This window comes from Mesorhizobium sp. ORS 3428 (assembly GCF_001854785.1).
GTDB lineage: Bacteria > Pseudomonadota > Alphaproteobacteria > Rhizobiales > Rhizobiaceae > Mesorhizobium.
In genome coordinates this window covers 1-57,671 of the sequence record NZ_MDFL01000114.1, presented here as the reverse complement: position 1 = coordinate 57,671, position 57,671 = coordinate 1, and the positions used below count along the sequence as shown (strand labels likewise).

Sequence of the window (57,671 nt, the reverse complement as noted above, 5' to 3'; positions counted from 1 at the left end):
GCTGAAATATGACGGCTGTTGCCGTGAAGATGGCGTCGGCAACAACGACAGTGCCTGCGACATGAGCGACGATCTCGGGCTTGCCTGTCCGCTGGGCCATGAGCATGAAGAACGCTATACCGGCACCGGTGCCGAACAGCACTGCGGCGCCGATCACGTGGAGCCAGCGCAATATGTCGGCCCAGACGCTCATCGATCGTCCAGGATCGCAAGCGCTACCAGAGCGAGACAAAGCGTGGGTACGGCCTTGACTATCGCCCCGAGGGGATCAAGCCACAGACCGGGAGCAAGCACGGTCGCAGCCGCAAGGTAGAATAAGGTGATGGCAATCATCGCCATCAGCGCAGTCCGTGCGAGGGCTCGCAGCAGAACTGCGGCTCCGACAACGATGTCCGCCGCGCTTCCGGCAAGAACCATCGCCTGCGCGGAACTTTGCGACAGGCCATGGGATACGAGAATGGCCGCGGCCGCGTCGTGCCGGGCGAACCCGACAATTCCGGAAACGAGCCAGAACATCGACAGGACCGCGAACACGACCGGTTTCAGCAGCCAAAGCTGCGCGAACCATCGCTCCTGAACATGCGCCGGCATGGCGGCCAATGTTGTTTCGAGCGGCTGTGGCGGACGGCCGTCAATCTCGGTCCAGACGCTGGCATTGCCGGTGATGCCCTTCTCAATGGCGGCAAGTGCCGCGCTGCGCAAGGGAGATCGCCACCCGAGAAAGCCAAGCCCATCGGCCACGGCGCCGGCGAGCCGGGCAACAATCGCTGGCATTGCCACGGCCGGCGCCTTGGGCAAGCCAAGCCAGGCACGAAATTCAAGCAGGACTGCCGCGAGAGGTCTGGCCCGCTCCTCGACCAGTTCGATGATCTGACCGCTCGCCAGGCGCCCGGCAACCGCGCGTGATACCGCCTCGGCGACATCCGCCACCGAAACGGTCTGGATAGGCCGATCCGCCAGCACCGCGGGCACTATCCCCGGGATTGCAGCAAGAGCGCGCAACAAGGCCGTTCCGCCATAGGCGGCGGGCGCGATGACAAGACCGGGCCGCAGGATCGTCCAGTCCAGGGACGACGAAACAACGGCGCGGTCGCCTTCCGCCTTCGTCCGGCAGAAGGCGCTGTCGGAATCGAGGTCTGCTCCAATGGCTGAAACCCGCACGAACCGACCGACACCGGCCTGCTCGCAAGCCGTGACGAGAGCGGCGACCGAATCCCGGTGGACGGCTTCCAACTGATCGCGGGGACCATCCTGCAAGGCGCCGGCAGCGTTCACAACCGCCTCGACGCCGGCAAGCAAGGGAACCCAGTCTGCTGCTGCAAGCAGCCGCGACATGTCCGCAGCGATCCACTGGACGCGGGGCTTGCGCCGCCGCGCCTGGCCGACGTCGCGGCCGAGCCCGACCAGGTCGTGGCCGTCTTCGATCAATCGTTCAAGGACGGCTTCTCCAATCAGTCCGTAGCCGCCGAGAACGAGGACCTTCATCGGGCCGTCACGCTGCTTCGAGCGCCGCCCTCACAGCCGCGATTGCGTCATTGGCCTTGGAGGCGTCGGGGCCGCCGGCTTGGGCCATGTCGGGACGCCCGCCGCCGCCCTGCCCGCCAAGTGCGGCGGAGGCAACGCGCACCAGGTCGATGGCGCTGAAGCGGCTGGTCAGGTCTTCCGTGACGGCGACCACCACGCTTGCCTTGTTGTCCTCGCCGGCGCCGACGAAGACGACGACACCGGACCCGAGCGTCTTCTTGCCGGCATCGGCCAGCGGCTTCAGATCCTTCGGCGCGACGCCGCTGACGGCCTTGCCGAGGAAGCCGACGCCGGCGACGGTCTCGTTGGTGGGCGGAGCATCGGACACGGCCGTGCCGGCGCCAAGCGCCAGTTTCTTGCGCGCCTCGGAGAGCTCCTTCTCGAGCTTCTTGCGCTCTTCGAGCAGCATCTCGACGCGCGCAGGCACGTCCGCCGGTGAGATCTTCAAGCTCGCGGCGGCCGCCTTGAGGCGCCTGTCCTGGTCGTCGAGATGCTTGCGCGCGGCTTCGCCGGTCAGCGCCTCGATGCGGCGCACGCCGGCGGCCACCGCGCTGTCCGAAAGGATGCGCACCAGGCCGATATCGCCGGTCGACTTCACATGCGTGCCGCCGCAAAGCTCGACCGAATAGGGACGGTTGGCCTTGGCGCCATGCAGGCCCGTGCCCATCGACACAACGCGCACCTCGTCGCCGTACTTCTCGCCGAACAGCGCCATGGCGCCCTCGGCAATGRCATCGTCGACCGACATCAACCGCGTCGTCACCGGGCTGTTCTGCACGACGATCTCGTTTGCCATGCGCTCGACATCCTCGAGCTCGTCCGGCGAGATCGGCTTATTGTGCGAGATGTCGAAGCGCAGGCGATCCGGCGCGACCAGCGAGCCTTTCTGCGCGACATGGGTGCCCAGCACCTCGCGCAGCGCCTCGTGGATGAGATGCGTCGCGGAATGGTTGGCGCGCAGCTTCGAGCGGCGGRCATGGTCGACCTTCAACTCGACGGCAGCGCCCGTCCTGACCGTGCCGCTCGCCACCTTGCCAAAATGCACGAACAGGCCGTCGGCCTTCTTCTGGGTGTCGGAAACCTCGATCGAGAAGCCGTCGCCCAAGATCACGCCGGTATCGCCCATCTGGCCGCCGGATTCGCCATAGAACGGCGTCTGGTTGACGACGACAGCAACCGCATCGCCCTCGCCGGCGCTATCGACGGTCTTGCCGTCCTTGACCACCGCTTGGACCAGGCCTTCAGCTTCTTCCGTCTCGTAACCGAGGAAATCGGTCGCACCCACCTTCTCGCGGACCGGGAACCAGACCGTCTCGGTCGCGGCTTCGCCGGAGCCCGCCCAATGCGCGCGCGCTTCCGCCTTCTGCCGCTCCATCGCATCGGTGAAGCCGGCGACGTCGACCGAGATGCTGCGCTGGCGCAGTGCATCCTGCGTCAGGTCGAGCGGGAAGCCGTAGGTGTCGTAGAGCTTGAAGGCCGTCTCGCCGTCCAGCATGTCGCCGGCGCCGAGCTTCTCCGTCGCATCCGCCAGGAGGCCCAGGCCACGCGCCAGCGTCTTGCGGAATCGTGTTTCCTCGAGCTTCAGCGTCTCGGTGATCAGCGCCTCGCCGCGGCCGAGCTCGGGATAGGCCTGGCCCATCTCGCGCACCAGCGCCGGCACCAGTTGCCACATCAGTGGCTCCTTGGCGCCGAGCAGCTGCGCATGGCGCATGGCGCGGCGCATGATGCGGCGAAGCACATAGCCGCGGCCTTCGTTGGAGGGCAGCACGCCGTCGGCCACAAGGAAGGAGCATGAGCGCAGGTGATCGGCGATGACGCGGTAGGACGCGACGTTCTCTTCGCTGGGACCGTACCCGAGCGCCGAGGACGCGGCGTCGATCAGGTGCTTGAACAGGTCGGTCTCGAAGACGCTCTCCACCCCCTGCAGGATGGAGGCCATGCGCTCCAGGCCCATGCCGGTGTCGATCGACGGGCGCGGCAGGTCAATACGCTCTTCCTTCGTCACCTGCTCATACTGCATGAACACCAGGTTCCAGAACTCCAGGAACCGGTCGCCGTCCTCTTCCGGGCTGCCGGGAGGGCCGCCCCAGATATGCTCGCCGCGGTCGATGAAGATTTCCGAGCACGGCCCGCAGGGTCCGGTGTCTCCCATCGCCCAGAAATTGTCCGAGGTCGGGATGCGGATGATGCGGTCGTCGGAGAAGCCGGCGATCTTCTTCCAGTGGCCGGCCGCCTCGTCATCGGTGTGATAGACGGTGACCAGGAGCTTGTCCTTCGGCAGGCCGAAATCCCTGGTGATCAGGTTCCAGGCAAGCTCGATCGCGCGCTCCTTGAAGTAGTCGCCGAACGAGAAATTGCCGAGCATCTCGAAGAAGGTGAGATGGCGCGCGGTGTAGCCGACATTGTCGAGGTCGTTGTGCTTGCCGCCGGCGCGCACGCTCTTCTGCGCCGTCGCGGCGCGCGAATAGGAGCGCTTCTCCAGGCCGGTGAAGACGTTCTTGAACTGTACCATGCCGGCGTTGGTGAACATCAGCGTCGGATCGTTGCGCGGCACCAGCGGGCTGGAGGCAACGATCTCGTGACCCTCCTTGCGGAAATAGTCGAGGAATGTCGACCGGATCTCGTTCACGCCACTCATGGATACTTGCCTTTTTCGCGAGAACCGCCGGCTCGGCCGGCGGCAAATGGGCTCTTGTGTTTCAGAAGATAGATTGGCCTTTTAGCCGCAGCTCTTGACCCTGTCCAGAAACACGGATCGAGGCATGCCGCCCAACACTGCGCGGCAGTTTTGGAAAGCGACATGCTTGAACATTGACGTAAAGCACGGCGCCCCGATCCGTTCCAGCGCAACGCGCTTTAGGCCAACTCATCAATCCGGCGACGGCTGACAACGATCCCCAAACGCAAACCGCCGGCGCTAAGGGCCGGCGGTTCGGGACGCAAATACTAAGAACTCGGTTACATAAGCATATGACGATATAGCGGGATTGTGGCCAAACTCCGGCTGCCCAACAAATTGCCCTTTACGCAACTCCGGACAGAAGCGCTGCGCACTTTTGCRGGAATTGCTTGGCGTCTCACATGGCGCCGGCTTCGTCCTCGTAACCGTCATCGCCGCCCTCGGAACCGCCATTCTCGAGGAATTTCTCGGCGATCAGCCCGGCATTCTGCCGCAGCGCCATCTCGATCTCGCGCGCTGTGTCGGGATTGTCGCGCAGGAACAGCTTGGCGTTCTCGCGGCCCTGGCCGAGACGCTGCGAATTGTAGGAGAACCAGGCGCCCGACTTCTCGACCACGCCGGYCTTGACGCCGAGATCGATCAGCTCGCCGGTCTTCGACACGCCCTCGCCATACATGATGTCGAACTCGACGACCTTGAAGGGCGGAGCCAGCTTGTTCTTCACCACCTTGACGCGGGTCTGATTGCCGACGACCTCGTCGCGGTCCTTGACCGAGCCGATGCGGCGGATGTCGAGGCGCACCGAGGCATAGAACTTCAGCGCGTTGCCGCCGGTGGTTGTCTCAGGCGAGCCGAACATGACGCCGATCTTCATGCGGATCTGGTTGATGAAGATGACCATGGTGTTGGAGCGCGAGATCGAGGCGGTGAGCTTGCGCAGCGCCTGGCTCATCAGACGGGCCTGGAGACCGGGCAGCGCGTCGCCCATCTCGCCCTCGATTTCGGCGCGCGGCGTCAGCGCCGCCACCGAGTCGACCACCAGCACGTCGATAGCGCCGGAACGCACCAGCGTGTCGCAGATTTCAAGCGCCTGCTCGCCGGTGTCGGGCTGCGAGATCAAGAGGTTTTCGAGGTCGACGCCGAGCTTGCGGGCATAGACCGGATCGAGCGCGTGCTCGGCATCGACGAAAGCACAGATGCCGCCCTTCTTCTGGGCTTCCGCAACCGTATGCAGCGCCAGCGTCGTCTTGCCCGAGCTTTCCGGCCCGTAGATTTCGATGATGCGGCCGCGCGGCAGGCCACCGACGCCGAGCGCGATATCGAGGCCGAGCGATCCCGTCGGCACGGTTTCGATCTCAACCACCTGCTCGTTCGTGCCGAGCCGCATGATCGAGCCCTTGCCGAAGGCGCGCTCGATTTGCGACAGCGCCGCATCCAGAGCCTTTGATTTGTCCACTGCCTTATCCTCTACAAGCCGCAAAGTATTCTGAGCCATGATACATCACCCCTTGGTCGTCAATGAAGGCCGGACAATCCGTGATCCCTAGGGTTTTGTACCTTCTTTGTTCTCATTTGGCAAGGGGCATCAAATGGCTGAAAAACAATCAATATCTGGATTTGTTCTGCTTATGTCTCGCTAGCGCTAGCGCATATCGGCCCCGCTGGCTCAAACGAGATTTCCATATCCAGACGACCCGAATCGCGACCCCGATTGCGGGGCGATGCGCAGGAACCTAGTGTGCGCACGCGAACAATCAACGAAGGTCTCCTCCCCAGCATGCCGACATCTCCAAAGATCCTGGCCGTGGGCGGCGCCCATATCGACCGGCGCGGCCAGGTCACGGGCGCCTATGTGCCCGCCGCCTCCAACCCCGGCATTATGCGCGAGGATGTCGGCGGCGGCGTCTTCAACGCGCTGCGCAGCGTGGTGAAGCGCGGTGTGTCGGCCTCGCTGCTTTCGGTGCGCGGCGGCGACGCGGCGGCGGAGACGGTCGCATCGGCGATCGCTGGGGCCGGCATCGCCGACCTCTCGGTGGTGTTCCTCGACCGCACGACGCCAAGCTACACGGCGCTGATCGACAGCGAGGGCGAGTTGATCGTCGGCTTCGCCGATATGGGCCTCTACGACCTCGCCTTCCCCAAGCAGATCCGCCGCGCCAAGGTGCGCGAGGCGATAGCCGAAGCTGACGCGATCCTCTGCGATGCGAACCTGCCGACAGCGGCGCTCGAACGCCTAGTGGCTCAGGCCAACGACTGGCCGGTCTTCGCCATTGCCATCTCGCCGGCCAAGGTCGTGCGGCTCGCGCCGCTGCTCGGCAACCTCTCGGCCCTGTTCATGAACCGCCGCGAAGCCGCGGCCCTTGCCGGCATGGACATGTCTGACCAGGATCTTGTCAACGAGCTCAGGCATTTGGGCTTGGCGGCGGGTGTGGTGACAGCCGGCAGCGCTCCGGTGCTTGGCTTCGACCAATCCGGCGTCTTTGCCATCGACCCGCCCGCGCCGCGACGGGTCGTCGACGTGACCGGCGCGGGCGACGCCCTGACCGGAGCCACGGTCGCCGCGCTGCTCCGCGGCCTGCCGCTGCGGGCAGCGCTGCGCGAAGGCGTGGCCGCGGCAATCCTCGCCATCGAGAGCGCCGAAGCGGTGCCGTCCTTCACGGCCGGCAGCTTCGCGCAGGCGCTGGCCCTTGTGCCGGAGGCGCGAGAGGTGGCATAGCGCCACCAAATCATCTTGCCGGAGTGTTTTTCTCCGGACTGGAGAACGAATATGACGCCTGAAACCGCACGCCCCTTCATCGACATCCACCCGCCGGTGGCGGAGGCGCTCGCCGCCGGGCGGCCGGTGGTGGCGCTGGAAAGCACCATCATCACCCATGGCATGCCCTACCCCGACAACGGCGCGATGGCGGCCAAGGTCGAGCAGATCATCGCTGACCGCGGTGCGGTGCCTGCGACGATCGCCGTGGTCAACGGCCGCATCAAGGTCGGCCTGTCCGACGGCGAGCGCGAATCGCTTGCCATGACCGGCGACGCCATGAAGCTGTCGCGTGCCGATATCGGCTTTGCCGTCGCGCAAGGGCGCACGGGCGGCACCACGGTGGCCGCCACCATGATCGCCGCGCATATGGCCGGCATAAAGGTCTTCGCCACCGGCGGCATCGGCGGCGTCCACAAGGGTGCGGAAAAGAGCTTTGACATCTCGGCCGACCTCGACGAGCTGGCGCGCACGCCGGTCATCGTCGTCTCGGCCGGCGCCAAGGCGATCCTAGACATCGAAAAGACGCTGGAGGTGCTGGAAACGCGCGGCGTGCCGGTCATCGGCCATGGCTGCGAAACCATGCCGGCCTTCTGGTCGAGGCAGTCGCCCTTCCGCGCGCCGCTGACGCTGCACGCCCCGGAAGACATTGCGCATTTCTACCGGACGCGGCAGGCGCTCGGCCTCGGCGGCGGCATCCTCGTCGCCAATCCGGTGCCGGAGAGCGAGGAAATCCCGGCAGCCGAAATGGACGGCTATATCCAGGCGGCGCAAAAGGCAGCCGAAGCACAGAATGTCACCGGCAAGGCGGTAACGCCCTTCCTGCTCTCGAAGATCCTGGAGCTCACTGGCGGCCGCAGCCTCAAGACCAACATCGCGCTGGTTGAGAACAATGCCCGCCTGGCGGCGGAGATCGCGAAGGCTTTGTAGCGCCTACCTCCCCGCCCTTCGCCCGGCCTCATAAGCCCGACGCGCCCAGACTGCCATTTCGTCGGGATCGTCGAAGGCGCTGTCGGGAACGCTCCAGTAGGGCATCGCCACCGTCTTGCCGTGCCGCGAACCGGTATAGGTCCACTGGCTGCAGCCGGCGGCCTCGAACTCGGGRATGCTCTCCTCGTCCGCCTTCAGCATCAACTCGCCGCGCACGACGACCGCGACGATGACGCCGTCGCAATAGATGCCCTTGCCGCCGAACAGCTTGCGGATGCTGATCGGCCCCAAGCTCTCGAACAATTCTTCAAGCCGCGCATTGTCCATGTCGCGATCATCTCACCCGGCAGGGGCCTTGTCATCGCCGCAACCAAAAGCATGCTGACAGGTTGAACTTGGAAACGGAGTTCCCGCCATGCCTGTCCTGCTCAAAGGCTCCTGCCGCTGCGGCGCCGTGCGCTTCGAGGTTGAGAGCCACACGCCGGTGCCGTTCATGCTCTGCTACTGCTCGATCTGCCGCAAGCAGCAGGGTGGCGGCGGTTATGYGATCAACCTCGGCGCCGACTACGAGACGCTGAACGTCAGAGGCAGGCGCAGCCTCGGCGTCTACCGCGCCGAGATCGAGGACGACGAGCATCCGCGTTGCGAGGTCTCGACCGGCGAGCGCAATTTCTGCCGCAAATGCGGCGCCGCGCTCTGGCTCTATGATCCGACCTGGCCGGACCTCGTCCACCCCTTCTCTTCGGCGATCGACAGCGATCTGCCGATGCCGCCGGAAAAGGTGCATCTGATGCTGAAATACAAGGCAAACTGGGTCGAGCCGGTGATCGGCAAGAACGACAAGGTATTCGACGTCTATCCCGAGGAATCGATCGCCGACTGGCACAAGCGGACAGGAATGTGGGTGGATTAGGGTTCTACGAGGAGAAGATGCCGCAGGCAAATGAGGGGCGGCGCAAATTTTGGAAAGTGCGACGCGAACTCGGATACGCTCGCCCTGCCACTCATCCGGGGCCCGTTGGGCCACCTTCTCCAGTAATCGGGCGAAAGAAGAACTTAGGCCGACGCGCGCGCCTCGGCCAGCGCCTTGAGATCGGCGGGCTTCAGCTCGACGGATTCGCCGCAGCCGCAGGCCGAGCTCTGGTTCGGGTTCTTGAAGGTGAAGCCGGTACGCAGCGTCGTTTGCTCGAAATCCATCTCGGTCCCGAGCAGGAAGAGCGCCGCTTCGGGCGCGACGTAGACATGCGCGCCATCGCGCTCAATGTGGTCGTCCTTGGGGTTGGGCTCGGTAACCAGCTCGACCGTGTATTCCATGCCGGCGCAACCGCCCTTGCGGATGCCAAGGCGGATGCCATGCGCGTTGTCGCGCGCCGCGACGATCTCGCGCACGCGGTCCGCTGCCTTGTCGGTCATCGTGATGACGGCGAAGCGTCCCATATCATTCTCCACGTTCGCGCGGGTTCAAGGCCCACGGAATGAGTCTGCCCTTAAAGATGGTGAAGTTTCAGCTGCGCTGCAAGCCAACCAATCTTTGTCGGGCCGTCGGTTAGTACCACCCGACCGCCACCTGTGCCTCTTCCGACATGCGGTCGGGCGTCCACGGCGGATCGAACACCATGTTGACCTCGACGCCGGAAACGCCTTCGACAGCGCCGACCGCGTTCTCCACCCAGCCCGGCATTTCGCCGGCCACCGGGCAGCCCGGCGCGGTCAGTGTCATGTCGATCTTGACCGAGCGGTCGTCCTCGATGTCGATCCTGTAGACGAGGCCGAGCTCGTAGATGTCGGCCGGGATTTCCGGGTCGTAGACGGTCTTCAGCGCCGATACGATGTCGTCGGTCAGCCGCGCCAGTTCGTCGGCGGGGATCGCCGAGGCCGAGACGAGGCCGTTCGCGGTCGGTACGGTCTCTGCGGTGGTGCTCACATCGTCCATGGTCGTCACCCGAAGAATTTCCGCGCCTTCTCCAGCGCGTCGGCCAAAGCGTCGACTTCGGCCCTGGTATTATACATGCCGAACGATGCCCTGCATGTGGAGGTCACGCCGAAGCGTTTCAACAGCGGCTGGGCGCAATGCGTGCCGGCGCGCACCGCCACGCCCTGCCGGTCGATCACCATCGATACGTCATGGGCATGGATGCCCTGCAACTCGAACGAGATGATGGCGCCCTTGCCCGGCGCATCGCCGAAGATGCGCAGCGAGTTGATCGCCCGCAGCCGCTCATGCGCGTAGTTCTTGAGGTCCGCCTCATGCGCGGCGATGCGCTCGCGGCCGACCTTCTGCATGTAGTCCAGCGCGGCGCCCAGGCCGATCGCCTGYACGATCGGCGGTGTGCCAGCCTCGAAACGATGCGGCGGCTCGTTGTAGGTGACGATGTCCTGCGTCACTTCCTCGATCATCTCGCCGCCGCCCATGAAGGGCCGCATCTCTTCCAAGAGGTGCTTCTTGCCGTAGAGCACACCGATGCCGGACGGACCGTAGACCTTGTGGCCGGTGAACACGAAGAAATCGCAGTCGAGATCCTGCACATCGATCGGCATATGCACGGCGCTCTGGCTGCCGTCGACCAGCACCGGAATGCCGCGCGTATGCGCGATGCGCACGATCTCCTTGATCGGCGTCACCGTGCCCAGCGCATTGGACATCTGGGTGATGGCGACGAGCTTGGTGCGGTCGGTCAGCCGCTTCTCGAATTCCTCTATGTGGAAGGCGCCAAGATCGTCGACCGGCACCCAGACCAGCTTCGCGCCCTGCCGTTCGCGGATGAAATGCCAGGGCACGATGTTGGAGTGGTGCTCCATGATCGAGATCACGATCTCATCGCCCTCGCCGATCCTCGGCATGCCGTAGCCGTAGGCGACCGTGTTGATCGCCGAAGTCGTGTTGGAGGTGAAGACGATATTGTCGGTGCCGGGCGCATTGAGGAAGCGGCGCACCGTCTCCCGCGCCTTCTCATAGGCGTCGGTGGCGGCATTCGACAGGAAATGCAGGCCGCGATGGACGTTGGCATATTCCTGGGAATAGGCGTGCTGGATCGTGTCGAGCACCACCTGCGGCTTCTGCGCCGAGGCGCCGTTGTCGAGGTAGACGAGCGGCTTGCCGTGGACCTGACGCGACAGGATCGGGAAGTCGCGGCGGATCGCCTCGACGTCATACGGGGTGGTTTCGATCTTCTGGTCCATTTCGAATTCCTTGCCGGCCAAAGCCGCGATCCCTCCAAGCCTCCTCACCAGTAGGCGCCGAAACGGATGAGGAGACCTGGCCTGGCACCGGCCTCATCCGTGCGTCAAAAACCAGCCGTCGAGGCGAGCCTCCAGTGCGTCGACCAGCGCCTCGTCGTCCAGTTCCTCGATCACTTCCGCCACGAAAGCCTTCACCAGAAGCCCGCGCGCGGTCTTCTCGTCGATGCCTCGTGCCATCAGGTAGAACAGATGGTCGTGGTCGATCTCGGTGACGGTCGCCCCATGGCCGCACACGACGTCGTCGGCGAAGATCTCAAGCTCCGGCTTGGTCGAGAACTCGCCGTCGTCCGACAGGAGCAGCGTGTTGCACGCCATCTTGGCGTTGGTCTTCTGCGCATATTGATGGACGTTGATGCGCCCCTGGAAAACGCCGCGCGCCTTGCCGGTCACCACATTGCGCATCACTTCCGTCGAAGTCGTATGCGGCACGGCATGGTCAAGCACCATGGTAGTGTCGGTGTGCGTGTCGCCGGCCAGAAGGTTGATGCCGCGCAGCTTGAAGTCCGCGCCCTCGCCCGTTGTTCTGACGACAACTTCCTGGCGAACCAGCCTGCCGCCGGCATTCATGACGAACAGCGTCAGCTTCGCATCCTTGCCGATATGGGCCTTGAACTGGGCGAGATGCGTGGCCGTCTCCGCCTGCTCCTGCACGATCAGCCATGTCACGTCGGCGCCGTCGCCCAGCACGAGCTGGCTGACCGAGCTGACAAGAGCATCGCCGCCCTCGCCCGCCTGGCGCTCGACGATGATCGCCTTGGCGCCGGCGCCGACCCGCGTCAGTAGCCGCACATGCGCCTGGCCGCCTGCATGCAGGTTCTGCAATTCGATCGGCTTTTCCAGCCGGGTGCCGTCCGCAATGTCGACGAAATAGCCATCGGCCACGAACGCGGTATTCAGCGCGCCGATCGCATCATCGGCGCCGTAGCGATCGAGCCCGGGCGCAACACTGCCGTCGGCAAGCTTCTCCGACAGGCGCTCGACCGTAACGCCTTCGACTTCGGGCAGCCTGGCGCTCGAGACGCCGTTCAGCACCGGCAAAACGGCGGAACCGTCGAGAACCGGCTCGAGCGCCTTGGCAACCGCATCGGCCTCGAAGACCGGCACCTTCGTCAGCATTCGGCGCAGGTCCGTATAGTGCCAGGATTCGATGCGCCGCGTCGGCAGGCCATGCTTGATGGCCTCGATCGCGTCATCGCGCTTCGTCATCACCGCGCCGTCGCCGGGCAGCAGCGACAGCCGCTCGCCGAAGGCATCGATCAGCGCCGTCTCGGCCAATGTCCGCTGGGGCTGTGCGTGCATGTTCATTGCTCTCGCCTCACTTGGCCCATCTCACGCGGCTTCACCGATCACGCCGGCATAGCCGTTGGTTTCGAGATCGAGCGCCAGCGACCTGTCGCCCGACTTGATCACCTGGCCCTTGTAGAGCACGTGCACGCTGTCCGGCACGATGTGCTCCAGCAGGCGCTGGTAGTGGGTGATGACGACGATGGCCCGCTCCGGCGAGCGCAGCGCGTTGACGCCGTCGGCGACGATCTTCAGCGCGTCGATGTCGAGGCCGGAATCGGTCTCGTCGAGCACGCAGAGCTTCGGTTCCAGGAGCTTCATCTGCAGGATCTCGGCGCGCTTCTTCTCGCCGCCGGAGAAGCCGACATTGAGCGGCCGCTTCAGCATGTTCATGTCCATGTTGAGCGATGCGGCAGCGTCCTTCACGCGCTTCAGGAACTCAGGGACCTTCAGCGGCTCCTCGCCGCGCGCCTTGCGCTGCTCGTTCATCGCCACCTTCAGGAATTCCATGGTCGCGACGCCCGGTATCTCCATCGGATACTGGAAGGCGAGGAAGATGCCGRCAGCGGCGCRCTCGGCCGGATCCAGTTCCAGGATCGACTGGCCGTTATAGAGGATGTCGCCCTCGGTCACCTCATAGTCCTCGCGGCCGGCGAGGATATAGGACAGCGTCGACTTGCCCGAGCCGTTCGGGCCCATAATGGCCGCGACTTCGCCGGCTTTCACCGTCAAATCCAGCCCGCGGATGATCTCGGTGCCGTCATCGACGATGCGGGCATGCAAATTCTTGATCTCAAGCATAATTTTTTCCTGAATATCCGTTGCGGTCAGCCGACCGAACCCTCGAGGCTGATGCCGATCAGCTTCTGTGCCTCGACCGCGAACTCCATCGGCAGCTGCTGGATGACGTCCTTGACGAAGCCGTTGACGATCAGCGCGATCGCCTCTTCCTCGGGAATGCCGCGCTGCATGACGTAGAACTTCTGGTCCTCGGAGATCTTCGAGGTCGTCGCCTCGTGCTCGAACTTCGCCGTCGCGTTCTTGGCTTCCATGTAGGGCACGGTGTGCGCACCGCACTGGTCGCCGATTAAAAGCGAGTCGCAGTTGGTGAAGTTGCGCGCGTTCGTCGCCTTGCGGTGCGCCGAGACCTGGCCGCGATAGGTGTTCTGCGAGAAGCCGGCGGCGATGCCCTTGGAGATGATGCGGCTCGACGTGTTCTTGCCGAGATGGATCATCTTGGTGCCCGAGTCGACCTGCTGGTAGCCGTTAGACACCGCGATCGAATAGAACTCGCCGCTGGAATCGTCGCCGCGCAGGATGCAGCTCGGATATTTCCAGGTGATGGCCGAGCCGGTCTCGACCTGCGTCCACGAGATCTTCGAGCGGTCGCCGCGGCAATCGCCACGCTTGGTGACGAAATTGTAGACGCCGCCCTTGCCCTCGGCATCGCCCGGGTACCAGTTCTGCACCGTCGAATATTTGATCTCGGCATCGTCGAGCGCGATCAGTTCCACCACCGCCGCATGCAGCTGGTTTTCGTCGCGCTGCGGCGCCGTGCAGCCTTCGAGATAGGAGACATAGGCTCCCTCCTCGGCGATGATCAGCGTGCGCTCGAACTGGCCGGTGTTGCGCTCATTGATGCGGAAGTAGGTCGACAGTTCCATCGGGCAGCGCACGCCCTTCGGCACGAACACGAAGGAGCCATCGGTGAACACCGCCGAGTTCAGCGTAGCGTAGAAATTGTCGGTCGTCGGCACCACCGAACCCAGATATTTCTGCACCAGCTCCGGATGCTCGCGGATCGCCTCCGAGATCGAGCAGAAGATGACGCCGGCCTCGGCCAGTTCCTTCTTGAACGTGGTGACGACGGAGACCGAATCGAACACGGCGTCGACCGCGACGCGGCCCGACTTGTAGACGTTGTCGTTGGCTTCCTCCAACTCCGACGCGTCGATCTTCTGAACGCCGGCCAGGATCTCCTGCTCCTTCAGCGGAATGCCGAGCTTCTCGTAAACCTTGAGCAGTTCGGGATCGACCTCGTTCAGCGACCTCGGGCCCGGCGAGCTCTTCGGCGCGGCGTAGTAGTGGATGTCCTGAAAGTCGATCTTCGGATATTTGACGCGCGCCCAGGTCGGCTCTTCCAGCGTCAGCCAACGCCGAAAGGCCCCGAGACGCCATTCCAGCATCCAGTCCGGCTCGCGCTTTTTCTCGGAGATCAAGCGAATGATGTCTTCGCTCAGGCCCTTGGGGGCCTTGTCCGTCTCGATCTCTGTCTGGAATCCATATTTATACTGGTCGACGTCGATCTTTCGAACCCGATCGATCGTCTCCTGCACAGCAGGCATAAGCGTTCTCCATCCTCGCCGGGGTCAAGGCCCGGCAGTTTTCAAACTATGGCACCGCCGAAACCAGCCCCGGGAGGGACTTGCAGCGGAGTAAGCTCCATATAGTGCGTCTATGCCGGAAATTCACCCGGCCAAGACAAACGCACGGCTCTACCAGGCCGGATGGCCTGAATTCGTTCTCGAGCAGCGGGTACCCGGAAACCACAAGGCATTCCGGTCCGATGCTCCCGCCACCGTCAGGCGGCCYTTTCCTGCCCAGCCTTTTCCCGGTTCACCTGGCGCGCGACAATGCCCGCCAAGGCGGTCCGGAACGCCTCGATCTCCTCGGCGCCGGTCGTGCGGCCGATCGACACGCGCAAGGCGCCAAGGCTGTCGCCATGTCCCATCGCCTTCAGCACATGGCTTGGTCCGACTTTTCCCGACGAGCAAGCGGAGCCGGCCGACAGCGCGACACCTGCAAGATCGAAGGCGATCTGCGCCGTCTCGGCCTTGATGCCCGGAATAGCGAAGAATGTCGTGTTGGCAAGCCTTGGCGCTGCCTCACCAAAGATTTCTGCGTCCGGGGCGAGTTCCCTCACGATCGCTTCGACCGCCTCGCGGCGGCGCGCGAGTTCGTCCACGCCATCAAGACCGGCCAGCGCCCGCTTCGCCGCGGCACCGAAGCCGGCAATGCCGGGAAGGTTCTCGGTGCCGGCGCGATGGCCCTTCTCCTGGCCGCCGCCATTGATCAGCGGCTTCGGCATCATCAGATCGGCCTGAGCGACGAGCGCGCCGACGCCCTTCGGGCCGCCGATCTTGTGCGAAGACAGGATCAGGTAGTCGGCGTAACCCGCTGAAACGTCGATTGGAATCCGCCCGGCCGCCTGCACGGCGTCGACGACCAGCACGCCGCCCGCGCTCCTGACGATCTCGGCGATGCGTCCAACCGGCTGGATGACACCGGTCTCGTTGTTGGCAGCATGGATCGCCACCAACGGCAGGCCGTCGGCCTTGTCGTGCGCGGAGAGCGCCCTGGTCAGCGCGTCGAGATCGGCAAGGCCGTTTCGATCGACGCCGATCCGTGTCACCTGTTCCGCCGGAAAGCGCCCGCCACTGAGCAGGCAGGGGTGGTCGGCCTCCGAGACATAGAGATGACTCATGCGGATGCCGCCCCGCCCCATCTGCCAGTCGGGGGTAAGCAGCGTCGCTGCGGCCTCTGTCGCGCCCGACGTGAACACGACATGCTCGGGCCTGGCATTGACCAGCCGCGCTACCTCGCGCCTTGCATCCTCGATCAGCCGGCGCGCCGCGCGGCCTTCGGTGTGGACCGACGATGGATTGGCGGCGACATCAAGCGCAGCGACCATCGCAGCGCGTGCCTCTGGAAGCAGAGGCGCGCTGGCGTTGTAGTCGAGATAGGCGCGAGTTGCGGCCATTTTCCTTCAGTCGGTCCCGTAAGCAGCCATTCCGCGAGGATAGCGCGTTATTTCCTTGAAATTCCAAGGCAAGCCGTCCTATTTACCCGGCTTGCGGCGCGGGCGGCCGGACAGATGTGTTCGGCCACCCAGTTTTGAACAATTCTAAACTAGCTTCTAGGAAGACGCTTGCCCGGCGTCAAGGCCACAGAGGACCTGAGGCCTGACTTGGGGGCCAGAGCAAGAGTACCGGGCTCGCGCCTTCGTATGCCACGTGGAGTATTTTATGCCTGAGGTCATTTTCGCCGGTCCGGCTGGTCGCCTGGAGGGTCGTTACCAGCCTTCCAAGGAAAAGAGCGCGCCGATCGCCATCGTGCTGCATCCTCATCCGCAATTCGGCGGCACGATGAACAACAAGATCGTCTACGACCTCTTCTACATGTTCCAGAAGCGGGATTTCACCACGCTTCGCTTCAATTTCCGCGGCATCGGCCGCAGCCAGGGCGAGTTCGACCACGGCACCGGCGAGCTGTCGGACGCGGCAGCCGCGCTCGACTGGGTGCAGTCGCTGCATCCGGATTCCAAGAGCTGCTGGGTCGCCGGCTATTCCTTCGGCTCGTGGATCGGCATGCAGCTTCTGATGCGCCGGCCCGAGATCGAAGGCTTCATCTCGGTCGCCCCGCAGCCCAACACCTATGACTTCTCGTTCCTGGCGCCCTGCCCTTCTTCCGGGCTCATCATCCACGGCGATGCCGACAAGGTGGCGCCGCCCAAGGACGTGCAGACCCTGGTCGACAAGCTGCACACGCAAAAGGGTATCACCATCACGCAGAAGACGATCCCCGGCGCGAACCATTTCTTCGCCAACCACGCCGAACTGCTGATCGAGGAATGCGCCGACTATCTCGACCGCCGGCTTGCGGGCGAGCTCGCCGATCCGAGGCCGAAGCGGTTGAGATAGGCCTGTGGCGGCGGCCGCGGCAGCCAATAGCTTCTAAGGCTGGTCGGCCGACAGGTGCTCGCGGCTCTGCCGCTCCGACGGCATTTTGCCGTTCGGCTGGCTTGACCATACCAGGTGGAATGTGCGCTTCGGCACCGGTCTGGTCGAGACCGGCCGCTGGAAGATGAAACCCAGCCGCGCAAAGACCAGTCCCGAAGCGATCGCGAAGGCAAGGCCGAGCCCGAAGCCGGCAACGGTGTCGCTCGGATAATGCGCGCCGACGAAGACGCGGGTCGAGGCGATGCAGGCGGTGACCGCCAGCGCGATGTACCGGCGCCTGGGGAACAGGAGCAGCAGGACACCGAACACCGCCCCCATCGTCGTCGCATGGCCGCTCGGAAAGCCGGCGAAACGCGCATCCATCGCAAAGGGATGCAACGACAAGACGCCGAAATCGTCGAAATAGAGCGGCCGCGCCCGGCCGATGCCATATTTCAAAATGTTGACGGCGAGCCCGGAAAGACCGACCGCGCAGAGCACCAGGAAGGCAAAGCACGTCCAGTTGTAGACGAACAGGCGCGATTGCCGGGAGAGGCTTCGCCAGTCGGTCAGATTGGCCGCGACGAGGCAGACGGCCGCAGGGATGAGATACCAGCCGCCCAAGCCGAAATTGGTGAAGAAATCGGCGAAATGGACGAAGCCCGGCCTCCACTCGCCGCGCATCCTGCCGGCGGCGCTGTCCAGGCTGAGGAAGGCCGCCGCGGCAAACAGAAGCCACGCAAGCAGCCACACGGCCCAGGGAATCTCGGGATAGCGCGCCGGGCGCACGGCAAAGCGCCGCTTCACGATAGCAATCGTGTCGATGAAATTGCCGAGCGAGCGGCGGTAGAGGGCGATGGCGGACATGGCAAGCCTATAGGGGCATTCTAGGCCCGACACTATTGCTCACGGTGCCACCCGATAAAGGCCGAGCGCCAGCTTGTCTCCTGACGAATAGTTGAGCCCGTCGATTTCGGTGAGACGCTTCGCCGACTTGCCTTGCCCTGCAAGCAGATCGTTCAGCTTCTGCTCTTGCTTGACCGGGGCCAGTCCCAGCGCGCAGGCCGGGTCGCCAAGGAGGTGCTTTGCGACRCCCTCGACATCGGTCAGCACAGTATTGGTGCCGACCAGGAAGACAAGGCTCGGCTCATGATAGGGAGATGAAGCGAGCACCGTGGTGTCGCAAGGACGGTTGGCATCGACGGCTGCCTTGATGGCTGGGCTCAGCCAGATCGGCTTCAGCGACGGCGCAATAACCCCGAACAGCAGGCTAAATGTGATGCCGGCGCCGACAGCGATCGCCGCGATGCGCCCTATCGGAACCTGCAATTGGCGCGGGAAGGCCAGATAGCCGGTCACGAGCGCTGCGATCGCCGCCGGAATGCTCCACCAGGAAAAGGTTTTGCCGACATAGATCGGGGCCGCAATGCAGACGACGGCGAGGCCGATCGCCACCAGGCCGAGGCCGAAGGCGGTTGCCCACCAAAGCCAGGTCTGCCAGCGCTTCAGCGGCGCGTTGGCCTTGTCCGCCGGCAAGGTGAGCAGCCAGCCGATCAGCAGCGCCATGCCCGGATAGGCGGGCATCACGTAATGCGGCAGCTTGGTCGGGATCGCCTCGAACACGAGCCAGAACGGAATGTACCAGGCCAGGCAGAAGCGCAGGCGCGGATCGTCCCAGAAGCGGTTCATGGCCTGCAGCCCGGCGCCGACCGCGATCAGGCCGAAGGGCCACATGAACAGCGAATAGGTGAGCATGTAGAAGCCCGGCGGCAGGCCGTGTGATTCCTCGCCTTGCGCCACCTTGTTCAGCATGTCCTTGCCGACGGCTTCCTGGAAGAAGGCGCCGCCGCTCTTCAAGCTGATGAGGACGAGCCAGGGCAGCACGATGACGAGCACGACGATGACGCCGCGCACCAGCTTCAGGTTGAGAAGCCAGCGCCAGTCGCGCTCGAAAGCGAACAGCACGGCGGCCGTCAACAGCGACAGAAGTGGCGCCACCGGTCCCTTGATGAGGATGCCCAGCCCCTGGGCGATCCAGAAGATCCACGGCAGATGGCCGGCAACCGGCTGCTTGCGGCGCGCGGCCATGTAGACCTGCGCCAGCGCGCCTTGCGCAGCCACGCAGCAGGCGAGCAGCATGGCGTCGGTCTTGGCGTCGCGGCCCTCGAAGGCGGTGGCGAAGATGGCGGCCATCATCAGGCCGGCGGCCAGACCGGCATTGGCGCCGAAGAGCTTTGTTCCCGTCCAGCCGATGCCGACGACGGCGAGCGCAATGCCGAGCATGGAGACCAGGCGGTAGACCCAGATCGGCGCTTGCGCCCCCTCGCCGCTCAGCGCCACTGCCGCCGATTGCAGCCAGTAGATGCCGACCGGCTTCTTGTAGCGGGAGGCATCCTGGAAGCGGATGTCGACATAATCGCCCGTCTCGACCATCTGCTTGGTCGCCTGGACGAAGCGGGATTCATCGCGGTCGACCGGCGGCAGGCTCGCCAGACCGCTGACGGTCACAAGGATGCTGAACAGAAAGAGGATGAGGTAGTTCCTGTTCATCGCGGGAGCTTGTCCGATCTGATCTGCGGGATGGCCCCCGTCGCAGCGCTCGGGGCGCGCTCTGCCCTTGCGCGGGCGCCTCAATACGCCAGCAAAAGGGACGAAGCAAGGATTCGCGGCATCGCTCGCGATCGGGCGCAAAGCCGGAAACCACTTTTGCTGATCGCGATTTTCACCGGCGGGCGATCGGACGCAAAACCGGAACCCACTTTTGCTGATCGCCCGCTGATGCTAAACGCGCCCCTTCACGTTAGGCTCGGCCGAGTGCYGGGCGATCTCCGGGAAAGATAAAATGTCCGCCTTAAAGTCCGATTTCCTGCGCATCATGAGCGAGCGCGGCTTCATCCATCAGATTTCAGATGAAACCGGCCTCGATCAGCTTTTCGCCAAGGAACCACTTTTGCTGATCGCGATTTTCACCGGCGGGCGATCGGACGCAAAACCGGAACCCACTTTTGCTGATCGCCCGCTGATGCTAAACGCGCCCCTTCACGTTAGGCTCGGCCGAGTGCCGGGCGATCTCCGGGAAAGATAAAATGTCCGCCTTAAAGTCCGATTTCCTGCGCATCATGAGCGAGCGCGGCTTCATCCATCAGATTTCAGATGAAACCGGCCTCGATCAGCTTTTCGCCAAGGAAACCGTGAGCGCCTATATCGGCTTCGACGCGACGGCGAAGAGCCTGCATGCGGGATCGCTGATCCAGATCATGATGCTCCACTGGCTGCAGCAGACCGGCCACCGGCCGATCGCGCTGATGGGCGGCGGCACCTCGATGATCGGCGACCCCTCCTTCAAGGACGAGGCGCGCAAGCTGCTGACGCCGGAGGACATCGAGAGCAATCTTGCCGGCATCCGCCGCAATTTCGCGCCCTACCTCAAATTCGGCAGCGGCAGCGGCGACGCCATCATGATCAACAATGCCGACTGGCTGATGGAGATCAACTACGTCAATTTCCTGCGCGACGTCGGCCGGCATTTCTCCGTCAACCGCATGCTCGCTTTCGATTCCGTGAAGCTCAGGCTCGACCGCGAGCAGTCGCTGTCCTTCCTCGAATTCAACTACATGATCCTGCAGGCCTACGACTTCGTCGAGCTTTACAAGCGTTTCGGCTGCCGGCTGCAGATGGGCGGCTCGGATCAGTGGGGCAACATCGTCAACGGCATAGACCTCGGCCACCGCATGGAGAATGCGCAGCTCTACGCGATGACCACGCCGCTGCTCACCACCTCGTCCGGCGCCAAGATGGGCAARTCGGCCTCGGGCGCGATCTGGCTCGACGGCGACATGCTCTCGCCTTACGAATTCTGGCAGTACTGGCGCAACACCGAGGACGCCGATGTCGGCCGTTTCCTGAAACTCTACACCACGCTGCCGCTGGACGAGGTCGCGCGCCTCGAAAAGCTCGGCGGCTCGGAGATCAACGAGGCGAAAAAGATCCTCGCCACCGAGATCACCGCCATGCTGCACGGCCGGGAGGCGGCCGAGACGGCCAGCGAAACCGCGCGCAAGACCTTCGAGGAAGGCGCGCTCGCCGACACGCTGCCGAGCGTCGAAGTGGCCAAGGCCGACCTCGAGGCCGGCATCGGCATCCTGTCGCTGTTCGTGACCGCCGGGCTCGCCGGCTCCAACGGCGAGGCGCGTCGGCATGTCCAGGGCGGCGCCGTTCGCCTCAACGACCAGCCTGTGACCGACGACCGCAGCACCGTCACGCTTCAGGATCTGGGCGCGGAAGGAGTCGTAAAGCTCTCGCTCGGCAAGAAAAAGCACGTCCTGGTGCGGCCGGTCTAATGCATGTCGCCCAAAAGTGCGCAGCGGTTTTGGGGGAACAACATGCATCAAAACAACGACTTAAAGCGCGTCGTCTGAACACGTTTCAGCGCGACGCGCTTTAAGTCGGCACTACCGGTACTCGAAGATCGACCGGAATATGCCGGGCGCGATCACCGAGAGCGGATTGACGTCGAGGTTCGGCTTGTTGGCATTGCCTCGCAGCCGATAGGTTACGCCGATCAGGCCGCGATCGCGGCCGTTGCCGAGCAGCGGTCCGAACAGCGGCAATTCGCCGAAGATTCGGTTCAGTCCATAGACCGGCATGAAGGTGCCGGTCATGTCCATGTTATTGTCCTCGTCGTAGAGCGTGCCTTGGAAGGTGGTGCCGATGCGCGGACCGCGCAGCAGTCCGTTTGCCAGCCTGAGATAGCCGGTGCCCTTGTCGATCTCGGCAAAGCCGCGCTCGAACTGCACCCTCGAAGTGTCGATATCGGCCTTCACCGCCTGGTTCAGGCTGCGTGTGTCGCCGGCAGGCCTGGTCGAGACGATCGAAGCGAGCTTCGGCTCGTTGACGACATAGAAATTCCTGGCATCGACCTGGCCCCGCATCGGACCGTCGGCGGCACCTGAGAGCGAGAGCGTGATCGCCCCGCCCTCCATATGCTCGTAGACGTTGAGGAAACGCAGGATGGCGCCGGCATCAGCCGATTTGACCCTCAGCATGCGCCCGGCAACACCGGTGGTGTTGTTGATGGTGATCGCGGCGCCCGAACTCGCCGTCGCACTGACATTCAGCCCATTCACCCTCGAGCCGGCAGCGCTGTAGTCCAGCCTGAGGTTGGACAGCACTTCGTCATGGAAGCCGGTCAGGGATTTGACGTCGGCGCTGACCGAGATCGCGTCCGAGCCGGCGCCCTTCGTGGCCGTGTCGACGTCTGAGGTGAACTGCTTGACCAGCGAGCGGGCGTCGAGGGACTCCCCGCTCACATCGACCGCATAACTCTTGCCCGATCGTTTGACCGAGACGGCGACATCGTCGCCCCTGTTCAGTGCGACCTTGCTGAAGCGGGCTTGCGACAGCGCCCCGTTGACCAGCGTCACGTCCCCGTCGATCGAAAAACTCTTCCCGTCGAGATTGAAATCGGACAGCGTCGTGGTGCTGCCCGATTTGGCCATCGTGAAGGTGACCTTGGCCGGAATGCCCGCGCCCTTGCTCCAGCCGGCCCACGGTATGTCGAGCTTGGCGTTGGTTAGGTCGGCCGACACGTTCTGGCCGCCCTCGCCGCTCTTGTCGATCGCTACCTTGATCGTTCCGGAAAGCAGTGGCGACAGGCCGGGCATCGCGGCGTTGCGCGTCTTGTCGTCGAGGACCAGCGCGACCTTGCGGCTGCGTGGAGGCCCCTTGTCGTCGAGCGGTTCGACCAGATTGAGCTCCGCCGGAATGCCGTTCAGCTTCRCCTTGGCCGATATCGCGGCACGGTCGGGGCTGACGGTGATCGAGCCGTCTGCGTCCGTTACCGTCTGGTCCTCGAACGGCTTGGCAAGCGAAAGGCCTTGGTAGTCGAGCGACACCAGCCAATCGAGGGTCGAAGTGTCGACGCCGGAGGTGAGCGGAATGTCGGCTCGGACATGGCCGGTGACGTTGCCGGTCAAATCCTCCGGCGCGAGGCCGACATGGCGCATGGCGTTGATCGGCTCGTAGGAGGCGAGTTCAGCTATGGCCGGCGCCTCGCCGGCGACATCGATGTCGAGCGCGCCGATGACCGGCGAGCGGTTCGCTCCCTTGACCGTCAGCGTGCCGCCGCTTGCCGCCACACTGCGGCCGCTCGGCATGAAGACGCTGCCGGAAGACAGGGCTATATCGACGTCGTTGCCGTGGAAAGCGACGACGCCGACCGCGTCGCGGATCGGCGGGATGCGGCCCGCGGTGTCGAAGCGCGAGCCTTCGATCTGGAAGCGTCCGAACACCTCGCCGCCGGAAAGCGGAACGCCGTTGCCGAGTCTCCCGGGCACGACGTGGAACTGCAGGTTGGCGTCGACAACGCGGCCACCAAACAGATTGTCCAGCACCCAAAGCCGCGCGTTGCGGGCGGAGAACCATGGCCACAGCTGCTTCACATGCGAAACCGGCATGTCGTGGACATTGAGCGAAAGCGAAACGCCCGGCGGACCCTTGTCGATGAAGGCAAGCGAAGCCGTGCCCACCACTTCGCTCGAGCCGCCGGAGCGGACGCCGATCTGCTCGGCGACCAGCTTGCGGCTCTTGGTTTGGTAGACGCCGGCGACGCGGGCAAGGAACTGAAGCGCCGGCTCCGGCGATTCTGAAGGAGCGAGCGTCGAGCCGTCGCTGGTGAGGTCATAGCGATAGGACGGCTCCTCGCCTGGCGCTGCCGGCTTTGGCCCGATCGAGCCGACGAAATCGAAGGTCGAGCGCCCCGTATTGATGAGCAGCTTGTCGACCGAGATCTTGTTCGAACCAGCCACCAGCGTGACGTCGGCGTCGACACCGGCCGGCAGTAGCCCGCGCTCGCCGAGATCGAGCACGGAGTCCCCGAGTGACAGTGAGGCTGTCAGCCGTGACGGCGTTTCGCCGGACGCTTCGGCGCCAGAGAGCTTCAGCGCAATCGGGCCAAGCTTGCCGCCCTGAGGGGCGGAGTTGCCGCTGCTAGGGATTGCCTCGACCAGGTTTTCGGCGTCGGCCACCTCCAGGTCGGCATCGAGCGACGCGATCCGCTTCGCATTCGGATCGCGCGCCGCGGAAGCGGCCAGGCTGACGTGCCGGCCGTCGATATCGGCATCGGACGAGAGTTCCATGCTGCCCGCGCCGGTCTGGGCGACCTTGGCTTCGGCAACCATGACGCGCTTGACCGATCCACCATCCGGCAATTCGAATTCGACATTGCGCAGGTCGATCTGCCGCATCGAATCCTCGCGGACCGCGTCCAACGCCTGGTTGAGGCCGGAAAACACCGCCGCCGACACCTTCTTGGGATCGACGAGACCATCCTCGCTGCGTAGCGCCGCCGTCCAGTCGCCGCCTCCGGACGGCATTGCGGCGACCATGATATGGGCGTCGGAAAACCGGGCGCTGGTCAGCCGGACCTCGCCGGACAGCAGCGGCAGCAGGCGCATGCCGAAGCGGACACGCCCGACCTCGGCCATCGGCTTGCCGTCGGCGGTCTTCAGGCTGACGTCGCTGACCTGCAGCGCGACGAAGCTCGATCCGTCGAGCGTCAGCCGCGCCGGCCCGACGGTGACGTCGACATCGACGCCGGCCAGCTTCTCGATGGTCGTCTCGGCTTCGGCCCGAAGCCGCTCCGTGCCGATGCCCGACGTGCCCAGCACATAGACGCCCGCCGCCGCCAGCAACACCAGCGCACAGAGCCCAGCAAATGCCCGGCCGATGATGCGGAAGCGGCGACGCACCGAGGCGCGGCCAAGCGGCGGCACGCCGCATGCGGACGGAAATGATCCCAGGTCGATGATCTCGTCTCGCCTGAACCTGATCTTCTCGTGCTGCGTTTGCTCCTGATCCACGCAATATTCCGTTGTAAACGAACCCGTCGTGGACGAATCCCCGCTTCACGTTATATCGATGCTTTCGCGCGCGTAACCGCAAACAGGGGCATCGATATGGCTGATCTCGACGTGGGCGACGTTGCGCCGCAGTTCGATCTTCCGCGCGACGGCGGCGGCTCTCTCAACCTTGCCGCGTTCCGCGGAAAGCCGGTTGTACTTTACTTCTATCCACAGGACGACACCACAAGCTGCACCAATGAGGCGATCAGCTTCTCTCAGCTCAAGCCGGAATTCGAAAAGGCCGGTGCCGTGGTGATCGGACTGTCCCCCGATAGCATAAAAAAACACGACAAATTCAAGGCGAAGTACGATCTAACCGTCGATCTTGTCGCCGACGAGGAGCGCAAGGTGATCGAGGCCTATCATCTCTGGGTCGAGAAGACGATGTATGGCCGCAAATACATGGGCGTCGAGCGCGCCAGGTTCCTCATCGGCAAGGACGGACGCATCGCCCGCATCTGGCGGCAGGTTCGCGTCAAGGGTCATGCCCAGGAGGTGCTGGAGGCCGTGCGCGCCCTTTGAGGCGTCTCTACAGCCGGGGGCTCAACCCTACAACCAGCCACCCGCAGTGCGGGCATTCGTTAGCKGAGGCTTCCGGCCGGCAAAGCTTTGTTAACCCTAATAATGTGTAATCCAGGCTTGTCGTTGGTGTCGTAACGAAAGCTTGGTCCCGTGAAACCAAACGGTCAGTCAGCGGTCTTCGGCAGGCGCAAGGAGCCCCACACGGTCATTATCGCCCGGGGCAACGAGATCAGGCACTTCACCATCCGCCCTTGGCTTGCAGCGTTCATTGGATCGGCCTTGGCGGCAATCGCCATTGGCTATCTGCTCGCCACCTCCTACCTGGTGCTTCGCGACGACCTGATCGGCGCCACGACGGCAAGGCAGGCGCGCATGCAGCAGGCCTATGAGGACCGCATCTCGGCCCTTCGCGCCCAGGTCGACCGCATCACCAGCCGCCAGCTTCTCGACCAACAGCTCATGGAAACCAAGGTCAGCGAGTTGTTGGCAAGGCAGACCCAGCTCAGCCAGCGCCATGGACGGCTCGGGCCGATCCTCGAACGCGCCGAAAACGAGGTCGGCGATGTGCCCGCCGCAAGCGATGCGCCTGCGAAACCCGACACGCAAGCGGAAATCACCGGCAGCCTTTCGCGCGCCCCGACCTACTCCGTCGCGTCGTTGAGCGCCGGCGACACCCGGCCGTTCTCGCTGTGGTCGACGCGCTCCGATCCGCTCGACAATGAAACGGCCGCGGATCGCGCCGACAAGCTGTTCGTGTCGATCAACGCATCGCTCAAGGCCATCGAGAACCAGCAGCTTTCCCGCATCACCACGCTTGCCGACAACGCCTACCGGAACGCCGACGCGATTTCGCAGGCGCTCGAGGCGGCAGGTTTGCCGGTTGACGGCGACCTCGACAAGAACAACGTCGGCGGACCGCTGGTGCCGCTCGACCCGTCGATGATCTTCGACAGCAAGATCAAGGAGCTGGACGAGGCTCTTGATGCGCTTGATCACATCAAGAAGGAAGCGCGCAAGCTGCCGCTCACCAATCCTGCCCCCGGCCATGCAGTGACCAGTCCGTTCGGCGTGCGCACCGATCCGATCCTCGGCACGGCTGCCTTGCACACCGGAATGGATTTCAGGGCGCCGATCGGCATGCCGGCCAAGGTAACGGCCGCCGGCGTCGTCACCAAGGCCGCCTGGAACGGCGGCTATGGCCGCATGGTCGAGGTCGACCATGGCAATGGTTTCTCCACCCGCTATGGCCATCTCAGCGAGATCGACGTCACCGTCGGCCAGAAGCTCGCGGCCGGCGACGTGATCGGCAAGACCGGCAGCAGCGGCCGCTCGACCGGCCCGCATCTCCACTACGAGGTGCGCCACAATGGCGAGGCGATCGACCCGCTCCGCTTCCTGGCCGTCGGCAAGAAGGTCGCGCAGTACCTTTAAGGCAATCGCCTAGCGCGCAGGGCCAAGCTGCCTACCGCGCAAGGCGAGGCGTTTTCCACCCGTTCCTGGCTCCCGATCGACGCAGCCGCTGAGCCGTGTCGCAATGTCGAGCTTTACCGCGCCCGGCTGGTCAAAATTATTTTTGAATTCCATTTGACTGAATAATTTTTCTCTGCGAACCTTGCGTCAACTGGGAGCGCAGGGCATGGCGTTGCGGGGGACCAATCAGGAGTTCGGGCGGCCGTACAACCGGCGCATCGTGCTCGAATCCATCCGCCGCTTCGGCCCCATCGCCCGCGGCGAGATCGCCCGGCATGTCGGGCTTACCGTCCAGACCGTATCGACCATCGTTCGCGAATTGGAGGAGCAGGGCTACATCCTGTCGGTTCGCGAGGAGCCGAAGGGCCGCGGCCTGCCGCCCGCGACCCTGCGCATCAATCCGGAAGGCGGCTATGCCGTCGGAATCCATCTCACACCGCTTGGCATCGACGCGGCGCTGATCAACCTCAGCGGCGACGTGATCGAGAGCGCGCATCGCGCGGCGCCGAATGCCGCTCCCGACGAGGCCTTCGAAGCGATCGGCGCCATGGTTGCCGAACTGACCGGCCGCCGCTCGGGCGGCCGCGTCATCGGCATCGGCATGGCGCTGCCCGGGCCGTTCGGTGTCGAACCGATGAGCTTCGTCGGCCCGACCACCATGGCCGGCTGGCAGGACGTTCCGCTGCGCGAGCGGCTGACGGCCGTCACCGGCCTGCCGGCCTTCTTCGAGAACGACATGGCCGCCGCCGCGATGGGCGAGCGCCTCTATGGCCTCGGCGCAAAGCATTCCGAATATTACTACCTCTATTTCGGCGTCGGGCTTGGCGGCGCGATGCTGCATGACGGCAGCGCGCTGCGCGGCGCTTGGGGCAATGCCGGCGAGATCGGCCATATCCCGATCGTCCCAGGCGGAGAGCCCTGCCCCTGCGGCAATCGCGGCTGCCTCGAACGCTACATCTCGCTGGAGGCCCGTGGGCGCTGGAACGGCGACGATGCCGAGTGGGTGGCCGAGGTCGCGCCGATCTTCCGCGACGCCATCGCCACCATCGAAAATCTCTTCGACCCGGAAACGATTGTCCTCGGCGGACTGGCCTCGCCTGCCCTGCTCGAAAGCCTGGTGGCATCGGCGGAGCCGCTGCACAACTCGGTCTCGGCCCGCCGGGATCGCGCGACGCCGCGCATCCTGGTGGCGCGGGGCGGCCAGCACGCGGTGCTGCGCGGGGCGGCGGCGCTTGCCGTTTCCGGCGTGCTTTCGCCGCGCTTCGGCCAGATCTTCACCGCCAAGCGGCAGCGCGAGGGCGACCCTTTGAAAGGCGGAGACATCGCGGCATGAGCGAACCCCTGCTGGTCCTCGACAACGTCACCAAGAACTWCGGTGCCATCCAGGCGTTGAGGGGCATCAGCTTTTCGATCGGGCGCGGCGAGGTCGTGGCTCTCCTCGGCGACAACGGCGCCGGCAAGTCGACGCTGGTCAAGATCATCGCCGGCGGGCTCGAGCCGACCTCCGGCCGCATGCTCTTCGAGGGCAAGGAGTTCCTCGCCAGATCGCCCGCCGAGGCGAAGGCCGCCGGGATCGAGACGGTCTACCAGGACCTCTCGCTCTGCACCAATGTCGACGTCGTGGCGAACTTCTTCATGGGGCGAGAGATCACCCGCAAGATGCTCGGCGTTCCGGTGCTCGACGAGCGCGCCATGGAGACGGTGGTGGCCAAGGCGCTGGCGAATGCCGGCACGCGCATTCCGTCGCTGCGCACCAAGGTCGAGCACCTCTCGGGCGGCCAGCGGCAGGCGATCGAGCTCAACCGCTTCGTCCATTRGGGCGGCAAGCTGGTGCTGCTCGACGAGCCGTTCGCAGCGCTCGGCGTCGAGCAGACGCGCCGCGGCCTCGACATGATCCGCCAGGTGGCGAGCCAGGGCATCGGCGTCGTCATCATCACCCACATAATGCAGCAGGCCTTCCAGGTCGCCGACCGGATCGTAGTGATCCGCCACGGCGTCGTGGCGGGCGACGTTGCCCGCAACAAGACAAGTCCCGATGCGGTGATCAACATGATCACCGGGGAGACGCTCGCCGGTGCCGGACCGGCGGGCTGAGGGACAAATGAGGGGTCCGGCGCAAGAGGAGCGAACGACATGAAGCGAATGCTACTTTCTGTCTTCGGTATCCTGGCACTGGCCATTGCCACGCTCACGCCGGCATTCGCCCAGTCCAAGGGTACCGTCTATTACCTGGTGCCGACATTGCTCGACGAATTCCAGACCGGCTCGGTGAGCGCGCTGGAGCTGTTCCTGAAGCAGGTCGGCTACGAAGTGAAGACGCTGAACGCGGACAACAAGACCGACGCCCAGCAATCGCAGATGAACGACGTGATCGCGCTGAAGCCGAAGGCGATCATCCTCGCCGCGGTCGATTTCAACGCGCTGAAGCCGTCGATCGAGGCCGCGCGCGCGGCCGGCATTCCGGTGGTCGAGTTCGACCGCCAGATCACGGCGACACCTTCCGATTTCACCTCGGTGGCGGGCACGGTCGAGATCGGCCACATTGCGGCCGACCAGGCCGAGGCGCTGCTGAAAGCCAAGAACGGCTCGGTGAAGGGCAAGGTCCTGCAGGTGCTCGGCGACCCCGGCGACCCCTACACGCTCGACATCCAGAAGGGCTTCGAGGAGAAGATGAAGGCGTTCCCGGACGTCAAGATCATCTCGCTGCCGGCCATGCAATGGGAGGCGAGCAACGCCGGCACCATCGTCGCCGACCAGATGCTGGCCAATCCCGACATCGACCTGATCTTCAGCCACGCCGCGCATCTCTCGGTCGCGGCCGTCGCGTCGCTGGAAGCCGCCGGCAAGAAGCCGGGCGACGTGATGCTGATGAGCTCGAACGGCGCGCCGGTCGGCCTCGACCTGATCCGCAAGGGCTGGCTGAACGTCGAGGTCGAGCAGCCGCTTTACGCGCAGGCCGCCGCGGTCGCCATGTTCATGGACAAGGTCGTCAACAAGCAGGAGATCAAGCCCGGCGACTATGATGTGCTTGGCCTGAAATCGGTGGTGACCACGGAGGCCTGGGGCCCGAACATCAAGATCCCGGGCGCCGCGATCACCAAGGCGAACGTCGACAATCCTGCCTTCTGGGGTAACCAGAAGCCGCCGACCGATACGGTGAAGTCGGTCGAATAGGCTTGTCCCACCGGGCTCCGGGCCGCCGGCCCGGAGCCTCCTGGCGCCCTGCCCGGAAGGGCGGCGCGTTCAAACTCGACGCCAATCGGATCGCTCGATGAGCCCTCGTACCCGCCATAGCCTCGAGCTCGTGCTCGACAACCTCGTCTGGTTCATGCTGGTCTTCGTGCTGGTCGTGTTCTCGATTTTCATTCCGAACTTCCTCCAGCTCGGCATCTTCGCCAACATCATCGAGGCCTCGAGCGTTCTGGGCGTCATGTCGATCGGCCTGGCACTGGTCATCATTGCCGGCCACATGGACCTGTCGGTCGAGTCGGTCGCGGCGCTCAGCGCCATGGCAGTCGGCATCATGTTCTGTTCGTCCGGCATCGGCCTTGGCGTGCAGCTGCATCCCGACTGGCTGATGGTACCGGTGTCGCTTGCCATCGCGCTTGCCGTCGGGGCCATCATCGGCGTCATCAACGGCTTCCTCATTGTCAGGCTGAAGATGAGTGCCTTCATCATCACGCTGGCCTCCTACATCTGGGTGCGCGGCCTCGTGCTTGTTGTCTCCGGCGGGCGCTCTGCGCAGGATCTGGCACCCGCCATCCGCTGGTTCGGCATCCAGCGCCTCGCCGGCCTGCCGCTCACCGCCTGGATCGCGGTCGGCTGCTTCGTGGTGTTCTCGCTGATCCTCGCCAAGACGCCGTTCGGGCGGCATCTCGTCATGATCGGCGGCAACGAGACCGCGACCTTCCGCGCCGGCATCCGCGTCAATCGCAATTTGATCATCGCCTTCGTGCTTGCCGGCGCGATTGCCGGCCTTGCCGGCTGGCTGCTCGCCATCCGCACCTCCGGCGCCACCGCCAATCTGGGCGTCGGCCTGCTGTTCAACGCGTTCGCCGCCGTCGTCATCGGCGGCGTCAGCCTGAAGGGCGGGGTCGGCACCCTGCCCGGCGTCTATGCCGGCGTGCTGCTTCTGTCGGCCATAAACACCGCCATCAACCTCATGGGCCTGCCGGCCAACTTCACTCAGGTCATCCACGGCCTCTTGGTGCTGGCGGCCGTGCTGCTAGACGCATTCAAGCAAACCATTCGCCAAAGACTGGCATGACAGGACGGCTCGCATGACAGGACGCATCGAAGGCAAGGTGGCAGCGGTCATCGGCGCCGCGCGCGGCATCGGCAAGGGCATAGCCCAGCGCTTCGCCGAGGAAGGCGCCAGGCTGGTGCTTGCCGACAGCGAAGCGGACGCCGGCAAGGCAAGCGCCGAGGAACTCGGTGCCGCCTTCATCCACACCGACATCTCGAAGATGGCCGATGCCGAGGCCGTCGTGGCCTTGGCGTTGAAACGCCATGGCCGCCTCGACATCATCGTGCAGAATGCCGGCATCTATCCCTGGCAGCTCATCGAGAACACCAGCCCGGAGGACTGGGACCGCGTCATGGCGGTCAACCTGCGCGGCAGCTTCAATGCGGCGCGCGCAGCACTTCCGCCAATGAAGGCGCAGCAAAGTGGCCGCATACTCTTCACCTCGTCCATCACCGGCCCGCAGGTGAGCAGCCCCGGCCACGGCCACTATTCGGCGAGCAAGGCCGGCATCAACGGCTTCATCCGCGCCGCCGCACTTGAGTTTTCCGGCTACGGCATCACCGTCAATGGCGTCGAGCCCGGCAACATCCTGACCGAGGGCATGAAGCAGCACCGCGACGCCGCCTTCATCAAAAGCATGGAAGATGCCGTGCCGCTCGGACGCCTCGGCACGCCGCGCGACGTCGCCAACGCCTTCCTGTTCCTGGCCTCCGACGACGCCAGCTACATCACCGGCACGACGATTGTCGTCGATGGCGGCCAGCTGCTGCCCGAAGGCCAGGATTTCCGCCTGACGCCGCCGTGAGTCTCGATTTTGCCGGAAAAATGGTGGGCGGGCTCGAACCGCTGACATCTTCGGTTTAAACCAGCATGCTTTCCGTTAAGGCATTGATTTTTACCGATTTATGCCGGGAGCCGATCCGCGTTCGTTCTCGTTAGTTCCCGTTGTTTTCGTGGCAATCCGTCGCCGACCATCTGAGAGAATCCGCAGCCGTCGAAGCTGTTTCGGCACGCTGGTAGCCGCGCAGTCACCCTGCATCATTCAAACGGACGAGGACAATGGGCAGGCATGCCCCTAGCGTGATCCGGGTGGATCTCAGGCGGAAGCGCTGCAAACCTGCAATGAAAGAAAATCAAGTCGCTCGCTACGTTGTGCGCTTGAGGTGCCTCGCACCCTCGGGAGAGGCGAGATGAACCCCCACCTTGTTTGCATAGGAGGCGAGGATCACCGCCTGCGTATTCCGTTCCTGCTGTCGCTGCGTGAAAGGGGTTTTAGGCTGACGGCCATATCGAGTGACGATGGGACAGCGTTCTCTCGCCACGGAATTCCACATCGTCGCATTGAATTTGATCGATTTGCCATTGGCGGTTCGCAATTGAGCGCGTTGCGCTCGATCCGCGGGTTGCTTGGAGAAATCCGGCCGGACATCATCCAGAGCTTCGACACGAAGCCCAATTTGCTGACGCCGTTGGCAGTGCGCGGTCAGGTACCGGTCGTCCGCACGATAAACGGCCTCGGCTGGACCTTCTCTTCGCTTGAGCCGCGGGCGCTGGCCCTGCGCCCTGTCTTCTGCAGCCTGCAATGGCTTGCCTCTTTTTGGACTGCCGCGACTGTTTTCCAGAACCGGGACGATCGGGCGTTCTTCGAGCGCTGGAGGCTGACCCGAAAAGGCACGACGCGGCTGATAGCCGGTTCGGGAATCGACGTGGCCTCATTCGCGGCGGCTAGCCATTGCGGACTTTCGGCCGCGGCGATGCGAGAGCAGTTCGGTCTGCTTTTCGCCGAGATCGTAATCTTCGTCGGCCGACTGACACGCCAGAAGGGGATTCCAACTCTTCTGGAGGCGGTCCCCCGCATTCTTCGCGAAAGGCCCAATGCGCGTTTCATCCTTGWCGGTCCGCGAGAATCCGAGGGGCCGTTCGCGGTCAGCAAAGCGGAGATCGATCGCTACGCGCCGCATGTGATCGCGCTAGGGCCGAGACAGGATGTACCAGCCCTTCTCGGCATGGCCGATGTCTTCGCCTTCCCAACGCAATATCGCGAGGGCATCCCGCGCGTTCTGCTGGAAGCCGGCCTGGCCGGATTGCCAATCGTGGCGTCCAGGATGCCCGGTTGCAATGACGTGGTCGAGGATGGCTGGAACGGCTATCTCGTCGCACCGCGCGACGCGAACGGCCTGGCATCGAGRCTGATCGATTTCCTGGCGGATCGCGGCCGCGCCAGAAGGATGGGCGAGCGGTCGGTCGGATTTGTCCGGGAGCGGTTCGCGCTCTCGGAGGTCGTCGACCAGTATTGCGACCTATACCAGTGCATCCTTTCTGGCAGAAACCAAGCCGGCTCTCCGCGCCAGCCGGCGGAAAAGGATGCGGCAAGGCGCCAGCTCAGCGAGGCATCGCAATGATCCGCGACGCGCTCCTGGCCTGCGGCGTCGCAATTGTATATGCGACGCAGCTCGACATCCCGAGATTGTCCTTTGGATATGGCGAGCTGTTCCTCTCGCTGTGGATCGCGCTGTCGCTCGTACGGATCCTGGCCGGCGGCCGCTTGGAAGCAACGCCAGCCCTGGCCAAGCTCGCAGGCTTCTGGCTTGTCATGACTTTTGCCCTGGGACTGGGCACCATCGTCGGCTTCATGACGAGTGTCCTTGATCTGGCTTCGCTGCTGCATGACACGGTGGCTTATGCGCTGCTGATCTGCGTCACCTGCCTCGCGGCAGCGGAGCCTGACGCCAGTGCCCGATTGCGCCGCAGCGCCTGGTGGGTGATCGGCATCGCGAACATATGCTTTGTCATTCAGGTGGGGGTCGGCTGGGGCTGGATTCATCAGTCCGGCGTCGATCCCTGGTATTGGGACCGGTTTCGTGGCTGGTCCGAGAACCCGAACCAGCTCGCGATCTACTGCGCACTCTTCGGACCACTGGCCCTGCATCTTGTAACCACGACCCGCAGCCCGTGGGGGTGGCTGCTTGGACTGAGCTGCCTGACCGTGACCTTCTATGTCGGCAGGCTGACGAAGAGTGACACCTATCTCTACACCAGCATCGCGACCGCCCTGATATTTGTTGCACTGTGGTTGAGGACTTGGCTTGCCGAGGGGCACGCCAACAACGGCCTTTTCCGACAGGTTGTGTTCCTGCTGATGCTTGGGTCGGTTCCGCTAGCCATGTCGCTGRCCCCTTACGCCCTGCCCGAGGTCAGCAGCGCCGAAGATTTCGCCAAGAGCCTCACCAAGGACAAGGGCGGAGAAGCGACCGAAGAGACAGCCGAGCTTCGTCTGTTTCTCTGGGACGAAGCCTTGAAGAAGGGAGCGACAGTCGGGTCGTTGGGCCTGGGTCCGGGACCGCATCTCGAACGGCCGCCCATCGTCGACAAGCAATTTCTTCCGGTGCCTTTCGAAGCGCACAGCACCATTCTCGACCTCTACCTGCAAGGTGGCCTGGTCGCCGTCTTGGCACTCATGTGGATCGTCGGTTCTGCTGCCATGTCGRCATGGCGCACGAAATCGAATGCGCTTTTGATGCTCATCGCATCGATCGTCATTTTCGGCATTCCGCACCTGATCATCCGCCACCCCATTGTGTGGTTTGCGCTGACCATGTCCCTTGTTGCCGGAACCGAGCAGGCGATCCCGGCGACTGTTCGCGCGAGGAGATGTTAGATGTGCGGGATCGCCGGAATTCTGCTTGCATCCAATGCGCTCGACCAGAGGCCGCTCAGAACGATAGGGCAGATGACGATGGCCCTTCGCCACCGCGGCCCGGATGGCGAAGGATTCTGGGTCGACCGTGAGGCCGGCATTGCCTTCGGCCACCGGCGCCTCGCGATCGTCGATCTGTCGGAAACAGGTCGCCAGCCGATGCATTCGGCAAGCGGCCGATACGTCATCACCTTCAACGGAGAGATATACAATTTCCGCGATTTGCGCCGCGAGCTTGAAGAGGTGGGCCATTCCTTCCGCGGCACCGGCGATACCGAAATCATGCTTTGCGCGATCGAGAGGTGGGGCGTCGAGGCAGCGGTCAAACGCTTCGCCGGCATGTTCGCTTTCGGACTGTGGGATCTCCAGACCCGGACGCTTCACCTTGTCCGCGATCGGATGGGAAAAAAGCCGCTTTATGTCGGCCTGACGCGCGACGCGCTGGTCTTTGCCTCGGAACTGAAAGCCATCACCTGTTTCCCCGGCTTCGAGGCGAAGCTGGATGAGGGGGCAGCGATGGCGATGCTGTCAAAGGGGTGGGTGCCGGACGGCAATTGCATCTGGCGAGCAGCGTACAAGATGCCGCCTGGCTCGCTCATCTCAGTGACCGCCGCCGATCTGGCCGTCAAGCGTAGCGCGGCCTCCCTTGCCCGACGCACCCGGCGCTGGTGGTCGCTTGCCGAGGTTGCCAGCATAGGCCAGCGTGAGCCGGCGGCCGGTAACGATGAGGAACTTACGACCGAGCTGGACCGCGTGCTTCGCCTTGCAGTGCGCGAGCGAATGGTCGCCGACGTGCCGCTTGGCGCCTTCCTTTCGGGTGGCGTGGACAGTTCGACCGTCGTTGCTCTCATGCAGGCGCAGTCTACGAAGCCGGTGCGAACTTTCACCATTGCTTTCGACGAGGGCGGGTTCGACGAAGCTCCCCATGCCGCGGCCGTCGCACGGTTCTTGGGCACGGACCACACCGAACTTCACCTGTCCGCTGCCGCAGCGCGTGATGTCATACCGGACCTGCCGCAGATTTGGGATGAGCCGTTCGGCGACGAATCGCAGATTCCAACGCTGCTTGTGTCGCGGCTCGCTCGCCAGCACGTTACGGTCGCTCTTTCGGGTGACGGCGGTGATGAATGCTTCGCCGGCTACTCAAGGCATTTCCTCGCAAGTCACCTGACACGACTACAGCGGCTGCCGTCGCCTCTTCGCCAAGCGACAGCAATGGGGGTCGGGGTGCTTGCCCACCTCTCAGACCATGATCTGATTGAAAGCCTGCCGCTCTCGGCAAGTCTTCGGCATGCGATGCGAAGCGACCGATTGTATCGACTTGCCCATCTGCTCAAGGCAGGAAATGAGGATGATCTGCTGCAACGGCTGACGAGCCCCTCGACCGAAACCCTGGCTCGTCACCAGCCACCGATACCGAGTTTCAGCTCGCCGCTGCCCAATGACCTGTTGTCTCGTCTCCTGTTCGACGACATGACCGGCTACCTGCCCGGCGACATTTTGGTCAAGCTCGACCGCGCCAGCATGGCCAACGGCCTCGAGGGCCGGTGCCCGATCCTTGACCATCGCGTCGTTGAATTTGCTTGGCGGCTGCCCGCTGACGCCAAAGTTCGGAACGGCAAGGGCAAGTGGATTCTTCGCCACCTGCTGGGCCGTTATTTGCCGCAGCAGCTGATTGATCGAACGAAGCAAGGCTTCGACGTTCCGGTTGGCGCCTGGCTCAGAGGGCCCCTTCGCACCTGGGCTTCAGACCTGATCGCCACCGCGCGCCTCTCCGGCGCCGGGATACTCGACTTTGCCAAGGTGGACGCCTGCTGGCGGGCTCATCTCGACGGCAAGCAGGACCGCGCCCGCGATTTGTGGCCGGTCCTGATGTTCGAGGCGTGGCACTGCGAAGCAACGCGGTCGATCGCATCCGACGCAGCGAAGGCCCACGAGTACGCCTTGCTGGGTGATTGAGATGGTCAACCAAGTTCAACGTCTAGGGCCGAAGCAGACATCGGCGCCGGCGAAAGAAGCCAGCGTAAGGCCGAAGCCGACATCGGTGCCGGCGCAAGAGGCCGGCGTAACGCCGAAGCCGAGATCGGTGCTGGCGCAAGAGGCGAGCGTAAGGCCGCGGCGGCCAATCCTTGCAAAGGTGAACGATCTGACACCCTTCCAGCAGGTGGCGGTGACCGTTTGGAGGAAGAAATGGTTCATCGCCGGCATAGRCATTCTGGGCGGCATCCTCGCCGGATTTGTCGGGATGATGCGCCCTCCCCTCTATGAGGCCAACACGCAGGTGATCGTCGACTTGCCCAGCGGCGCTCCCCTCGCCGGCACGGCGAACGCGTCGCAGGACACGTTGGCCGCAATCGTCGACGGCCATCTGACCGTGCTATCGTCAGAAGCACATTTGAGGAATGTGTTGGCAGCTCTGCGCAAGGAGGATGCGAACCGAGGTTCCCCCCACCCGGCCTCGGCCGGAACCGAGTCTAATTCCCTACGCAGTGCCGTGCTTGTCATAGCACAGAAGGTTCGAACGTCGGTGGGCGGTCTGTTGTCCTGGGCTTGGTCCGGCGGCCGACAGGATGTGGCTGCAACCTCGGAAGCGGCGGACGCATCGTCGCTCAAGGCCCTGCAACAGGAACTGAGGGTCGGCCAGGAACTCCGTTCCAGGATTATCGGCATCGCCTTCACCGACCGCGACCCGGTGCGGGCCGCGCAGGTCGTCAACGCGGTTGCCAGCGTCTACATCGAGGGGATTGCACAGCAGAATCGCGCCTCGGATCAGCGCGAACTTGGCTTGATCGTCTCCCGCTTGCCTGAAATGCAGGACGAACTGGCGCGAGCCACCGATCAGTTGCAAACATATCGGCTCACCAATGGCGCTTCCGACCGCGGAAACGTCGACGACAGCGGTCGCGCGATCGCCGACCTTGGACGGCAGATGTCCTTTGTCAAGGCAAGTCTGGCCGAGGTCGAAACGCGGCTCCAAAGGGTTCGCAGCATGCGCACGAGCGGCGCCCCGGCTGCGGATGTGGCAGAGGTAATCGGGTCGCCTGCTCTCATTGACCCGCAGACGGGCACGGTCGACGCTGGCGCCCCCTCGACGAACGAGATCGACCGGCAGATCGCCGGCCTGGATACCGAACGGCAGGTTTATCTTGGCCAGATGGCATCGCTGCAGGAGCAGAGCGACGCGCTCAAAGCTGCAACGGCCGACAGCGCAAGCCGTCTTTCAGGCCTACACGCGCTGGAATTGAAGGTCGACGTACTCTCTCAGCGCTACAATGATTTGTTGGCTCGCCAGCAGGATCTGCAACAAAGCATCAAATTCCCCCGGYCGGACGTCGCCGTCCTGTCCGAAGCGCGGCCGCCGACGCGTCCGGTGACGCTGTCGCCGATCTTTCTGGTTCCGCCCGGAATGATCGTGTTTGGCCTCGCCGCCGCCGTTTTCGCACTCGCACGTCGGCACTTCGACCGAACGCTGCGCAGCCAGGCTGAAGCCGAGGCTGCGTTAGGGATCCCATGTGCCGGTCTCCTTCCAAGGATCGTCCGGCCACGCGCGAGGCGGCTCTGCAGTCTGCTGCTGGGGCAGCATAGGGCTTCCTACACGCGTRCCGTCGCTTCGCTGCTGATGTCCCTGCCCCACGCAAGGCTGCGCCAGCCTCGCGTTATTCTGATAATCCCGAGTGACAAGAGTGAAGACAAGACATTGCTTGCATGGAGTCTTGCGCTGACCGCGACCCGGCTTGGGGAGCGGGTGCTTTTCGTCGACTTCGATCAGCAGGAAAAGCGCATCACGCGCGAGTTTAGAAATGAATTCAGCACGTCGAGAAGCAGTTGCTCCGTAGCTGACTTCCTCATCGGCAACCGCTCGTTGCCCGAGACGGTGGAGGACATGCCGGAAATCCGCGTCAGCTTCATGCCTGCTCCGTCGATTTCGCATGACGTCCTCCACCTCGTGTCGGCGGTGGATGGGGCAAAGATCGCGGAGAAGTTGCGGGAGCAGTACAGTCTTGTGATCCTGAATGGTCCATCCGGAGTGGCAGGRCCGGAAGCGAGATTGCTGACCAGTTGGGCGGACGCGGTGCTTTTGGCCGTGCGCTGGGGTGAGACGCCTCGGAAGACGGCGCGCGCTGTCCTCGAATTCATCGGCGTTGACGAGCACCTGCCATGGAATCTGCCCGCCTCCCCRGTCAGCGTTCTAACGCAGGTGAATCTCAAGCAGCACGTCGGCTACCGGTTCGGGGATAGCGGCGATCTCCTGCTCAACGGCCAATAACGGGCCGAGAGCCGAACACGCATAAAGGAAAATAGCAACAGGGCCCGGCAGCGACAAACCAGATCTTCAGATTGAATTGGCATGATTATCGAATTTTTCGGACCATCAGGATCCRGCAAAACTACCCTCGCCCATGCACTCGCCGACCGCTTACGCGATCGCGGGTACGTGGCCAAGGTCATTATCTGTTACCGGCCCCGCAACAAGGGCGATGGCTGGGACCGCTTCGGTATATTATCGGTATTTTCCAGAATTTATTCGGCGATTATTGCCGTTTCTTCAGCGTTCATATCATCGATCGACGGAAGGAACGACATAAGAATGAGCAATAAGATTATACGATCAATTCCGCCAAAAAGCATTATTTGGCGAATTCGTATCTGGCAATATATCGTTCGTCTATCGCGTTTCTGGAAACAAGMACAGAAATCGGCCGACATAACGATATTTGATCAAGGTTTTACTCAGGTGATTGGGTCCCTGGCGATGTTTAACGGCGCCGCGGATGACCCGATGATCGCGCGTGCGCTTTATTTTGTGCCCGCGGCTGATCTGATGGTTCGGATGGTCGTGCCGCGCGAGGTCGTGGAAGCGCGGCTGCAAGCTAGAATGAGGCGCGAAGCGGCAGCGGAGCGCCTCTTTGAGGTGGGTGTCGTCGACAACATGAACGCTTTCGACATCTTCGACAAAATCGTCAATGTCCTCCAAGGCGCTCAGCTGAGCGTCGTCTCGGTTCGGCCTGTCGACCAGGAGTCAACCGCAAGCGAGCTGTGCCGGGTGGAAGAGGAAATCGTGGCTCGGCTATCGCGGATCGGATCTCCGTTTATCAACCAGATGCGGGGAGGCAGTCAGTGCCCGGCGTGAGCGAATTGCTGGGCGAGCGGAGCATAGACGGCCGTCCGCAAAAGCATTCGCGCGGACACCATTCGACCGGTCCGGCCGCCGACCTCCCGCCGCCGGCCGCGGTGACGGGGGATGCCGCCGGCATCACCTCCACCGTGGCGCCGCCCCGGCGCAACGACGCCAACCGGCTGGTGCATGCGAGCATATTCGCCCTTCTGGTCTATATCGGCGGCGCGGGGCTCACCAGCATGGCACAGCTTGGGATCGCGCGTGTGGTTGGCGCGACGAGTTATGGCATCTACTCCTACGCTCTCGCTTGGAGCACCGTTCTCGCCACCCTCTCGACTCTCGGCTTCAACGTYTCGCTGTTGCGCTTCGTGYCGRCCCACAAAGCCGCCGGACGTTCGGATCTGGCGCGCGGTGTGATCAATTTCGCACTACGCTGGTCGCTCTCGGTGGCAGTGCTCGCTGGACTGGCCGGGGCCGGGCTCGTCATCTTTCTTTCCCCGAAGCAGGTTCACCAGGAATTTCGGACGGCATTGCTCCTCGCTATGGCGGCCGTGCCGCTGATCACGGCCTATGCGCTTGGCGCAACCTTGGTTCGCGCCTTTGGCGGGGTAGTGTCGGCACTTTTACCTGAGCGTGTGGCGCGTGATGGGCTACTGTTGGCCATTTTGGTCGGCGCAGCGTTTTCGGGCCGATGGATCCTGGATGCCTCATTCGCCATGATGGCGGTCGTTATGAGCTCGGCCGTCACGGCGGGACTTGTTTTCCTCACCGCAATGAAACTATGGCCGGCGGACCTGCAGGACACACCGGCGAGCTACACCGCGCGCCAATGGTCGTCCGCGATCCCGCCGACCATGCTGATCACCGGGCTCGACGTATTTGTGGGCCGGACAGGGGTCATCCTCCTGGGCTGGACCGGCCAGGTACATGAAGCCGGAATTTTCGCCTTGGGCCTCAACGTGGCGTTGCTGGTTGGCCTTTCGGGCGTAGCAGTCAGCACGATGTTTTCGCCGACCGCAGCCGATCTTCATGCCCGCAAAGATCACGAGGGCCTGCAGCGACTGTTCTCGCGGGCTGCCGTCCTGAGCTTCAGCGGCGCGCTCGCATTAGCCCTGCCGTTGCTGCTGGTCATCGAATCTCTCCTGGGCTGGTTTGGCAATGATTTTGCGGCCGGGGCACCAATCGCGCGAATCCTGATCATCGGTTACCTCTGCAACGCGGTCTGCGGGCCTCAGTTGAACCTTCTGATAATGACCGGGCATGAATGGGCCGCCGCGACGACGATGGTCGGCAGCGCCGTAGCCAACGTCGTCGCCTGTGCAGTCGGGATGVCACTCGGCGGCACAATCGGAGCGGCAGTGGGCTTCATGCTCGCGCAAGTCGTGTGGAACCTGGCAATGGCAATCTACATTCGCAGGCGATTGAACATTTTGCCCGGTCTATTCTTTGCAGCTTCAGCCATTAGGTCGGGACAACCCGGAGATCGCTGGGGCTAGCTGCATGTCTCCAATCGTGGAGTTCGACGCAATGACATCAGCCAGTCATCACGCCTACCGTGTTCAGCGATTCGAGCCCGAACCTCCGGAAGCGGCCGGGACCGGCGACACGGGAGATGTCAATACTGTACCGGTCGCGGAGCCGCAGATTCTGAGTAGCTTGCTCATGGCGCTGAACGCCTTGCGGCGAAACGAAGTCGAATGCTGCTATTGGAGGAGCAGCCGGCGCCTTCAGGCTGTCCTGTCGGGTGAATCCGACCTCGATCTGCTTGTCGCGCGATCCCATCAGCATGTTGCCGCCCAGGCGTTGCTTGCCTGTGGCTTCAAGCGCTTTGAGTCCGCAAACTGCCATGGCTATCCTGCGGTTCAGAGTTTTCTTGGTTATGACGAGCCTAGCGGTCGCATCGTCCATCTCCACCTTCACTTCCGTGTCATTGTCGGTGAGCCCGTCCTGAGAAATTACCAGCTTCCTTGGGAACCGTTCTTTTTGGCCTCGGCTATCCCACATCCGAACTTGCCCATTCGAACGCTGGATCCGGCGAGCGAAGCATTGTTGCTGGTGGTGCGGGCCAGCCTTGAGTTGCGTCGTCGGGATCCTATCGCACTTAGYAATTGGGCAAGCATGCAGGAGAAGTTCGAGCTCGATCGGCTGCATCTGGCAGCGCAGGTCGATCGCCGCCGTGTCCGCGGCTTGGCGGCAAACCTGGTAAAAGAGGAGCTGGCGGATTCGATTGTTGAAGCGCTGTTCGAGGCACAGCCCCTCGCGACTCTGCATCGTCTTCGCACCTCGATCCGCAAGGAACTGGCAGTGTACCGAACGTACAACAGCCTGGACGCCCTCTTGCGAGGCCTCGGCCGGGCAATCCTGTGGACCACCGGAAGGCTGAATCAGCGGTTCCTGCACGTTCCACGACCATGGAGCCGCCGTGCACCCGGCGGTGGCGTCGTGGTGGCGGTGGTTGGTATCGACGGCAGCGGAAAGACAACGCTGACGACGGCAATCCGCCAATGGCTTGGGGCAGAAGTCGACGTCCTTCCCGTATATTTCGGCACCGGCGGCGGCAGGCCGTCGTTGCTGCTACTRCCGTTCAAATTGGCGGTACCGATGGCGACCTGGGCGCTTGGAGCCAAGCCTAAAGGCAGCTCACACGGCACCATCTCGGATCGCCCGCCGGGGCCTTTCTACAGTATCCTGCTCGCCATATGGGCGAGCGTTGTCGCGGTTGAGAAGCGAAAGAAGCTGCTGGYCGCTCGTCGTGGTGCGGATCGGGGAATGGTCGTCATTGCCGACAGGTTCCCCCAGGACCAGAACGCAGACTTCAACGACGCTCCGCTGCTGCCCCGATTGGCTAAAGTTCCAGTCTGGCTGCGGCGTTTCGAGGCCAACGCATACGCGCTTGCCCGACGTCTGCCACCGGATCTCGTAATAAAGCTGCAGACCACTCCCGAGGTCATCGTGTCACGCGAGCCGGACATGGATCCCCTGGTCGTTCGAAGGCGGGTGCCGGCCCTGCAGCAACTGACCTTCGGCAGCACCACGGTGGTGAGCGTCGACGCCGGGCAGCCATTGGCCGACGTTATTCGTTCAACCAAGGCAGCGATCTGGCGGATGCTTTGATTGCATATGGAAAGTCGTCCGACCTGCGCGGTCGGAGGATAAGCAAACCGCAACGACTGCGTCGTCTGGCCTTCGCGGCCCTTGGGACACCGCTGCGAAGACGACAGTCGTCTTGCGCAAAAGATCTGCCTCCGAGAGGAAATCGCCCTTCGGAACCGGAGATGGCGCCTGTCTTCGACAGATGCAGCAATGGCCTCACGGCAAGACCGAAATGCGCCCGAGAAGAGCCACCAGCTCCGCCTGCCGCTTCGTCTCGGTCTTGGCGAACAAGGACGCAAGTTGAGAGCGGATCGTCGTGCGGCTGAGGCGCCAGCTCCGTGCGATCTCCAAAGGCGCGTCGCCTTGAGCCAAGCGCAGAGCAAGGTGCGTCTCGGCACTCGTCAAGCCGAACATGCGCTGCAGCGTCTGAGGGTTGGCCGCGGCCCTGTTTTCGCGATCCAGCAATGCGACGATACAGGTTCCGTCATGCGCGACCACACCTATCTCATTCAGCACCACCGGCCTGTCGCCATGGTTTCGGATCACGACCCAAGAGAGTGACCCCGGCAGGAAATGCACCGGTACGTTTGCAACCAGCCGCCTGAGCCCGACCGAAAGCGCGCTTGCCGTTTCGGCAGCTTCACCTTGTCGTTCAATCGTGGCTCGAGCGGCCGCATTCCATTCGATCACTTTCCTTTCGCCGTTCAGCACCAGATAGCCGCAGCCGATACGCTCCAGCATGCCGGTGATGGACTCCAGGCTCCGACGCTGCGAGCCGCCTGCCGATTCATTGGTCCAATCCGAGGCRCGTGTCGGATGCGACGCGTTCGATTGTCTCGCATAGGCCTTTTTCAGCACAATGTATCGGCCGCCGGCTGCCGGATCGACATGGCTTTCATTCGCAGTCATGATTTTTACTCGCCCACATGTACACAGATTTACTTGCGGTTACTCTCATTCTCTTGATCGGATGAATTTCCTTACATGGCATTGATCGGTCGCAACTCACGTGATTCTATGCGCGGGTTGAGGCGCGGCAATCCCACGGCGGTACTACGCTGCCTCCGTATGGCCTAGTCTCGACGAGCTAGTCCGAAGGTTGTAGTCTGTTGCATGGGCTCGTATTTGCGCTGGCTGAATTCGACGGTGCCCGGGACACCGTTAGCCCACGCGGCTTCCGCCGCGATTCTGACAGCCTCAATAGTATTCGAAGCAACCAATTCAATACATGTCGGGCAGGACGGAGCTTTTATCGCGTTCATTCCCGCGATTATCATCATAGTATATCTCGAAGGTCGCGCGGCCGCGATTGCCGCGACGCTTGTGATGGCGGCGGCTGGGCTCTGGGCGCGGCGAGTGCTGAATTCCCAAATCTCCTACGAGGACTGGACGCGCGCCATCCTTCTGCTGGTGTCGGGCGGGGTGATAGTGACGATATTCCACCGCTTGCGAACCGACTTGCGCCAAGCACTCGGGGTTGCGGAGGCAAGGCTTGCTGCCGTCCAGGAAACCGAGAGCCGCTATCGCTGGGCTTTCGAGCGCGCCGCCATGGGTTTCGCAAACAGCAATCGACGCGGCGAGTTGCTGCAAGCGAACGAACGCCTCTGCCAATTGACAGGTTACGAGGAGTTGGAGCTTGCGCAGTTGCGGCTCGAGACGCTCATTCACCCTGAGGACCGAGGTGCGGTGCAGGGATTTCTGACGGATCTGGGCAGCGATGCCGCTTCGTTCGGTGCCGAGGTTCGTCTGTTGCGAAAGGACGGCAAGACATTCTGGGCCCGTCTGACGCTGTCTTCGTCACCGCGCGAGGAAGTCTTCGCCGACAGCGTGTTCGTAGTGGTCGACGATATTTCGGAGCGGCGAACCGCACGCGAGGCGCTGCGGGCGCAGAAGGAATGGCTTGATCTCGCTTTGTCTGCCGGGCGCTTGGGCACCTGGCGAATGGACTTCAAGGATGGCACAGTCACTGGCCCGGGCAAATTCTGGGACATCCTCGGCCTGCCGCCGGCTCCCACTCGTCGCCTGGACGAACTTTCTGCTGTGGTTCATCCAGCTGATTGGCCGAAGTTGACAGCTTCGGTCAAACCCTCGACGGCGGCGAACTACGACATCGAGTTTCGTGTCCGGCGGCAAGATGGGCATGTGCGATGGATCGCCCTGCGCGGACGCAAGGAAAGATACGATGATCGCTCGCTCTACATCGGGGTGGCTGCCGACCTCACTGAACGTCGGCAAACCACGCTCCTGCGGGCAGCCGCGGAGAAACGCGAGCGCACCATGCGCGAAGAGCGCCATCGCTTCAGCAATCTGTTTCCGGTGATCATCGCCCTGGTGAAGATGATCAATGTCCCGGACAACGACATCGCCAAATACAAGGAGATGCTGATTGACCGGATAAGGACCCTGRAGGCGACGCACCTGCTTCTCTCGCGCCRCTCAAGCACTTCCGGGCTGCTCAATGATCTCGTCGTTCAGGAACTTCAACCGTTTGCAGAAACAAGAGACGTAAAAATCGCCGGACCGTCGGTGGTAATGCCCGCCGGCGCCGCCRAGAGCTTTGCCATGGTCCTTCACGAGTTGACRACCAATTCGGTAAAACATGGTGCGCTGGGCAGCGCCGATGGCCGCGTCGAAGTAACGTGGCGCTTCGCTTCAGCCGACGCAGGTAGCGACGTCGTGTTCGATTGGGTGGAATCGGGGCAACGTAAGCTCGCAAGCATCGTGCGCCATGGCTTCGGTTCAATGATAATCGGCGTGAACGGTGCGCCGCTGGTCGGTCATTCGCCGAAATTGGAGATATCGGAGCACGCGTTCCGATATTCGTTGCGGCTATCACGGAAAGAAATCGAGCTCTAACCCTCTCTGTTCGCAAGCCAGTTCTGCAGCAACACGGCCGCTTCGGTCCGGTTTCGCACCCCTAGTTCGCGCATGACGGCCGCTGCGTGGATTTTCGTCGTCGCTTCGGCAATCTCCAAATCGCGGGCGATTTCTTTGTTCGAGTACCCTTCCGCCATCAACTTCAGAACTTCTTTCTGTCGTGACGTCAGCCTGGCGAGGCTGCCGATGGTGATRCGCCGCCTGGCCGAGAATCGCTGCGCCGGCGCATGCGTCTGCTGACCTGGCCCGGGGGRGGTGCGCGACGACAGAAGTGCCGGAACATAGATGCGGCCCGCTAGTATCTCGGCCACCGCCAGCACCACTTCCTCGTCCTTCTGCGACTTCACGATGTAGCCGTGCAGCCCGATCGAAAGGGCTTTGAGTATCTCTGCGCGTGAATCATCGGCGGAAACGATCGCGAAATGTGTCTCGGGATAGGCGGCTATAACATCGCCCAAGATCTCCTGGTCGAAGAGGCCCGGCATGTTCAGGTCAAGGATCGCAAGATCAATTGATGCATGCTGCTCCAAGAGGCTGATCACAGCGTCGAAACACGCCGCGTCAAATATCTCGGCGCCCGGAATGCCTGCCGTCAGTGCCAATCGAAGGCCACGGCGATACAATCCGTGATCGTCGGCGATGACGATCCGATGCATTGCACTACCCCAACGCTAGTCGGCGAGCCTACCCGTACTCGCCCGCCGCACTCGGTCTCCCTGAGATGCGCCCACGGTGACCAGCTTAAACCCTTGGYCGTTTGCTGATCGTCGCATCACAGTGAAGTCCGCGGCCACCCCCGCCCGCAAAACCTCAGATCGTGTCCTCAACTGTAGTCTCAATTTGAACCGGTTTGAACCARCGGCCGATCACTAGTCGTCACATCACGGTGAGGTCCGCGGATGTCTCGCCCGCTCACCTCGAGTCATGGGACGCCAGGAACGCCGGATCATTACCATTCGAACGCAGGACGGTAACCATTCGAACGCACGACGACACTCATTTCGAGCGGCCATAACATCCATGACGCGCTCTTCGGATGAATCTGGGAAGTGTCTGCGAACACACTCTCCGGCTGGCTCGCGGCGATGTTGTTTGCCGGCCGGCGCATCACGAGGAGCCGCATGAGCTTGGGAGGATAGGATGAAAGCGGTGATTCAGTGCGGTGGAATGGGAACGCGCCTTCGGCCCTTCACCTCAGTCTTGCCGAAGCCGCTCATGCCAATCGGGGCGCGTCCCGTTCTGGAGTTGCTCCTGAAATGGTTGCGACGCAACGGCATCGAAGACGTCTATATCACCACCGGGTATCTCGGGCACCTGATCCGCAGCGTCTGCGGTGATGGCTCCCAGTGGAACCTGAAGGTTCGCTATACCCAGGAAATCGAGCCGCTCGGGACCATAGGCCCGCTCTCATTGATCAGAGACGAGTTGACCGAGCCGTTTCTCGTCCTCAACGGCGATGTCCTCACGGATCTTAGCCTCAGTCGTTTTGTGGCGGCGCATCGCAAGCATAAAGATCCGGTAACCATCGCCACCGCCTGCCGCCTGATAAAGATGGATTTCGGTGTCATAGACGAAGTGGACAATATCGTGCAGATATTCCGCGAGAAGCCCACGCTGTCCCACCTTGTCAGCATGGGGATATACTGCATGGATCCGGATGTCTTGCAGTATATTCCCTCTGGTGTGCCATTTGGATTCGACGATCTGATGCTGCAGATGATGCAAGCAGGCACGGTCGTGCACGTGTACAAGCACGAGGGTCTTTGGCTCGACATCGGCCGCGTCGACGACTTCCAGAATGCGCAATCAATCTCGTGGGAAGAGCAGTCGGCTTCGATAGAGGTCGCTGCCGCCGCGGCGTGAGAAACGGCCGTCATCGGGGTCGGACAACGGCCGGGAGGTCACAATGCTCCTAGTGAGTGCCCCGATCTTGGGCGTACCGGAGAAGGCCGCGCTGTCGAAGGTAATCGATAGCGGTTGGCTGACAATGGGCGAGCGGGTGCGGGCCTTCGAGAAGGCCTTTGCGGATGCCCATGGCGCCGAGGATTGCGTTGTGGTCAGTTCCTGCACCGCAGCGCTGCATCTGATCCTGCACGCTCTCGGGATCGGCCCTGGCGACGAAGTGCTCGTTCCGTCTCTGACCTTCGTAGCGACAGCGAATGCGGTGCTATATGTCGGGGCCACACCAGTCTTCGTTGACATCGAATCGATCGACGTGCCGCTGATATCGATTGCGGACGCCGAAGCGAAATGCACTCCGCGCACGAAGGCAGTCATTCTCGTCCACTTCGCGGGCTATCTCGCCGACCGCGAACGGTGGCAGAGATTCGCTCGTGCGCGAGGATTGCACATTATTGAAGATGCCGCGCATGCGCCTGGCTTGAAGGAGGTGGGGACGTTCGGCGTGGCCGCCGCTTTCAGCTTCTATGGCAACAAGAACATGACGACGGGGGAAGGAGGAGCCGTCATCGCGCGCGACGGCGATCTGCGCGAGGAAATCCGCCAGGCCCGCGGGCATGGGATGACCTCGGGAACACATCAGCGCTTGAACAGCCGCACGCCGCAATATGACGTGACCATGCTCGGCTTCAACTACCGCATGGACGAGCTGAGGGCGGCGATCGGCCTGGTCCAGCTGCAGAACCTGCAGGAGTGGAACGAGATAAGGCGCATCTTGACCGTGCTGTACCGGCGCCTCATCGCAAGCCATTGCCCGGCTGTGATAGTGCCATTCAGCAAGCCCCGAACGTCCGCCTACCATATCATGCCCATCATTCTACCGCGCTTTGCCGCGCGGCAGCATGTAATCGACGAACTGCGGGCTCAGGGGATACAGACCACCATCCACTACCCTCCCCTGCATTGGATGACGCTCTATCGCGAGCGTTTCCCCGGTATCCATCTGCCGCTTACGGAAGACTTCGCCCAGCGGGAACTCACGATTCCGCTGCATCCTCAGATCACGTCATCGGCGGTCGAGGCGGTCRTTGCCGCCTTGGCAGGCGCCCTTGACGGCTGCAGGCGGGCAGGAACAGCGGCATGAATGCCTCGCATCGATATTTCAGTCCGTGCCCCAGCCACGGGTTCGCAAGGCGGTCCGTCGATCTCGCCGTTGCGACTGTGGCGTGCGCGGTGCTGGCGCCGCTCATGCTGCTGATCGCCGTGGCCTTGATGCTGGAAAGCGGCTGGCCCTTCCTGTTTGTTCAGACCCGCGTCGGCGCAGGCGGCCGGCCCTTCCGCATGTACAAATTCCGTAAGTTCGCTGTGCGATGCAGCCCGAACGGCCTTCCGCTGACCGTCGCCCGCGACAGCCGCATGACGACGTTAGGRAGGCTGCTGGCCACCACCAAGCTCGACGAATTGCCTCAGTTATGGAACGTCCTCAAGGGCGACATGGCTGTCGTCGGGCCGCGACCGGAAAGCCTTGCTTTCGCAGATTGCTTCTTCGGAGGTTTCGAAACTCTGCTCCAATACAAGCCAGGCTTGCTTGGYCCAGCGCAGGCGATCTTCCGGCACGAAGCCTATCTGTACCCGCAAACCATGGACCCGGTGCTGTTTTACCGTGAGATCCTTTTTCCCGCCAAGGCGAGGATCGACCTTTCCTATTATCCGAAGCGCACGATCGCCTCGGACGTGGTCTGGATGATCCGCTGCTTCCTCGCGATCCTTCGTGCGGCTCCGGCAGGTGAGAATTTCTGAGATGTTCGCGCGCCGCATGATCCGCGTGGCCAGTCGGACGAGAGGGGCCTAGCCGTGGCTTACGAAGGAAAGAAGGTTCTGATCACCGGTGCGGATGGTTTTATCGGGTCGCACCTCACCGAAGCGCTGGTCCGGAACGGCGCCGATGTAACCGCTTTGGCCCTCTACAATTCATTTGACAGCCATGGCTGGCTGGACGACCTGCCGGAGAGCGTTCGACGCCGACTGAAGCTCGTCCGCGGGGACGTGYGCGACAGAGCGTTCCTCGACCGGATCATACGCGGACAGGCTGTCGTATTTCACCTGGCGGCGCTGATCGCCATTCCATACTCCTACGCCGCCGCGCAGTCCTACGTGGAGACCAACATTCTTGGCACGGTCAATGTGCTCGAGGCCGCGCGCGAGTGGGAAATCGAACGCGTGGTGCATACCTCAACCAGCGAGGTTTACGGCACGRCCCTGACCATGCCGATCAGCGAGACCCACCCCCTGCAGGGACAGTCGCCCTACTCGGCCTCCAAGATCGGGGCCGACATGATGGCAGAATCCTACGCCAGGTCCTTCGATGTCCCTGTCGTCATCATGCGCCCCTTCAACACATACGGCCCGCGCCAGAGTGAACGCGCCATCGTGCCGACCATCATACGGCAGGCCCTTGATCCAAATTGCCCGGCGATCATGGTCGGGGACACAAGCCCGATCCGTGATCTCACCTTTGTGGAAGACACAGCGTCGGCATTCCTGACCGCCGGGATGGCCGAACTCGAATTTGGTCGCCCCTACAACGCCGGCAGCCAGCGCGCCTCGACCATCTCCGAGGTGCTCAATCTGGTACTCGAATTGAGCGATACGACAAAACCCGTCCGTCGCGACGAGAGYCGATTGCGGCCGCAGAATTCGGAGGTCCGCGCCCTGCTCGCGGACTGCTCGCGCTTTGCAGGCGAGACAGGATGGCGAGCGCAGACTAGCCTGCGCGATGGGCTTGAACGAACCATCGCCTGGTGGCGGGGGCGCTTGAGCGAGGGYCGCGTACGCCGCGAAATGGACTACATGACATGACGCTGCTTCTCCAGCGTATGTTGGTGCTAATGGTAGCTGTCGGATCCATGCCGCTGGTCCTCGCGGCGGCCGAAAGGACCGGCAACAGCATGCCGGCCCAGCTTGTTGCATCAGTGCCGATGGCATTGCCCGACTATCTGCAATCGACAAAGGATCCGGCGTTCGGCACGATTTTCACACGCATCACCAAGCCCGGCGACCTTGGGAAGGGCATCGTTTGCGGCAACAAATATTGCAGCCATCGTTACTCGAGTTCGCAGGCGTGGAATGCGGACCAGAGTTTGCTTCTGCTAACCAACGGCTGCGGCGGTATGTGCTTCTTCGATGGCCGGACCTATGTTCCACTGTTTCATCGCAGTCGATCCACCGAATGCGAATGGCATCCTCGCGATCCCGAACTGRTGATCTGCGTCCATGACCAGGAGATATCGACCTGGGCGCCGCGGACCGACCACGAAGAAATCCAGTTCGCCACGCGGGAATACGGCAATCTCCAATTCGGGCCATACAAGGGCAATTCGAGCCTCGACGGCAATCGCGTCGCAGTGCGCGCCACCCGCCGGGATGGCCACCTGATCGTCTTCGCCTATGACCTGAAGCAGCGGCAGAAGTTCCCGGACATCGATCTGGCGCAGCTGGCCGGAACCAACAATGCCTGCTCGATCTCTCCGCTCGGGATCAACATCATTTGTTTTCAGACTCTAAAGGACGGCGTCGAACAAGCTTTCATCTTCTCCGTGGACGGCACCTTGCACCAGAAATGGACGGAGCATCATCGGCCGGGCCATGGCGACATGACGATCGATGCCGACGGCAGCGAAGTCTATGTCGGGATAAGCAAGTCGGACCCGGACAAGTATCAGGTGATCAAGCGAAGGCTCTCTGACGGGAAAGTCACCCCGCTGATGAAATACGGTGAGGCTCAGCACGCCTCGCTCAGGTCGCTGGGCAGGCCCGGCTGGGTATTCCTGAGCTACGCCGGAAATCCGGATGAGGTCGCCAAACATCCAGATTGGGCGCCCTATGCACGGGAAGTGATTGCGCTGCGCATCGACGGCAGCGGAGACGTTCGGCCCATTGTCCAGACCCGGAACATTCCGTTCGACTACTGGAGCGAAACCCACGCCTCGCCATCGCCGGATGGTTCGCAGGTGGTCTGGTCGAGCAACTGGGGAGTGCCCGGCGGCCCGGTCTACGATTTCGTCGCTCGTGTCGACTGGCCGGAGAACCGGGCGTCGGCGCAGATGGAGGTTGTGGCAAATGGTGTTCATTAGTCGAATTGCCGTCACCTCGGTTATCGCGCTTTGCGTCGCACCGTTGGYCATGGCTGAGGACGGTCAGGATGTCTATCACCTCTCTGCCGGCGATACGGTCGAAGTCGGGATTGCCGCCCTCCCCGATTGGCCGCGCCGCGCCGTCGTCCAGATGGACGGCACGATCGCACTCCCTCAGGTCGGGATGGTCGCAGTCGCGGGCCTGACTTCAGCCGAATTTCAGTCGCGTATGGAAACGATCCTGCCGAGCAAGATCTTTCGCATGCGCCTGTCCGATGGGCGAGAACAGACGCTCGTCATAAAGCCAAGCGACGTCACCGCGGTCATAGCCGAGTACCGGCCGATCTATGTGACTGGCGATGTGCTCACCCCAGGTCAACAGGCCTACCGCCCGATGATGACGGTCCGGCAAGCGATAGCTGTTTCAGGAGGGTTCAGTCTCCTGCGGTCGCGGGCAGCTCAGGCCGGCCCTGATCCCGTCGATCTGCGGCGTGACTATGAATCCCTTTGGGGAGAATACACCAAAGCCTACTTTCACAGTGCCCGCATCAGGGCCGAATTAGAGAACAAGGACAGCTTCGACACGCARCTGCCGCAAGGCTCGCCGTTGCCGGACAGCATCGGCGCGGCGATCGCCCAAGCCGAGGCAGAGGCGCTCAAGATAGCCCTAGGCGATTATCAGCAGGAGCAGCGCTTCCTCGACAAGGCAGAGAAAGATGCTGCAGCCGAAGCCGCTGTGCTTGCCAAGCGTCAGGAGGTCGAGGCCGAAGGAGTGAAGGCGGATGAAGAGGACCTGGCGCGGGTAACCAAGCTGTACGAGGCAGGAAACCTGACCAACAACAGATTGGCCGACGTCCGGCGCGCTCTGCTCCTGTCGTCCAGCGGAGCCCTTCAAACGTCGGTTGAGTTGATGCGGACACGCCACCAGCAGGAGGACTACGCCAGGCAGCGCGAACGCGGCGACAATCAAAGAAGGATCGGTCTGCTGACCGAACTGAAGGAGACTGACGCTTCGCTGGCGGAACTCACCTCGAAACTTCACGCCGCAAGCCAGAAATTGCAACCGACCGGAGCATCCGCGCAGCCCCTGCCCATTGCCGGTGAAACAATCCGGGCTCAGGTGACCATCATTCGCAAAGTCGGCGCCGAATGGCGAAAGCTGGCCGTCGATGAAGACGCGGCCGTGGCGCCCGGCGATACCGTAGAGGTCAGGTTCGCGAGCGAACTCGAAAGCGCTGCCGTCCAATAGGCCAGCGCGGGTCGGCCGACATAGGACTTCGCGCTGTTATGGCGCGTTTACGTCGCGCCGGCCATCCGCTTCATCATCATGCCGCTCGATCCTGAACACCGTTCGGCTTTTCGAACTCAGTGCATTTGTCACCGAGCGGCCCGGCGGCCTATTCGGGGTACTCAACCAGCCACCGGGCCTAACCGGCGGAGCATGGGGACCTCTTGGGTCGCCGGCTGCGGTCAGTATGTGCGCGCGTCGTCGGCAAGGCATCATTCGAACGAACACGATGCGTGCGCGGCCGGCTGCCACTGGGTCGCGACAAGCCTGATACTCAATCGTTGGCCAACAGACCCGTCACACTTGACTGTCTTCATCACAACGAAGGGCGACAAGCGCCGATCTGCGTGATCTGGTGAACGCAAGGAGTTCGGTACCACCGAACACCGATACATATTCGGAGACCACCCACTCCGGACGATTTTATGAGGTCGGACAGATGCGCGGACAGCGACGTGAAGAAATTGGCCAATCCACGCTGGCGATCCTCGAAGCTGAATGCGCCGAGCGCGCCGCCAAGGCAGCCAGGTTGAAGTTAATTCGCACACAGTTTCTGCTGGCGGAAGCAGACTTGCGGATTTCCTTTGCCGAGGAGATCGACTGCACGGTGCTCGGCGAGGCCTTGAGGGATTGCGGTGCATATGGTCCGAGACGCCTCCTCCCCGGCAAGTGATCCCCTGCGCTGACAAGCAGCCCGGCCTATCTGTCGAAGATCGGCGCCAACGCCATGTGGAACCGCATCATCGGCCATCAACGAATTTTGAACGCCGGTTTCAGGCTTCTGCAGCGCACGGCGCAAGAATTCGGGCGAAGCGCCGGCTGCTTGTACCTGCATCATTCGAATGGAGGGTGCACATTACAGTGCTCCGATCTATTCCGAAACGTTACGTCGATACGAATACAGTGCGCGACTTGAACCGAAGCTTATCGCTTCGGTTCAAGAAGCTTCCCGCATTTGCGCTTGGGGAAGCCATGTCCGATCTCGCGAGGATCGGACTGACGCCCGGGAAGGCCGTTGGACGGTGATCCATCCCTACGGATCGGGGGTTCCGAATGACCAGTTCRTCACAGATCAACACCCTATTTTCCGGCATTTCCGATACATCAAGCGATCCGCCGCACAATGCGCTCGCTGTCGCCCCAAACAATGTCGTCACGGCGGAAGGGTCGCAGGTCGAGTGGACGGATTTGTCCGGCGGCTCGAGGAATGTGGAATCGGTTTACCAATTCTTCGGTTCGCTAGGGGYGACCGCTACAAATGCTCTCTTTGATCCGCGGGCGGCCTATGACAGCGTCAACCAAAGGTATGTCGTCACCATCGACAATATCGGCTCGGGCGGCACGGTCAGCAACATCGACATCGCCGTCTCACGGGATTCGAACCCGAATGACGGGTGGTACTTCTATTCGCTGAACACGTCGCTCACGATCAACGGTCAGCTGACRGCCGCCGACCAGCCGACGGTGTCCCTCGACGGCAGCAATATCTACATCACCGCCCCCCAATACGACGTCAACGTCTCGGGTTTCGCCGGCACCGAGCAATGGGTCATCTCCGACACGGCGGGCGCCGACGGCGGCATCTACAACGGTGGCACGATGACTGTCGTCGCCAATCAGGTTGCTTCGCCCAATCAGGGCATCGCCAGGGTCGTCGCGGGCAACAATGGCCAGACCTACTATGCCTCCGCGGTCAACACCGGCAGCCAAACCCTCATCACCCTGCAAACCTACAGCCTCGCCACCAACAGTTTCGGATCGGCAACGACGGTGTCGTTCGGCAGCGTCGACCAAGGTGGAGGAGGATCGGACTTCACGGCTCAGCAGCAAGGAACGAACGTCTTGCTCGATGCCGGCGACGGGAACATCCAAAACCTCGCCTACTCGAACGGTTTCCTTTATGGCGTGTCCGAGGTGAAGCCAGTCGGATCGAGCATTCCCCAGGTCCATTGGTTCAAGATCGACGTCAGCAATCCGAGCAGCCCGACCCTCGTGGCGCAGGGCAATATTGACGGCGCGGCGATCGGCAACGGYGTTGCCACATTCGATGGCTCGATCGCCGTCGACGGAGCGGGCGACGTCATCATCAACTACACGGCCAGCGGCCCAGGCGTATATCCGGCCGACTATTACAGTTTCCTGGCTGCTGCCGACCCTTCGGGCACGTTCAGCGCGCCCGTCCTCTACCAGGCAAGCTCGAGCTATCTCGCCAACGGCGACGGCGGAAATGTCCAGCGTTGGGGTTCCAATTCCTCGGCGACCGCGGACCCCAGCAATCCGGGCTCCTTCTGGCTGTCGAATGAATACGTCGCCAATGGCTGGTGGCAGACATCGGTGGCCCAGGTCGCCATCCAGACACCGACGGCGAACGTGACTGAGCGGCTGAGCAACGACACTGGCGCATCATCAAGCGACAAGATCACCAGCAACGCCAAACTGATCGGCACCGGTGTGGCGAATGCTGTCGTGTCCTTCACGGTGGACGGCACTCCGATCGCGACCACGGTCACAGCCAACGCAGGCGGCGCCTGGACCTTCACGCCGACCGGGCTCGCGGACGGACAGCACACCGTCGTCGCCAGCGAGACCGGCGCGCCAGGGAGCCCTTCGCCAGCGTCGCTAACGTTCACGCTCGACACCACGGCCCCGGTAGTGACGATCGCCAATTCAGGCGGCTCGACCAATCAGGCAGCGCTGACGATGACGGGAACCGTCAGCGACCCCGATGTCTCCGGTCCAGGTACGACTGTCGCGATATTCGACAACAAGGTACAGGTCGGCACGGCGACCGTTCAGGCGGACGGGTCCTGGAGCACGGGCATCACCCTGACCAACGGCACGAACACCTTGACGGCCACGGATATCGATCTCGCGGGCAATGTCGGGGTTAGCGCGCCGGTCACCGACACGATCACCGTGCCCGCATCCTCGATCAAAACGTCGTTCGCAGGCATCTCGGACCCGTCCGACGATCCGCCGGACAATGGCCTGGCGGTGGGTCCGGGCAACATAGTGATGGCTGAGGGTCAGCGCGTCGAGTGGACAGACCTCACCGGCGCCGCCGCCACATCCATGTCGGCCTACAATTTCTTCCCCCCGCCAGGGGGCGCAACGTCGTGGGTAGGTTCGCTGAAGGACACGTTCAGCGCATACGACGCCGCCAACAATCGGTTCGTCTACAGCAGCGAAAATCTCAATCCGCACACCAGCCCCGGCAGCACCAATGAAGTGTTTGCGGTTTCCAAGGATTTCAACCCCAATGACGGCTGGTATTTCGGTTCGATCAGCACCTCGACGACCATCAACGGCGCGGCGACCGAATCCGACGAGCCGACGTTGGCGGTCGACGGGACCAACATCTATGTCGCGTCTCCGCAGTACAATGCCACCGGTCCCGGTTACCTGGGATCGGAGCTGTGGGTCATCGGCGACACGGCTGGGGCGGGCGCCGGCATCTACAATGGCGGCACGCCTACTGTCATAGCGACGCAGCTGACCGACCCCAGTTTGGGCATCTTCCGCGATGTGGCCGGCAAGAACGGCAAGACCTATTTCGCAAGCACTTACAACAGCGGCGRCCAGAGCCGTTTGGCACTGCAGACCTACGACGTGGCCACGAACTCGTTTGGATCGATGACCAACGTCTCGTTTGGAAACATCGACCAGGGCACCGGCGGCACCAGCTACTACGCCCAGCAGCAAGGCTCGAGCGTGCTACTCGATGTGAACGACGGCCGAATCGGCAACCTCGTCTACGCCAACGGATTCCTCTACGGCACGAATGAGATTCAGCCGATCGGATCGAGCGTTCCAAATGTCCACTGGTTCAAGATCGACGTCAGCAACCCCGCCAATCCAGTCCTCGTGGCGCAGGGCACCATATCCGGCAACGCCATCGGTACGAACGTGGCGACGTTCAACGGTTCGATTGCCGTTGATGCGGCAGGCGACGTGATCATAAATTTCAACGCCAGCGGTCCGAACATGCTTCCGTCGGACTACTACGTCCTGGGCAAAACCAGCAATCTGTCCTTCGGATTCACCACACCGGTCCTCTACCAGGCGAGTTCRCAACCCTTCGCCCTGGACACAAATCGCTGGGGCACCAACTCCTCTGCCTTCGTGGATCCCAACAATCCGAATGCGTTCTGGGTCTCGAGCGAATACATCGCAAACAACTGGTGGCAGACCGCGGTTGCCCAGGTCGTCGTCCAGGGAGTGCCGACGATCGCCTCGATCGCGACGTCGGGCACCGGCATCACCAACGGCACCGGCGACCTCAACGCCGGCAAGAC

At 62.9% G+C, this 57,671-nt stretch carries 46 protein-coding genes (1 of these 46 running past the window's edge); 29 read left to right on the top strand and 17 right to left on the bottom strand.

Going from position 1 to position 57,671, the window contains the following annotated elements; all coding sequences use genetic code 11:
• The 4 genes from ORS3428_RS12695 to recA all read right to left on the bottom strand — a co-directional run.
• On the bottom strand, positions 1 to 193 hold the beginning of the coding sequence (locus tag ORS3428_RS12695; RefSeq protein ID WP_071098115.1) for a DUF2269 family protein. It extends 293 nt beyond the left edge of the window; the window shows 193 of its 486 coding nt (coding positions 1-193); the start codon lies at positions 191 to 193; the stop codon falls past the left edge of the window.
• The gene (locus tag ORS3428_RS12690) at positions 190 to 1,485 is read right to left on the bottom strand and encodes an SDR family oxidoreductase (RefSeq protein ID WP_071098113.1); all 1,296 of its coding nucleotides are present in this window, start codon (positions 1,483 to 1,485) and stop codon (positions 190 to 192) included. Before ORS3428_RS12690 ends, ORS3428_RS12695 begins: the two co-directional genes overlap by 4 nt.
• 7 nt (positions 1,486 to 1,492) lie before the next feature.
• A complete protein-coding gene (gene alaS, locus ORS3428_RS12685) occupies positions 1,493 to 4,162 on the bottom strand; it encodes an alanine--tRNA ligase (protein WP_071098111.1) in 2,670 nt (889 codons plus the stop codon).
• Between the two features lie 439 nt (positions 4,163 to 4,601).
• Positions 4,602 to 5,699, bottom strand: coding sequence for a recombinase RecA (gene recA, locus ORS3428_RS12680; RefSeq protein ID WP_071098108.1), 1,098 nt, complete (start codon positions 5,697 to 5,699; stop codon positions 4,602 to 4,604).
• Positions 5,700 to 5,981: 282 nt separating this feature from the next.
• On the opposite strand from recA, the gene ORS3428_RS12675 reads away from it, so the two are divergent.
• Positions 5,982 to 6,920, top strand: a complete 939-nt coding sequence (locus tag ORS3428_RS12675) for a carbohydrate kinase family protein (RefSeq protein WP_071098278.1) — start codon at positions 5,982 to 5,984, stop codon at positions 6,918 to 6,920.
• Positions 6,921 to 6,971: 51 nt separating this feature from the next.
• Positions 6,972 to 7,889, top strand: coding sequence for a pseudouridine-5'-phosphate glycosidase (locus tag ORS3428_RS12670; RefSeq protein ID WP_071098106.1), 918 nt, complete (start codon positions 6,972 to 6,974; stop codon positions 7,887 to 7,889).
• A gap of 3 nt (positions 7,890 to 7,892) precedes the next feature.
• Here ORS3428_RS12670 and ORS3428_RS12665 read toward each other — a convergent pair whose 3' ends face one another.
• On the bottom strand, positions 7,893 to 8,216 hold the full coding sequence (locus ORS3428_RS12665; protein WP_071098104.1) for a TfoX/Sxy family protein: 324 nt from the start codon (positions 8,214 to 8,216) through the stop codon (positions 7,893 to 7,895).
• A gap of 88 nt (positions 8,217 to 8,304) precedes the next feature.
• Between ORS3428_RS12665 and ORS3428_RS12660 the strand changes: the two genes are divergently transcribed.
• Positions 8,305 to 8,802 carry a GFA family protein gene (locus ORS3428_RS12660; RefSeq protein WP_071098102.1) on the top strand — a complete coding sequence of 166 codons (498 nt, stop codon included), beginning with the start codon at positions 8,305 to 8,307 and terminating at the stop codon, positions 8,800 to 8,802.
• 143 nt (positions 8,803 to 8,945) lie between these two features.
• On the opposite strand, the gene sufA is transcribed toward ORS3428_RS12660, so the two are convergent.
• From sufA to ORS3428_RS12625, 7 genes are all read right to left on the bottom strand, one after another.
• Positions 8,946 to 9,326, bottom strand: coding sequence for a Fe-S cluster assembly scaffold SufA (gene sufA, locus ORS3428_RS12655; protein ID WP_071098100.1), 381 nt, complete (start codon positions 9,324 to 9,326; stop codon positions 8,946 to 8,948).
• 109 nt (positions 9,327 to 9,435) lie between these two features.
• The gene (locus ORS3428_RS12650) at positions 9,436 to 9,822 is read right to left on the bottom strand and encodes an SUF system Fe-S cluster assembly protein (RefSeq protein WP_071098098.1); all 387 of its coding nucleotides are present in this window, start codon (positions 9,820 to 9,822) and stop codon (positions 9,436 to 9,438) included.
• Positions 9,823 to 9,827: 5 nt separating this feature from the next.
• Positions 9,828 to 11,069 (bottom strand): cysteine desulfurase, encoded by a 1,242-nt coding sequence (locus ORS3428_RS12645; protein WP_071098276.1) that lies wholly within the window; start codon positions 11,067 to 11,069, stop codon positions 9,828 to 9,830.
• Between the two features lie 93 nt (positions 11,070 to 11,162).
• Positions 11,163 to 12,434 (bottom strand): Fe-S cluster assembly protein SufD, encoded by a 1,272-nt coding sequence (sufD, locus tag ORS3428_RS12640; protein WP_071098096.1) that lies wholly within the window; start codon positions 12,432 to 12,434, stop codon positions 11,163 to 11,165.
• Positions 12,435 to 12,458: 24 nt separating this feature from the next.
• On the bottom strand, positions 12,459 to 13,214 hold the full coding sequence (gene sufC, locus ORS3428_RS12635) for a Fe-S cluster assembly ATPase SufC (protein WP_071098094.1): 756 nt from the start codon (positions 13,212 to 13,214) through the stop codon (positions 12,459 to 12,461).
• Positions 13,215 to 13,240: 26 nt separating this feature from the next.
• Positions 13,241 to 14,758, bottom strand: coding sequence for a Fe-S cluster assembly protein SufB (gene sufB / locus ORS3428_RS12630; protein WP_071098091.1), 1,518 nt, complete (start codon positions 14,756 to 14,758; stop codon positions 13,241 to 13,243).
• Positions 14,759 to 14,994: 236 nt separating this feature from the next.
• On the bottom strand, positions 14,995 to 16,173 hold the full coding sequence (locus ORS3428_RS12625; protein ID WP_071098089.1) for a cysteine desulfurase family protein: 1,179 nt from the start codon (positions 16,171 to 16,173) through the stop codon (positions 14,995 to 14,997).
• Between the two features lie 265 nt (positions 16,174 to 16,438).
• Between ORS3428_RS12625 and ORS3428_RS12620 the strand changes: the two genes are divergently transcribed.
• Positions 16,439 to 17,113, top strand: coding sequence for an alpha/beta hydrolase (locus tag ORS3428_RS12620; RefSeq protein ID WP_040969528.1), 675 nt, complete (start codon positions 16,439 to 16,441; stop codon positions 17,111 to 17,113).
• A 33-nt stretch (positions 17,114 to 17,146) separates the two neighbouring features.
• Here ORS3428_RS12620 and ORS3428_RS12615 read toward each other — a convergent pair whose 3' ends face one another.
• Entirely contained in the window at positions 17,147 to 17,998 is an 852-nt protein-coding gene (locus ORS3428_RS12615) for a phosphatase PAP2 family protein (protein WP_071098086.1), read from the bottom strand.
• Positions 17,999 to 18,037: 39 nt separating this feature from the next.
• Positions 18,038 to 19,681, bottom strand: coding sequence for an ArnT family glycosyltransferase (locus tag ORS3428_RS12610; RefSeq protein WP_071098084.1), 1,644 nt, complete (start codon positions 19,679 to 19,681; stop codon positions 18,038 to 18,040).
• A gap of 292 nt (positions 19,682 to 19,973) precedes the next feature.
• Between ORS3428_RS12610 and ORS3428_RS12605 the strand changes: the two genes are divergently transcribed.
• Together ORS3428_RS12605 and tyrS are read left to right on the top strand one after the other, a co-directional pair.
• On the top strand, positions 19,974 to 20,216 hold the full coding sequence (locus ORS3428_RS12605; RefSeq protein ID WP_071098081.1) for a hypothetical protein: 243 nt from the start codon (positions 19,974 to 19,976) through the stop codon (positions 20,214 to 20,216).
• Between the two features lies 1 nt (position 20,217).
• Entirely contained in the window at positions 20,218 to 21,471 is a 1,254-nt protein-coding gene (gene tyrS / locus ORS3428_RS12600; RefSeq protein ID WP_071098079.1) for a tyrosine--tRNA ligase, read from the top strand.
• Positions 21,472 to 21,582: 111 nt separating this feature from the next.
• Here tyrS and ORS3428_RS12595 read toward each other — a convergent pair whose 3' ends face one another.
• Complete coding sequence (locus ORS3428_RS12595; RefSeq protein WP_071098077.1) at positions 21,583 to 24,990, bottom strand: YhdP family protein; 3,408 nt, start codon at positions 24,988 to 24,990, stop codon at positions 21,583 to 21,585.
• A 96-nt stretch (positions 24,991 to 25,086) separates the two neighbouring features.
• Here ORS3428_RS12595 and ORS3428_RS12590 point away from each other — a divergent pair, with 96 nt between their 5' ends.
• The 14 genes from ORS3428_RS12590 to ORS3428_RS33030 all read left to right on the top strand — a co-directional run bounded on the left by ORS3428_RS12590 (position 25,087) and on the right by ORS3428_RS33030 (position 43,200).
• On the top strand, positions 25,087 to 25,554 hold the full coding sequence (locus ORS3428_RS12590) for a peroxiredoxin (RefSeq protein WP_071098074.1): 468 nt from the start codon (positions 25,087 to 25,089) through the stop codon (positions 25,552 to 25,554).
• Between the two features lie 150 nt (positions 25,555 to 25,704).
• Positions 25,705 to 26,985, top strand: coding sequence for a M23 family metallopeptidase (locus tag ORS3428_RS12585; RefSeq protein ID WP_071098072.1), 1,281 nt, complete (start codon positions 25,705 to 25,707; stop codon positions 26,983 to 26,985).
• 205 nt (positions 26,986 to 27,190) lie between these two features.
• Complete coding sequence (locus tag ORS3428_RS12580; RefSeq protein ID WP_071098070.1) at positions 27,191 to 28,357, top strand: ROK family transcriptional regulator; 1,167 nt, start codon at positions 27,191 to 27,193, stop codon at positions 28,355 to 28,357.
• Entirely contained in the window at positions 28,354 to 29,118 is a 765-nt protein-coding gene (locus ORS3428_RS12575; protein ID WP_071098068.1) for an ATP-binding cassette domain-containing protein, read from the top strand. Before ORS3428_RS12580 ends, ORS3428_RS12575 begins: the two co-directional genes overlap by 4 nt.
• A gap of 39 nt (positions 29,119 to 29,157) precedes the next feature.
• Complete coding sequence (locus tag ORS3428_RS12570; protein WP_071098065.1) at positions 29,158 to 30,198, top strand: sugar ABC transporter substrate-binding protein; 1,041 nt, start codon at positions 29,158 to 29,160, stop codon at positions 30,196 to 30,198.
• Positions 30,199 to 30,295: 97 nt separating this feature from the next.
• Complete coding sequence (locus ORS3428_RS12565) at positions 30,296 to 31,291, top strand: ABC transporter permease (protein ID WP_071098062.1); 996 nt, start codon at positions 30,296 to 30,298, stop codon at positions 31,289 to 31,291.
• A 13-nt stretch (positions 31,292 to 31,304) separates the two neighbouring features.
• On the top strand, positions 31,305 to 32,075 hold the full coding sequence (locus tag ORS3428_RS12560; RefSeq protein WP_071098060.1) for an SDR family oxidoreductase: 771 nt from the start codon (positions 31,305 to 31,307) through the stop codon (positions 32,073 to 32,075).
• A gap of 385 nt (positions 32,076 to 32,460) precedes the next feature.
• Complete coding sequence (locus ORS3428_RS12555; protein WP_071098058.1) at positions 32,461 to 33,672, top strand: glycosyltransferase family 4 protein; 1,212 nt, start codon at positions 32,461 to 32,463, stop codon at positions 33,670 to 33,672.
• Positions 33,669 to 34,928 carry an O-antigen ligase family protein gene (locus ORS3428_RS12550; RefSeq protein ID WP_071098056.1) on the top strand — a complete coding sequence of 420 codons (1,260 nt, stop codon included), beginning with the start codon at positions 33,669 to 33,671 and terminating at the stop codon, positions 34,926 to 34,928. Before ORS3428_RS12555 ends, ORS3428_RS12550 begins: the two co-directional genes overlap by 4 nt.
• Positions 34,929 to 36,926: an asparagine synthase (glutamine-hydrolyzing) gene (gene asnB / locus ORS3428_RS12545; RefSeq protein WP_071098054.1), complete on the top strand. Its 1,998-nt coding sequence runs from the start codon at positions 34,929 to 34,931 to the stop codon at positions 36,924 to 36,926.
• Position 36,927: 1 nt separating this feature from the next.
• Positions 36,928 to 39,234 (top strand): GumC family protein, encoded by a 2,307-nt coding sequence (locus ORS3428_RS12540; RefSeq protein ID WP_083355122.1) that lies wholly within the window; start codon positions 36,928 to 36,930, stop codon positions 39,232 to 39,234.
• Positions 39,235 to 39,315: 81 nt separating this feature from the next.
• A complete protein-coding gene (locus ORS3428_RS32425) occupies positions 39,316 to 40,098 on the top strand; it encodes a hypothetical protein (RefSeq protein ID WP_108723048.1) in 783 nt (260 codons plus the stop codon).
• On the top strand, positions 40,086 to 41,582 hold the full coding sequence (locus ORS3428_RS12530; RefSeq protein WP_083355121.1) for a lipopolysaccharide biosynthesis protein: 1,497 nt from the start codon (positions 40,086 to 40,088) through the stop codon (positions 41,580 to 41,582). Before ORS3428_RS32425 ends, ORS3428_RS12530 begins: the two co-directional genes overlap by 13 nt.
• Before the next feature lie 31 nt (positions 41,583 to 41,613).
• Complete coding sequence (locus ORS3428_RS33030) at positions 41,614 to 43,200, top strand: hypothetical protein (protein WP_131802891.1); 1,587 nt, start codon at positions 41,614 to 41,616, stop codon at positions 43,198 to 43,200.
• Positions 43,201 to 43,395: 195 nt separating this feature from the next.
• On the opposite strand, the gene ORS3428_RS12520 is transcribed toward ORS3428_RS33030, so the two are convergent.
• Positions 43,396 to 43,920 (bottom strand): helix-turn-helix transcriptional regulator, encoded by a 525-nt coding sequence (locus ORS3428_RS12520; RefSeq protein WP_244507947.1) that lies wholly within the window; start codon positions 43,918 to 43,920, stop codon positions 43,396 to 43,398.
• 372 nt (positions 43,921 to 44,292) lie between these two features.
• Between ORS3428_RS12520 and ORS3428_RS12515 the strand changes: the two genes are divergently transcribed.
• Positions 44,293 to 46,035 carry a PAS domain S-box protein gene (locus tag ORS3428_RS12515; RefSeq protein WP_071098048.1) on the top strand — a complete coding sequence of 581 codons (1,743 nt, stop codon included), beginning with the start codon at positions 44,293 to 44,295 and terminating at the stop codon, positions 46,033 to 46,035.
• Here the strand turns inward: ORS3428_RS12515 and ORS3428_RS12510 are convergent.
• The gene (locus ORS3428_RS12510) at positions 46,032 to 46,712 is read right to left on the bottom strand and encodes a LuxR C-terminal-related transcriptional regulator (RefSeq protein ID WP_071098046.1); all 681 of its coding nucleotides are present in this window, start codon (positions 46,710 to 46,712) and stop codon (positions 46,032 to 46,034) included. The genes ORS3428_RS12515 and ORS3428_RS12510 overlap by 4 nt on opposite strands.
• A gap of 484 nt (positions 46,713 to 47,196) precedes the next feature.
• Between ORS3428_RS12510 and ORS3428_RS12505 the strand changes: the two genes are divergently transcribed.
• The 8 genes from ORS3428_RS12505 to ORS3428_RS12470 form a co-directional block, all read left to right on the top strand.
• Complete coding sequence (locus ORS3428_RS12505) at positions 47,197 to 47,919, top strand: nucleotidyltransferase family protein (protein WP_071098044.1); 723 nt, start codon at positions 47,197 to 47,199, stop codon at positions 47,917 to 47,919.
• 43 nt (positions 47,920 to 47,962) lie between these two features.
• Complete coding sequence (locus ORS3428_RS12500) at positions 47,963 to 49,099, top strand: DegT/DnrJ/EryC1/StrS family aminotransferase (protein ID WP_071098042.1); 1,137 nt, start codon at positions 47,963 to 47,965, stop codon at positions 49,097 to 49,099.
• The gene (locus ORS3428_RS12495; protein ID WP_071098040.1) at positions 49,096 to 49,755 is read left to right on the top strand and encodes a sugar transferase; all 660 of its coding nucleotides are present in this window, start codon (positions 49,096 to 49,098) and stop codon (positions 49,753 to 49,755) included. Before ORS3428_RS12500 ends, ORS3428_RS12495 begins: the two co-directional genes overlap by 4 nt.
• A gap of 54 nt (positions 49,756 to 49,809) precedes the next feature.
• Complete coding sequence (locus tag ORS3428_RS12490; protein WP_071098037.1) at positions 49,810 to 50,814, top strand: NAD-dependent epimerase/dehydratase family protein; 1,005 nt, start codon at positions 49,810 to 49,812, stop codon at positions 50,812 to 50,814.
• Entirely contained in the window at positions 50,811 to 52,088 is a 1,278-nt protein-coding gene (locus ORS3428_RS12485) for a hypothetical protein (RefSeq protein WP_071098035.1), read from the top strand. The genes ORS3428_RS12490 and ORS3428_RS12485 overlap by 4 nt, the downstream gene beginning before the upstream one ends.
• Positions 52,075 to 53,337 (top strand): polysaccharide biosynthesis/export family protein, encoded by a 1,263-nt coding sequence (locus tag ORS3428_RS12480; protein WP_071098033.1) that lies wholly within the window; start codon positions 52,075 to 52,077, stop codon positions 53,335 to 53,337. The genes ORS3428_RS12485 and ORS3428_RS12480 overlap by 14 nt, the downstream gene beginning before the upstream one ends.
• A 478-nt stretch (positions 53,338 to 53,815) precedes the next feature.
• Positions 53,816 to 54,049 (top strand): hypothetical protein, encoded by a 234-nt coding sequence (locus tag ORS3428_RS12475; RefSeq protein ID WP_071098031.1) that lies wholly within the window; start codon positions 53,816 to 53,818, stop codon positions 54,047 to 54,049.
• A 380-nt stretch (positions 54,050 to 54,429) separates the two neighbouring features.
• Positions 54,430 to 57,671: Ig-like domain-containing protein (locus ORS3428_RS12470; protein WP_071098029.1), on the top strand; the 3,242-nt coding region annotated here is incomplete at its 3' end.

Excerpts from the sequence above, each read along its gene's own strand:
- sufB (WP_071098091.1), bottom strand. The coding sequence starts at position 14,758 with ATGCCTGCTGTGCAGGAGACGATCGATCGGGTTCGAAAGATCGACGTC.
- ORS3428_RS12505 (WP_071098044.1), top strand. The coding sequence starts at position 47,197 with ATGAAAGCGGTGATTCAGTGCGGTGGAATGGGAACGCGCCTTCGGCCC.
- ORS3428_RS12520 (WP_244507947.1), bottom strand. The coding sequence starts at position 43,920 with ATGCTGGAGCGTATCGGCTGCGGCTATCTGGTGCTGAACGGCGAAAGG.
- ORS3428_RS12605 (WP_071098081.1), top strand. The coding sequence starts at position 19,974 with ATGTCCGCCTTAAAGTCCGATTTCCTGCGCATCATGAGCGAGCGCGGC.
- ORS3428_RS12650 (WP_071098098.1), bottom strand. The coding sequence starts at position 9,822 with ATGGACGATGTGAGCACCACCGCAGAGACCGTACCGACCGCGAACGGC.
- ORS3428_RS12475 (WP_071098031.1), top strand. The coding sequence starts at position 53,816 with ATGCGCGGACAGCGACGTGAAGAAATTGGCCAATCCACGCTGGCGATC.
- ORS3428_RS12620 (WP_040969528.1), top strand. The coding sequence starts at position 16,439 with ATGCCTGAGGTCATTTTCGCCGGTCCGGCTGGTCGCCTGGAGGGTCGT.
- ORS3428_RS12570 (WP_071098065.1), top strand. The coding sequence starts at position 29,158 with ATGAAGCGAATGCTACTTTCTGTCTTCGGTATCCTGGCACTGGCCATT.
- ORS3428_RS12565 (WP_071098062.1), top strand. The coding sequence starts at position 30,296 with ATGAGCCCTCGTACCCGCCATAGCCTCGAGCTCGTGCTCGACAACCTC.
- ORS3428_RS12615 (WP_071098086.1), bottom strand. The coding sequence starts at position 17,998 with ATGTCCGCCATCGCCCTCTACCGCCGCTCGCTCGGCAATTTCATCGAC.
- sufA (WP_071098100.1), bottom strand. The coding sequence starts at position 9,326 with ATGGGACGCTTCGCCGTCATCACGATGACCGACAAGGCAGCGGACCGC.
- ORS3428_RS12670 (WP_071098106.1), top strand. The coding sequence starts at position 6,972 with ATGACGCCTGAAACCGCACGCCCCTTCATCGACATCCACCCGCCGGTG.
- ORS3428_RS12560 (WP_071098060.1), top strand. The coding sequence starts at position 31,305 with ATGACAGGACGCATCGAAGGCAAGGTGGCAGCGGTCATCGGCGCCGCG.
- sufD (WP_071098096.1), bottom strand. The coding sequence starts at position 12,434 with ATGAACATGCACGCACAGCCCCAGCGGACATTGGCCGAGACGGCGCTG.
- ORS3428_RS12580 (WP_071098070.1), top strand. The coding sequence starts at position 27,191 with ATGGCGTTGCGGGGGACCAATCAGGAGTTCGGGCGGCCGTACAACCGG.
- asnB (WP_071098054.1), top strand. The coding sequence starts at position 34,929 with ATGTGCGGGATCGCCGGAATTCTGCTTGCATCCAATGCGCTCGACCAG.
- ORS3428_RS12590 (WP_071098074.1), top strand. The coding sequence starts at position 25,087 with ATGGCTGATCTCGACGTGGGCGACGTTGCGCCGCAGTTCGATCTTCCG.
- ORS3428_RS12675 (WP_071098278.1), top strand. The coding sequence starts at position 5,982 with ATGCCGACATCTCCAAAGATCCTGGCCGTGGGCGGCGCCCATATCGAC.
- ORS3428_RS12690 (WP_071098113.1), bottom strand. The coding sequence starts at position 1,485 with ATGAAGGTCCTCGTTCTCGGCGGCTACGGACTGATTGGAGAAGCCGTC.